The following is a 45,593-nucleotide window of genomic DNA, read 5'->3' as shown; positions in this document are numbered from 1 at the left end:
GGTCACACCTGTTCCCATGCCGAACACAGAAGTTAAGTTCTTCCGCGCCGATGGTAGTCGGGGTTACCCCCCGCAAGAGTAGGGCGCTGCCACATTACTTCAGACCCTGAACATTACGTTCAGGGTCTTTTCTATATGAAAAATGTCATATAGAATCTTATTCGTAAGTGATTTTAAAAATTCGGAAAGTCATGTACGGGTACATAGACGTGGCACTGGTTGCCCGGAAATTGGCAGAAAATCCAGCTTTAAAAGTGAGTGGTTGCAATGAAAATGATACGGTGGAGTTATTCGAGAAGAAAAGTGGTACGTGCTTACTTTGATAAATTTCCAGGGAGCACTTTTTATTTCAGGAGGATACGTTCTTATTTTTATCTTTACAGTTCAGACTGGAGTGAAGAGGATCCCCTGCTTGAAGAGGGAGACCAGGAAGAAATGCAGCTTCTCGTCAATGAATCCCTCGGGAGAAAAGAAGCGTATAGAAATAGAAAATCCCTCGGGACAAAGACTTCAGGGCACTGAAGCAAAATTAATAGCGGGTGACTTTTTCACCCGCTATTGATACATAATTATTGAGCATTTTGAAATATAAGGGAGTATGTGGGACAGGAAATTTTCTACCCTTCACTCATACCTTCCCACGCTGCATTCATACCGGCTACATTTCCGGTAACGAGAGCGGAAGTAATGTTGTACCCTCCGGTATATCCGTGAATATCCAGAATCTCTCCGCAGAAATAGAGGCGGGACATTTTTTTGGATTGGAGTGTATTCGGAACGACTTCCTTGATAGAGACTCCTCCTCCGGTAACGAAGGCTTTTTCAATCGGCTGGGAATCATGGACGGAAACGTGAAAGTACTTCAGGTTTTTCAGAAAAGAGTGGAACTGCTCTTTCGACAGGTGAGCATTCGTCTCTTCCGGAGTAATCCCGTTCTCCTCCATCAGGAAGTCGATCATTCTTTCCGGAAGTACTCCTTTAACAGTGTTTTTCCACGTCTTTTTCGGATGATCTTTTGACTTCTGAAGGTATGTTTCAGTAAGTTGTTCCAGGGACTGCTCGGGTAGAGCATCAATCTCGATTGTTACCGGTCTGTGTCCCTTCATGAATTCTTTTACCGCGAACTGGGAACATCGCAGAACGGCAGGTCCCGAAATGCCGAAATGGGTGAATAACATGTCCATTTTGTGGGTGATGATCGGTTTACTTTTACGGTTGAGTACGCTGACATTTACATCCCGCAAAGAAACTCCCTGAAGTTTCTTATCTTTAATGAAGGCATCTTTCGAAAGAAGAGGGACTTCTGTCGGGTACAGGGTCGTAATGGTATGGCCGGCCGTTTTTGCCCACTTGTATCCGTCTCCCGTTGAACCTGTATGAGGAACGGCTTTACCTCCAGTGGCAATGATAAGGGATTTCGTGCGAATCTTTTCCGAATCATCCAGGTGGACGGTGTGCCCGGATTCCCCGTATTGTATAGCGTCCACCTTCGTTTCTTTTCTGACTTCCACGTGGAGTCTGTCGAGATAAGCGAGCAGAGCCTTCACTACATCCTGTGCTTTGTTGCTGGCCGGAAACATGCGGCCGTGGTCTTCTTCCTTCAGTCCGACTCCGAGGTCCTCAAAAAAAGAGATGATGTCGTAATTGTTGAAAACGGAAAATGGGCTGTATAAAAATTTCCCGTTTCCCGGGATATGTTTGATCACTTCTTCTTCAGGGAGGCGGTTCGTAACGTTGCATCTTCCTCCCCCGGAAATTGCCAGTTTGGTACCCAGTTTTTTACCCTTTTCTATTAAAAGGACGGAAGCGCCCTGTTCGGCTGCAGCAATGGCTGCCATCAGCCCGGAAGGACCGCCTCCGATGACGGTTACGTGATAAGTCATGGATTTCTCACCTTTCTGATGGTACGTGTTCTCATGAAATGTATGATAGAATGAGTAGGATTAATTCTACAATACTTGCAGAGGAAGATAAAGCTATGTCTAAAATTTTAAAAGGTACGATGATTTTAACCGGAGCGACTTTTCTATCGAAGTTTTTGGGAATGATTTATACTATTCCTTTCGAACAGATGGTCGGTCCGGAAGGTATTGAACTGTATTTCTACGCTTACACGCCGTACAACATACTTCTGAGCCTTTCGACACTCGGAGTGCCTATGGCTGTTTCGAAGTTCGTCTCTAAATATAACGCCCTTGAAGACTATCAGACGAGCCGGGATATGTTCCGTTCCGGGATGTATCTGATGGCGGCTACAGGAATTATCGCTTTTCTGCTGCTGTTTTTCGGTGCTGAGAAAATCGCTTCTTTCAGTCTGTCCGATGAAGACTCGGCAGCGGTGCTTCAGGATACGACTCACGTCGTACGCATGATCAGCTTCGCCCTGCTCGTCATTCCTTCCATGAGCATAATACGGGGATTCTTTCAGGGACATGAATCGATGGCTCCTACAGCAGTATCTCAGGTGATAGAACAGATTGTGCGGATTGCCTTCCTGCTTACCGGCGTATACATAGTGTATTACGTACTGGATGCATCGCTCGCTCAGGCTATCGGCTTGAGTACGTTCGCCGCTTTCATCGGTGGTATCGCTTCGCTGGTGGTACTTCTTGTATATTGGAAGAAAAGGAAGCCATACCTGGACCGACATCTTAAACAACAGAAAACGAAGAGCGGTTTAACAACGCCGGACATGTTCAAAGAATTGCTCAGTTATGCCGGACCTTTTGTGCTGGTGGGAATAGCAACACCGCTGTACCAGCTGATTGATCAATTTACGTTCAAACAGGCGATGGCAGATGCCGGACTTGCAGACATTGCAGGAGACGCCCTGCCTGCTATCCATGTGCTCAGTCATAAGCTGGTCATCATACCGGTCACGCTTGGACTTGGCATGGCCGTGACCGTGCTTCCTGCCATTACAAGTTCTTTCACGAAACGGGAATTCAATAAACTTGACGGACAAATCAACCAGGCCCTGCAGATTATCGCTTTGCTGATCATACCGGCAGTCGTCGGTCTTTCTCTATTATCGACGGAGGCTTACGGAACTTTTTACGGTCTGGAACAGCTTGATTATTTCGGGGATCTGTTAGGATGGTATGCCCCTGTCGGGTTATTCTTTGCATTGTTTACGGTCACCTCATCTATCCTGCAGGGGATCAATCGGCAGAATTTCGCAGTTATCAGCCTCGGCGTCGGAATACTGCTGAAGCTTATGACCAACTCGTTTCTTATTCAATTGTTCGGAGCGAAAGGTTCCATCATCTCCACTGGTCTCGCTGTATTAGCTGCAGTTGTTCTTAACTTGTGGAAGATACGGCAAAGCACTGAATTTTCGTATAGAAAACTTTTCAAACGGAGCGTATTCATTGCTATATTGACCGTCATTATGGCGATTGTTGTGCTGCTTGTGAAAATCGTCGGCGGTATATGGTGGAATCCGATGGAAAATCGGATGGGAGCACTCGCAGTACTGTTTATCGGAATCGTGGCCGGAGCTCTTACCTACCTGACGCTGGCCTATAAATCCACCCTGCTTCAACACGTGCTCGGTGACCGGGTGAAGCGGATAGAACGAATATTTAACAGATCCTGAGGAGGATACGAATGAGAATAGATAAACTACTGGCAAATATGGGCTATGGAACGAGAAAAGAAGTGAAATCGTTACTTAAAGGCGGAAGTGTCCACGTAAATGAATCTCCTGTAAAAAATGGAAAAACTCATGTAGACCCTGAAGAAGATCTGGTGACGGTAGCGGGAGAGAAAGTGGAGTATCGTCAATTCATCTATTTAATGATGAATAAACCGGGTGATCTTATATCTGCGACGGAAGATCAGAATGAGTGGACGGTGATAGATATTCTGCAGCCGGAGGACAAAGTGTTTTCCCCATTTCCGGTCGGACGGCTCGATAAGGACACCGAAGGTCTGCTTCTTCTGACCAATGACGGTCAACTGTCCCACCGACTCACTTCTCCGAAAAAAGGGGTAGGGAAAACATATGTGGCAGAAGTCGCAGGAGAGGTGACCGTCGACGATGCAGAAGCATTTGAACGGGGAGTGACTCTTGATGACGGATACGTCACCAAACCTGCAAACCTTCATATTATAGAATCGGGGGATACCTCTCACGTGGAACTCGTAATTACCGAAGGAAAGTTCCATCAGGTGAAACGGATGTTTGAAGCACGCGGGAAGAAGGTAACTAAATTAAAGCGGGTTAAAATGGGAAACCTTGCGCTGGATGAAGAGTTGGAGCCGGGAGAATACCGGGAACTCCGTGAAGATGAAATCGAATATCTGAACAACATTACGAGTAAAGATAAGTGATAGAGTACCGCTGATATTACCTTAAAGAAAGGCACCCGTTACGATGACGGGTGCCTTATCTTTACGAAGCTTTCACTTTCTTTTCTGTCGTTTTCCATTTTCCTCTGTAAGGGCTGCACACAAGGCCATTATATTCCAGTACGTGTAAATCTCTTTGAACGGTTCGATCAGTTATTCCAAATTCTTCAGCTACCTGAGCCGTCGAGACGGTACCTTCTGTTTTTATAAACAGATAGGTCGATTTAATACGGTCAAGCATACGCGTTGATGGGCGATTCAAAAAATCACTCCTTCAGTATTGGTGTAAATGGCGCCTCGTATCAAAACCCTTTGAGGATACGTTCATTGTACAACAGTGAAAAAGCATCATCCACCTTTTCTCTTCCATTTTACAGAAAATTCATCGAATTTACAAAAAATTTACGCGATCGCCAAAAAGCAAACCGGAGCGGGGCAAGATTACCGGCAGCTTGTTTAGAATAGCGGAATTCCCGGTATAAAAAAGAAGAAAGGATGAAAAAAATGAGTAATAACTACGCTACTATGAGTGAATTTGTAAAAAGGCTGAACAGACTTATACGGATACCCAGTGTATATAGAGAAGACGAGCCTCCTTTCGGTAAAGACGTTCGAAGGGCCCTGCATGAGTTGCTGGAAATCGGGAAAGAAGATGGATTTACCATTAAAAATGTTGACGACTACGCAGGCCACGTGGAATTCGGCGAAGGGGAGGAACTGTTCGGTATACTTGCCCACCTGGACGTGGTGCCGGCCGGAAGCGGATGGAGTGTTCCTCCTTTTGAATTGACGGAAAAAGACGGGAAACTTTTCGGGAGAGGTGTTCAGGATGATAAAGGACCGCTTATGGCGGCCTATATAGCTATGAAAGAGCTGAAAGAGGAAGGATTCGTTCCCCGTAAAAGAGTGCGCTTAATAGCCGGAACGGATGAAGAGAGAGAATGGAAGGGAATAGACTATTATTTCACAAAAGAAGAGATGCCGGAATTCGGTTTCACTCCAGATGCGGTCTTCCCGGTGATCCACGCGGAAAAAGGACTGTGGGATATTCATCTGGTTCGGGACAATTCTGAAGACTTCACTTCGGAGATGACGTATATAGAAACGATCTCGGGCGGCAGCCGGTTGAACATGGTTCCGGAGGCGGCAGAGGTTACTATCATACACAGGGGTGAAAAAGAACTGACGTTTCCGGAAGCGGAGAAAGTCTACAGGAACGGAGAAAAACTGACAGCCGTGTTTGCGGGCTCCTCAGCTCACGGAAGTACCCCGGACCGGGGAGTTAATGCCATCAAAAAGGCACTGAAATCCCTTGCCGGGGTATCTTTACCCGCTCCTCAGAAAGAAATGATAGAATGGATGAATACATATTTATCCGATTCGACGGGAAAAGAGCTGGCTATTGATTCGAAAGACGAAGTTTCCGGAGCTCTTACCCTGAATTTCGGAACGCTCCACGGGAATGAAGAGAAGTGGGAAATCGGTCTGAATATTCGTTACCCCGTTACGGAATCATACGCGGAACTCATAAATAAAATGAAAGATTCCCTACCGGGCTGGCTTGCATTCAAAGAGACGGATCACATGTCTTCCATCTATCTCCCGGAAGATCACGCCGGTATACAGACGCTTATGCAGGCGTACAGAAGTGTGAGCGGAAGAAAAGAGAAGCCGGAAGCGATCGGCGGCGCAACGTATGCCAGAGTTCTAAAGACAGGAGTAGCGTTCGGTGCCGTCTTTCCCGAAAGTCCGGACACCGCTCATCAGGCAGATGAGATGGTGCTTCAGGAAGATATGAGAAAGGCGATTGACATATATAAACAGGCTATTTTTACTTGGACGCGATAACAGGTATCTATTCTTAAGGGCAGGAGAGTGATATAATTGAAATCCACTCATTATTTTCTTGGAGTCCCGGTAAAGAATATAATAATTAAAGAACGGCTTCTGGAAAACAGAAAAAAACTACAACAACAGATGGACTACAAAGTGTGGACCGCCCCTGAAGATTTTCATCTTACCCTTCGTTTCCTCGGAGAGGTGGAGGATATAGAACACTGGAAAGAGAAGGTGGCCGGAGCCTCTGACTTTCCACCATTTAATCTGAAAATCGGGGAAGTCGGCTTCTTCGGCAACCCGCAACATCCGAGAGTCGTTTTTCAGTCCGTCTCACACTCGGAGGAACTGCAGCGACTGTTCAATTATTTTCAGGAAGGGGAGGCGGTCCGTTTCCACCCGCATATCACCCTTGCAAAAAAATGGAGAAAAGGAAAGCTCCCTGAAATAGAAAGCGGCAGCTCCCTGTCCTGGGACGTGGACACGTGCACCTTATTCAAAGTTCATCCGGGCAGAACTCCGAAATACGAACCGGTGACATCAGTTACACTTAAGGGTCAGGTGAAGAGATGGCACAATTAATTAAGCTTCAGGATTACATTTCGCGCTATGAATCGAATATTTTCCACTATACCGGTGAATTCATCCAGATGAAAAAGAAAAACTGGGAAGGGCTTAATAAAGCCTGGAAAAGTGGCGGACTTTACGAAGAGCAGGAAGAATCTGTTTCGGAGGAAAGCGGCCTGTTGAAGCGGATTTGGAACAGAGTTCGAAACAGAGAAGAGGAAGTGTGGGAGGAGCAGGAGGCTCAGCCGGAAATACCTGCCGATGAAGAAGAATTGAAAATTCAATTTCTGAACCAGCTTCTTCATTTTCAATTAAAATGGGCATCCACTACGCTGCAGGAAAAGTCATTCGTAGACTGGGGCTATGAACGGGATGACCTGTTGAAATATTATCTGCAACGCTTTCCCGACACATTTTTACTGATGTATGAACCGCTGGTGGAGATGAAACGGGCGGTTCTTGAACTGGACCAGATACTGATCGGCCCGGACCGGATCGATATTATCGTCCACCTTGATGTTGAGGAGGGGACGATTATCCATCCGGAGGAGGGGAGGAGCTGGATTCTGGAAGAAAGCGGAGTAAGAAGAAAGATTCCTAACCCCATCCTGCGGCTGCGCAGGTCGGAAACATACGTACGCAGTGTTCTGCAGACGTATGATCATACATTTCCGTACCGCAAAATAGTTCTTGCACCCGGTGCCATCTTTCAGGAGACCGTGCCCCCATATTCGACGGAATATATAGGGAAAGCGGAACATGATGACTGGATGAATAAAAAGCGTATGCTTAAGATGCCTTTGAAACACTCCCAGCTGAAGGCTGCTCAGCTGCTCATGAAGCATGCGAGGGTCACTTCTGTAAAAGCACCGGAGTGGGAGGAATCGGAATAACTTGAAAGAAATGGTCCTTTTACGTTAATCTTATTAAGTTAAATAAGAAGCGGGACCAAGAATACTCAACAGGAATTGAGGAATTGAAGGTGAACTGGTTGGAACAAATATTAGGGGACGAATGGTCGATCACTCCGGCCGGAGGATCGACAGGTGAAGCTTATTATGCAAAGAAAAAGGAAGGGAAGCGCTTATTTTTAAAGCGGAATTCTTCCCCTTTTCTTGCTGTGCTCTCGGCGGAGGGGATTGTACCGAAGCTTGTCTGGACGAAACGTCTGGAAAGTGGAGACGTTATTACAGCCCAGGACTGGATGGAGGGGCGTGAACTGGAGCCCGAGGAGATGTCTCATCCCCGGGTTGCAGAACTGCTCAGCAAAATCCACTACTCCAAAGAATTACTCGATATGCTCATGCGCCTGGGGAAAGCGCCGTTATCCCCTGCAGATATTTTGACGGATATAATAAATGACCTGACTCTGACTCCCAGATTGCGGAACCAGGCTGGAGTCCAGAAGGCGATAGCTTACTTACAGGAAAACTGTTTTTCGATAGATGATGCGGACTGTGTCGTCTGTCACTGTGATACGAACCATAACAACTGGCTCCTGTCGGAGGATGAGTATTTGTATCTCATAGACTGGGATAATGCTATGGTCGCCGATCCCGCTCTCGACCTTGGTATGCTCCTTTATTTTTATGTACCGGAGGAGCATTGGGCCGAGTGGCTGACTTATTACGGAATAAAAGCTACCGATGAGTTGTACGGGAAAATGAAATGGTATGCTATTTCTCAGTTACTGGCTTTCATACAGTGGCATGATATGCGTGAAGAGGAAGATGAAGTGGCGCATCGGCTTTATCTGCTTGAGAAAGTAATATAAAAACCCCTGGTTATCCGGCAAAAACCGGTAACGCAGGGGTTTTTTTACATTTTAATTGAAAGTGCACGAAGTATTACAGTTCCGGTGCGTACTTAAGTTCGTTCTCGCGGGCCTTCGAACTGGTTTTTTCGTTCAGGACTTCCACCGGGTAAACGAACAGGCTGTAACCTACAAACAATACTCCGACAGCCGCTACAACTGCAAGATCGATAACACTACGTAGTAAATTCATTTTTTCAACTCCATTTTAAATTTATAATATGATTTCTTTTGCACATATATAATCATAGATCAGGAAGCGCTTACAACCCAACAACGAAAGTAGTCCATATATCACCTTTCATAAGCTCAAGCCGAAGTAACGGCTGTCAGGTATGCTTATGCGATTATATTAACGCATATACTCATTCATACGCTGTTATAGTCCAAAATTGATAATTAATTTTTTCCCGGAAGGAAACGTGGTACGATAATGAAAGAATAAAGGAGGAATATATGTGAGAAATCGTAATAAACCATGGGCGGATGATTTTTTAAAGGAGAACAACCACATTCTTGCCGAGGAGCCGTTTTCCAATAAGGGAAATTGGCAGCAGTCTTTTTCGAAAAATCAGCCGCTCCATCTGGAAATAGGCGCGGGGAAAGGACAGTTCATAGCAGGAATGGCAGAAAAGTTCCCCGAAGTTAATTTTCTGGGGATCGAACGGGTCAAAACGGTCATGGTCGGAGCTGTCAAAAAAGTGAAGACGGCAGAAGTGGAAAATGCCGTTTTGATTAATGAAGATGCCAAAGATCTGCGGGATATGTTCGGGACAGATGAGATCGACCATATCTACCTGAATTTTTCCGATCCGTGGCCTAAGAAAAAACATCATAAAAGAAGACTGACCCATGAAACATTTCTGGAACAGTACCGGGATGTATTGAAATCGGACGGGAGAATCACATTAAAAACGGATAACCGCAGTCTGTTCGAATATTCGCTATCGAGTTTTTCGAAATTCGGGATGACTCTGGAAGATGTGACACTTGATTTACATGAACTCGAGGACGGAAGTAACGTCATGACCGAGTACGAACAGAAATTCTCAGCCAAAGGTCAGCCGATCTACAGATGTGAGGTCATCAACAGAATCTGATAACGCTTACATGTCAGCGGGGATTATGCTACTATTGAAAGAAAGGGGGAATGATTATGGAAAAATTGACAATCGGCGATGCTTCTCTTACATGGCTTGCGGGCGGGAACAATCATCTCGACGGCGGTGCTATGTTCGGAGTTGTTCCGAAGCCGCTCTGGAGCCGTAAATACCCGGTAAATGACAAAAACCAGATTGAACTTCGTACGGACCCGATCCTTCTTCAGGTGGACGGAAAAAATCTTATCATCGATTCCGGCATGGGAAATGGCAAACTTACGGATAAGCAGATGAGGAACTTCGGAGTTACCGAAGAGAGCCGCATAGATGAATCTCTTCGGGAAGCAGGACTCACCCGTGACGATATCCACTTCGTTCTCATGACCCACCTTCACTTCGACCACGCATGCGGACTTACGGAGAAAAAGGGTGAAGAGTATGTCTCCGTATTCCCGAAAGCCACGATTATAACGAGTGAAACGGAATGGGAAGAAATGAGAAACCCGAATATGCGCTCGAAGAATACATACTGGAGGGAAAATTGGGAAGCAATCCAGAGCCAGGTGGAAACTTTCAGGAACGAAAGGGAAGTGCTCCCCGGTCTGAAAATGATGCATACGAGCGGTCACAGTAACGGTCATGCCGTTATCAGGTTCGAACGCGGGGAAGACATTTTCATTCATATGGCCGATCTTATGCCTACTCACGCCCATCAGAACAAATTGTGGGCGCTCGCTTTTGATGATTACCCGGTTACGAGCGTTCACGAGAAAGATAAATGGATGGATGAAGGGTATCGAAAGGGCGCCTGGTACACTTTCTACCATGATGCCTACTATCGTGCGCTTAAGTTCGACGAAGAAGGGGAAGTCGTAAAGGAAGTAAAAAGGGAACGGGACTGACCGTTTCCTGAACATCCGGCATTTCATATGTATATAAAAAAATCCGAACATTCCGGGACACTTTGAAGTCTCCTCCGGAACAGTTCGGATTTCTTATTATCTGGCTGTAACTGTTAAGACGCTTCTTCCGATACGTCAACTATTGTACCTGTAGCACTGTCGATGAAAAATTCGTACTGGGACGTTTCTCCGTCCTGATTACGGGAGATTCCACCGCGATATACGTTGTAGTTGATACCGTTCTTGTTCAACTGTTCAGGTTTCATGTAAATCCAGGAACCGCTGATAGGGCCCTGCTTTTTGAATGCTTCTTTAGCTATTTTCAAAGCTTTTTCCGGGTTTACCCCTTTTTTCGAAGAAATCTGTTCTTTTACTACGTAACCGGCAAGAATTCCGGCTCCGGTGGCAAGCGTTACTTTTTTCCAATCCATGATATTCACCTCTACTAATTATGATATCTTCCATTATACTAAAGTATCCGTTGAAAAGAAAATCTAAACTTTAAGATGTGAATTGTAGCAACCTGATAGATCTTTCGTTAAAATAGAAGGAAGAAATAAAAAAGGGGTTGTACATACATGAATCAGGAGACAAAGCAGCTGTTCCGCACGTTGACAGAACTACCGGGCGCTCCGGGCAACGAGCGGAACGTACGCACGTTCATGAAAGAGCAACTGGAAAAATATTCTGATGAAATTGTACAGGATAAACTGGGTGGTGTCTTCGGAAAGAAACACGGGGAAGGCCCACGGGTCATGGTCGCCGGTCATATGGATGAGGTCGGATTTATGGTTACGCAGATTACGGAGAATGGAATGCTCCGTTTTCAGCCGCTCGGGGGCTGGTGGAGCCAGGTACTGCTGGCACAGCGCGTTCAGATTATGACGGATAAAGGAAGCGTAACCGGAGTCATCGGATCCATCCCTCCGCACAATCTTACGGAAGAGCAGCGGAATAAACCGATGGAAATTAAAAATATGCTGATAGATATCGGGGCGGACGACAGAAAAGATGCAGAAAACATAGGTATCAGACCCGGTCAGCCGATTGTGCCCGTGTGTCCTTTTACTACAATGGCCAACGAGAAGAAGATCATGGCTAAAGCCTGGGATAACCGGTACGGATGCGGGCTTTCCGTGGAACTTCTGAAAGAACTCCAGGGTGAACAGCTGCCGAACGAACTGTACTCCGGTGCCACAGTTCAGGAGGAAGTCGGACTGCGCGGCTCGCAGGTTGCTGCCAACATGATTAAACCTGACATTTTCTACGCTCTGGATGCATCTCCTGCGAATGATATGTCCGGAGAGAGCAAAGAGTTCGGTCAGTTAGGTAAAGGAGCTCTTTTGCGCATTTTTGATAAAACGATGATTACACACCGGGGCATGAGAGAATTCATTCTTGATACAGCCGAGTCGAACGATATCCCTTACCAGTATTTCGTATCTCAGGGAGGTACCGATGCCGGTCGTGTTCATATCGCCAATGAAGGCGTGCCTTCTTCGGTTATCGGAATATGTTCGAGATACATTCATACCTCTTCTTCGATCATTCACGTCGATGACTATGCCGCGGCAAAGGAACTGCTTAAAAAACTCGTAAGAACGACAGACGCCAACGCACTTGAACAGATCAGAAAGAACGTATAAAGGAGAATGTACAACGCTCAGCTGTATGTGGTTTAGGCTGGGCGTTTTTTTTGCTATAATGAGTAAATCATACTTTAAGAATAGTGCAGGTGGACGATATGAAAATTTATGTAGGTTCTTTGAATCCTTCCAAGTTGACTGCAGTAACTGATGTTTTTGAGAACGATACGGTAGTGGAAATGGACGTGGATTCAAAAGTTTCCTCGCAGCCCTTCTCGGATGAAGAAACGCTCGAAGGAGCTATTCATCGGGCCCGTGAATGCGCAATGACCGCTAAAGCGGATCTCGGTATAGGTCTTGAGGGCGGCGTGATGGAGATTGGAGACGATCTTTATCTGTGCAACTGGGGGGCTCTTGTTGATCAACAGGAGAACATTTATACGGCGGCAGGAGCCCGGATTCCCCTCCCTGATGAAATTCATGAGCAGATGAGTAAGGGACTGGAACTGGGGGAAGCTATGGAGAAGTATGCCCAGAAGAGTGACGTAAGTAAAAAAGAAGGGGCAGTCGGCATTTTTACGAATGGACAAATGAATCGTGATAAAATGTTCCGGCATATCGTGACGCTACTGAAAGGCCAGTGGGAATACGATAATCTGTAAGCCTCATTCATTCCGTGAAGTTTTGTTACGCACTTTTCATCAGGAATTTCTTCTTTCTGTGTTCAGTGCACTTTATAAACAGTTATTTCTAAAAAAGCAATCACGCCATTCATGCGTGATTGCTTTTACTCATTCGTATACGTAATTCAATACTTCAATCGCCTGATCGATATTCTCTACCGTTACAGTAGCCTGATTTGAAAGTTCTTTTAACGGATGAATCAGACTTTCATCGCGAATAAGAATCGTCGGCTTACCGGCCTGAATGGCAATACCGGCATCCATAGCGGTATTCCACTGTTTATAGTTCTCACCGAAATAGGCTATGACGGCATCAGATCTTTCCATAAGCAGCTTGGTGCGGAAATTGTTGATGGCTGAAGCTTTGTCATCCTTGGTTTCTTTATTCGGCTGCTCCCCGAGGATATCTTCTCCGACGTTGTCGGAACGACTGTGATTCTCCTGAGGGTGGACGAATTTCACTTTAAGATCCTTTTTCTCGGCTTTCTGTTTCAGTTCATCTCTCCATGCATCATGTATCTGGCCTGCCAGATATACACGTAGTTCCATGCAATCCCTCCTGAATTAATAGTTCAGAATCAAGTATACCCTCAGAAACAGGAAGTTAATCCTGCACAATAACGTTTACATGTGTATATACATTAACGTATGCTGATAGAAGTGGGAAGGAGGGTAAGAAATGAGAGCTTATTTAGAAAAAAAAGGGATTTCCCTTTCACCGAAAATTTATTTCATCGACTCATTGAGTTATATGGCCCTCGGCTTATTTTCATCTCTTATTATCGGACTTATTATCCAGACTGTCGGCGAACGGCTGCCGCTCGCCTTTCTCTCCACCCATTTAATAGAAATGGGAGATCTGCTTATGAATGTCCTCATATGGGGAGGGGCGATCGGAGTAGCGGTAGCGTACGGTCTGAATGCTCCGCCGCTCGTAATGTTTGCTGCCCTTTTCAGCGGTGCGCTCGGTGCGGAGGCCGGAGGACCTGCAGCCTCTTTCATTGCAGCCCTGATCAGTACTGAACTTGGAAAGCTGATCAGTAAAGAGACGAGTCTCGATATCATACTGACGCCGTTAGTAACGATAGTGACAGGATATACGGCCGGTTCTCTTATCGGGATCCCGATAAGTGCTTTTCTTGAGGGTTTCGGTAATATCATCAATTGGGCAACAGTCCAGGAACCTCTCCTGATGGGGATACTGGTAAGCGTTCTGATGGGTATCGCACTGACTGCGCCGATTTCAAGCCTCGCTATATCCTTAATGCTTTCTCTTGAGGGAATAGCGGCGGGGGCAGCAGCAGCCGGCTGTGCAGCGCAGATGATCTCCTTTGCCGTACTCAGCTATAAAGATAATACGCCGGGTGGGATAATCGCTCAGGCGATCGGAACCTCCATGCTTCAAATCGGTAATGTGATTAAGAAACCGGTGACTATGATTCCTCCCGTTATAGCAGGAGCAGCAGCCGGGCCGATGGCCACTGTAGTATTTACTCTCGAAAATAATGCTGCCGGTGCGGGTATGGGCACCAGCGGATTCGTCGGACAGATTATGACGGTGGAAACGATGGGCTGGAGCAGGGAAGTCGGTATTGCAATTCTCGTAACTCATTTGTCAGTTCCCATAATCGTCACTATCATTCTCGGTATATGGTTCAGAAAAAAAGGATGGATTAAACCGGGAGACCTGGCGATTGAAACCAGCTAGTGGTATGCTACAATGACTCATGGAGGGATACGTATGGAACGTTTGCAATCAGTGGAAGAATTTGAACAGTTAGCAGAAAACGAGCAGACTATTTTTATGTTTTCGGCAGCCTGGTGCCCGGACTGCAGGGTTATTGAACCCGAGTTACCGGAGCTGGAACGTGAAAATCCGGAATGGATGTTTGTGTACGTCGATCGCGATGATTTCATTGACTTGTGCGCGGATTATTCCATTTTCGGCATCCCGAGTTTCCTTGCTTTTAAAGGCGGAGAAGAAAAAGCCAGGTTTGTCAGTAAAGATCGCAAGACCCTGGAGGAAATACAGAGTTTCATCGACGAAGCGAAATGATTAAAGAGGAGTTTTACCGATGAAAATGACGAGCATACAAATGAAGAAAAAACTGGAAGAGCGCCTTGATGAGAACGGCTGGCGAACTTCTTTCAACAGGGATAAAGATACTTTTCGCGTGGAGTGGGAACACTCCGGAGAAGGCATTACAGTAACAGTGCCGAATGTCATCTCCAAATGGCAGGAAAAAGGAGAAAAATCCCTGGATGAACTCGAAGAACATATTCGCGAAGCGCTTAGGGTCATGAATGAGAATACGGAACTTTCCGGCCAGGAAAAGAACGTATATCCCGTGATCCGGGCCGCTTCTTTTCCAACAGAAACTGAAAACGGAAAGAAACTGATTTACACCGACCACACGGCCGAAACAAGAATTTATTACGCTCTTGATCTTGGAAAATCGTATCAGCTCATCGACTACCATAAACTGGAAGAGGAGGGCTGGAGTATCGATCGAATGAAAGAAGTCGCCTCTTTCAACGCCCGGTCCCTCGAAGTGAGTCTGCGAAAAGACACCGTATACGGAAACGACTTCTATTTTCAGTCATTGAATGATGGTTACGACGCCAGCAGAATATTGAATGAGTCCTTACTTGAAGAGATGAAAGCAGAATGCAAAGGGGAACTGGCTATAAGTATTCCCCATCAGGACGTAATCATCTTTGCCGACATACAGAATGAAGGCGGATACGATATACTGGCCCAGATGGCGATGAAGTTTTTTGCGGAAGGTCTTGTACCGGTAACTTCCCTTTCTTTCCTATACGAAAATGGGAAGCTGGAACCTATATTCATACTTGCACAGAAAAAACCGAAGGAAAAAAAAGGGGACGATGAAACGTGATGATTTATTATAACGAGAAGGGCGTCGGTGACGTACTGCTCATTCCGTTTAATGAAACTGATAGAGATAACAGAACACATGAAGCATTCGGAGATATAGTGAAGATTACGGATAAAACGGACGGTTCTGTCCTCGGTTACAATATTTTCAATGCTTCCCGTCACTTCAGCGATCTGGGCAATGGGCAGATGCGGATGGACGAAGAGAAACTCGAAGAACTTAAAAAGTTATTTTCCGACCAGAATCTTAATGATAACCTCGATCTGGACCTGGAAGAGAAATTCGTCGTCGGTTATGTGGCGGAGATTCAACCGCATGAAAATGCCGATAAACTGAGCGTCTGTCAGGTTGATCTTGGAGATCAGCAGGTGCAGATCGTCTGTGGAGCTCCTAATGTGGACGCCGGACAGAAAGTGGTAGTTGCTAAAGTCGGTGCCGTCATGCCCGGGGGTATGAAAATCAAGGATGCTAAGTTGAGAGGCACAGCTTCAAGCGGAATGATTTGCTCCAGTAAAGAGCTTCACCTCTCGGACGGTTCGGAAGGAAAAGGTATTCTTGTGCTGGATGACTCTTATGAAGTCGGAGCCCCTTTTCCTGTATAAAGTTGAATAAAAGATACCGGGATACAATAAATCAAAAATGCAAAGAGGTGCGGGCCTCTTTGCATTTTTAACTTTTTTGAAAAACACAACGGAGGAAAAAGCTGATACAATAGAAAGAAAAGTATGCAAAGAAAGAGTGAATAAATATGTGGAAACAATTCATCGATAAATGTAAACAGCTTTTTGAACCGGAAGAAGAATTACCTGAAGAAGACAGAACGGCTCCTACATATCGAAGTTCGGAAGCAAAATCAAAAATGACGTACCATTACCCGAAAACCGGCTCGTTCCGCTTTCCGATGATTCCGGATAACTCTGCTGACAACTCCCGCGTGAAGAAGGAAACAAAAGAAGCGGAAGCAGACAAAAGCCTGCAGCGAACAAGACAGCGTACCAGAAGGACGCAGTCGGAGGAAAGTACGGATAACAAAGGTTTTGAGCAGTTCAACTACCGAAGAAAGAAGGAAAATGCCGAAGAAAAAGAAAAGAGACCTTCTCCTTCTGCCAAACCCTTCACCCCTACGGCGGTTCCGTCCCCGGTCCATGGGTTTCAACGGCAAAGAAATTATGGAAAAGATGAAGAAATCACAGAAGAAAACGAGTTGATTCCCTCTGAGGAAGAGGGTATCCCGGATTATGAAACAGAGGAGGCGCCGGAGACGGTTGCGGAATCTGAATTTTTGGATATGGAAGACGAAGTGGAAGAAGAATCTGACGTTTCCGGAGATGCGGGCACGGAAGTCTTCCTTTCTATAGAAGAGGATACCGGGTCTACCGAAGAAGAGCTGCCGGTACAGGAAGAAGACGAAGTAAGAAACGGGGAGCCGGAGACTGCTGTTCCGGAAGAAGAAAAGCCTGTAGAAGAAACAGGGCAGGAGACGTTCAGGGTAGCAGAGAGTGCAGCTGAGGAGAAGGAAAACGCAGCGGAAGAAGAGACTTCGGAACCTGCGACGATCATTACCAGAGAAAAGCCTGGGAACAAAGAAACGAAGAGCAGCCGATCTTCCGTCCCCTTCAATGTAATTATGACTCCGAAGGACAAAAGATCGAGAGACAAGAAACCAGAGGAACAGAATACGTCTCCGAAGACTGCAGAACCTGAGAAGACTGCAGAACTGCCGGAACAGAACGATCTGACCGGAGAAGCTAAGAGAGAGACAGACAATAGAAGAGAATACGAGTTACCTCTCTATTTATTCAACGATAAAGTCGTCAGGGAAGAGAATGAAGATACGATTATCATCGAACAGATGGAACAGCTTGAAAACACCCTTCAGCAGTTCCAGGTAAAAGCCAAAGTTACAGATGCGATGAAGGGACCTACGGTAACCAGGTTTGAAGTGCAACCCGAGCCGGGAGTGAAAGTTAGTAAAATCACCAATCTCTCCGACGATATTAAATTGAAGATGGCTGCCAGAGACATCAGAATGGAAGCACCGATACCGGGGAAACAGGCCGTTGGCATTGAAGTGCCGAACCATAAATCACAGATGGTGGGTCTTCAGGAAATTTTTGAAACGGAAGAATTCACGAACTCCGATTCTCCTCTTACGGTCGGGCTCGGCCTCGATATCGCAGGCATCCCTTCCGTAACGGACCTGAAAGATATGCCGCACGGGCTGATAGCCGGAGCTACCGGTTCCGGTAAGAGTGTATGCATTAATACAATCCTGCTCAGCCTGCTCTATAAATCGCACTATGAAGACGTCAAATTCATGCTCATCGATCCGAAAATGGTGGAACTTGCTCCGTACAACGGTCTACCTCAGCTCGTCTCCCCGGTCATTACGGATGTGAAAGCAGCAACTTCTGCCCTGAAGTGGGCAGTGAAAGAGATGGAGGAACGCTACGAGAAATTTGTGGAATATGGCGTACGTGATGTTGAGAAGTACAACGACAAAGTGATCCGGGAAGGGAAAAGCGAGAAAAAGCTCCCGTATCTCGTAATCGTAATCGATGAACTTGCTGACTTGATGATGACTTCTCCGCAGGAAGTGGAGGATGCCATCTGTAAAATAGCACAGAAAGCAAGAGCTTGTGGTATTCACCTGCTTGTAGCTACTCAGAGACCCTCCGTGGACGTCATTACGGGGCTCATTAAAGCGAATATCCCGACGAGGATAGCTTTCAGTGTTTCCTCCCAGGCTGATTCCAGAACCGTGCTGGATGCCGGCGGCGCCGAGAAACTTCTCGGTAAAGGGGATATGCTGTTTATGGGGAACGGGGACCGGACTCCGCAAAGAGTTCAGGGAGCTTTCGTTTCTGATGAGGAGATAACGAGAGTCACCGGATTTATGAAAAATATCGCACCTGCCAATTATTTGTTTGAACAGGAAGAATTACTGAATCATATAAATAATGAAGAAGAGACGGACTCTCTGTTTGATGAGGCGGTCCGCTTCGTCCTATCTCAGAACGGGGCCAGTGCTTCTCTTATTCAGCGAAGGTTCCGGGTAGGATATAACCGTGCCGCCCGTCTGGTCGACCAGATGGAGGAGCACGGGATCATATCTTCACAGAAAGGCAGTAAGCCGAGAGATGTACTGCTTACCGAACAGCAGTCGGAAGAATGGAAGCAGGGGGAACTATCCTGAATCCCTTGTGAAAAGCTCGGCGTTTCATTATGATAGAAGTGAAGCAGTGACGATTTAAACGGATAAGGAGTAAAGCTATGAAGGAAATATTACAAAAACTGAATGGGGAAATATCCCGTTTGACGAACAAAACATTTAAATTCGATGAACGTATCGGTGAGGGATGGTTTTCAGCGGTTTATTTTCTTAAAACCAATGATATCGTAAAGAAACATGTAGCCGATAACACTGTAACCATGCAGTTTTTCCAAAAGAGTCATGCGGTTCTCTGCGGTACGGATGAAGCTATAGCTCTTATCCACACGTTTGCAGAAAATCCCGGATCCCTGGAGGTTTACTCACTTAAGGACGGGGATCGTGTCAGCCCTTTTGAACCTGTGTTGACAATCAGCGGTCCTTATCAGGAGTTCGGTTATCTCGAAGGAATTATCGACGGTATTCTCGCGAGAAGAACCTCGGTAGCTACTAATGTGTATAATGTAGTGAAAGCGGCGAGATCTTCCGGGAAACAAAAACCGATAATTTTTATGGGTGACCGGGATGATCATTATACACAACAGGCAGGAGACGGCTACTCGGCTTTCATAGGCGGCTCCACCGCCCAGGCCACCCACGCCATGAATGAGTGGTGGGGGAAAGCAGGTATGGGTACTATGCCCCACGCATTACTCCAGATGTTCAAAGGGGATGTAGTAGCCGCAACGAAAGCTTATCAGGAAGAGTTCCCCGAAGACGAATTGACGACCCTTGTAGATTACAACAACGACGTTATCGGGGACTCCCTGAAAGTCGCCCGGGAGTTCGGCGATGATCTGAAGGGTGTGCGTCTTGATACATCCCGAACCCTTGTCGATAAATATTTCCTGAGAAATGAGCATCTTATGGGTACTTTTGACCCGCGTGGAGTCAATCCCGAACTCGTATTTGCACTCAGGAAAGCCCTCAACAGGGAAGGGTACAATCACGTGAAAATAATAGTGAGCGGTGGATTCTCGGAAGATCGTATCCGTCATTTTGAAGAGAATAAAGTTCCGGTGGATATGTACGGAGTCGGCGGGAGTCTGCTGGATATCACTATCGGTTTTACCGGGGATAATGTTCTGTTGAACGGGGAACAGGAAGCGAAACAGGGTCGTAAGTATACCCCGAACCCGCGCCTGGAGAAAGTTGATTTTGTTCCCGGACATTAGTAGTGGATAAAAAGCACGAAGGAATTCGTGCTTTTTTCATTGTGACAGAAGGACATACTTCCTGCTTTTGATTACTAAAAGAACGTGATAAAATGATATAGCACTAAGCTGGGAAATTTACATTACTGAATAGTACATATAAGTTTACCTATATGGAATTTATTACGGAGGTTTTTTTATGACTACTTACCACTTTGTTGGTATTAAAGGTACGGGTATGAGTGCTCTGGCACAAATACTTCATGATTCGGGCGAAACGGTCCAGGGGTCGGATGTGGATAAATACTTTTTTACCCAGAAGGCTCTCGAAGAAAAGGGGATTAAAATACTGCCTTTTTCTGCTGATAATATTGAAGAAGAATATGTAGTAATAGCCGGCAACGCTTTCGGAGATGAGCACGAGGAAATAAAGCGGGCCAAAGAGCTTGGACTTACCTATTACCGCTACCACGACTTTTTGGGCGAGTGGCTTAAACGCTTTACGAGTATCGCCGTAACCGGGGCACATGGGAAAACTTCCACAACCGGCCTTCTTTCCCACGTACTCGATGAGAACTACCCGACCTCATTCCTTATCGGGGATGGTACCGGAAAGGGAGGGGAGAACAGCGAATACTTTGTATTTGAATCCTGTGAATACAGGCGCCATTTCCTTTCTTATTATCCGGATTATGCCATCATGACAAACGTCGATTTCGATCACCCCGATTACTTCACAAGTATCGATGACGTATATGACGCGTTTCAGCAGATGGCGATGCAGGTAAGGAAAGGGATAATTGCGTGCGGGGATGATGAACATCTGCAGCATATCAAAGCCAATGTCCCTATCGTTTATTACGGTTTTCAGGAGTCGAATGATTTCCAGGCTAAAAATGTGTACGAAACAGAAGAAGGCACTACCTTTGATGTCTTTGTAAGAGGTACCTATTACGCCACCTTTACGATTCCGCAGTTTGGATCGCATACTGTATTGAATGCACTGAGCGTCATTGCTCTCTGCGACTATGACGGCATACCGGCCGAAGAGATCAATGCACTGAAAACATTCGCCGGAGTGAAGAGAAGATTCACGGAAAAAGAATGGGGCGGGCAGATTCTTGTAGATGATTACGCTCATCATCCGATAGAAATTGCCGCCACCATCGACTCTGCACGAAAAAAATATAAGGGTCGTCCGGCGGTAGCTATCTTTCAGCCCCACACTTTTTCAAGAACGAAAGCTTTTCTTAAAGAGTTTGCCGAAAGCCTGCAGGAAGCGGACTACGTTTATCTGTGTGACATTTTCGGTTCTGCACGGGAAAGCAAAGGCAACCTGACTATCAACGATCTCCAGGAACTCATTCCGGGTGCTGAAATACTTGCTATTGAAGACACAGAAAGATTGAAAGAGCACAAAAACGGTGTTCTTCTGTTCATGGGAGCGGGAGATATTCAGAAATTCCAAAAAGAATACGAAGCAAAAGTGAAAAGCGTAGCCGAGTAACAAAAGCACATAAATAAAGACTCCCGGGGGGATTTTTATAATCCCCTGATAATGTTATAGTTAGGGAGTGGCATCGGTTTAATTGCGCTTATGGAAGGGTAGTAGGTATAAGTACTATCTACATAAGAAAAGAGGGGTGGAAATTATGGATATTCTCACTTATGTTGCGATCGGAGTCGCAGTATTGGCTTTGATTGTACTCGCAGTTTACGCTGTGAAGACTATCTCCACCGTTAAGAAAACGATGAATCAGGCGAACGAGACGGTAGAAGGAGTTCAGGAACGTACGGAAGGAATCACTACCGGTGTCACTACTCTTCAGGAAAAAGGTGAATCCCTGACTGAGAAGCTGAACAACCATAAAGAACTTCTGGATGAAACGATAGCGCAGATCAAGACTCCTGCCAGTAAAAAGGACGATCTCGACAAAGCGCTCAGTGACGTCCCGACGTCCAACGTCCGTGCAGACTCACAGGAAGTCAATGAAGTTTTTGGCTGGGTTCATGCAGTGCTTGACGTATGGGGAATTACGAAGAAGTATAATATTTAAAGGAGGATGTTGACAAATGGCAAAAGAGAAACAGAACCAGAACCAGGGGAACAGCAAAGATTTTATACTGGGAACGATTATAGGAGTGCTTATAGGTGCAGCTACTGCATTGTTCGTAGCTCCTAAATCAGGTAAGGAACTTCGTGAAGATCTTAATGAAAATTCAGGAGTATGGAAAGAAAAAGCAGCTTCGACTACTCAGGATCTCAGTTCTAAAGTTAAAGAGAAAGTACAGGGGAACTCCGACGAAAAAGAAGCTGAACAGGCTGCCCAGGAGGTTGCGGAAGCAATTGAAGAAGCAGCACGCGAACTTGAGCAGGAACAGGAAAAAGGACAATCCAATTAATTTCAGGAAGGCGTGGGCTTGCTCCCTCGCCTTTTTTTCTTCTATGATAAGGGTAAAGAGAAAATTATGAATGAAAAAATGGGAGGAGATTACAGATGGAAACAGTAACATCTATTCAGAAACTAAAAGAATTATTGAAGAACGAAGAAGAATTTATACTGCTGAAACATAGTCTTACATGTCCTATCAGCGCATCTGCAAAAGGGGAGGCAGAGAACTTTGAACGTTCTTCCGATACTTCGGTGTACTTCATCCCTATTCAGGAAGCAAGGGATGTATCCCAGTTTGCAGCTGAAGAGTTGAAAATCTCCCATGAATCCCCCCAGGCTTTTTATATAAAGAAAGGATCGGTAGAATGGAACGCGACACACTTTGATATTACGAAGACGAACCTGGATAAGGCGGTCATTTCCTGAACTTAGATCTGTTAACTATGATGAATTTCTTTAATAAGGGTGACAATTCAAAATAATTCAGCTATAATTGCCCTAATTATCAATAAGAGGTAATTTTTTATGAAGGAATAAGGGGGACTAACGATGAGTAACCAACAACTCGATCAATTACGTAACGAACTGGACGATGTAAACGTAGAGCTATTGAATTTAATAAGTAAACGCGGTGATCTGGTAAAGAGTATAGGAGAAGTGAAAGAGCAGCAGGGCATGAATCGTTTTGACCCCGTGCGTGAGAGAGCAATGCTTGACAAGATAGTGGAGAACAACGAAGGTCCTTTCGAGAACTCTACCGTAACGCAGCTTTTCAAAGAGATTTTCAAAGCGAGCCTTGAGCTTCAGGAAGACGATCACCGGAAGGCTCTGCTAGTGTCGCGTAAGAACAAAGCCGAGGACACTGTTGTGAATATCAAAGGGGAAAAAGTCGGAGCCGGAGAGCTGACCCACGTATTCGGCCCGTGCTCGGTGGAGAGTTACGAACAGGTTAAGGAAGTAGCACAGGCCGTGAAGAAACAGGGCGGTAAGCTGCTCAGGGGCGGTGCATACAAACCGCGTACTTCTCCTTACGATTTCCAGGGCCTCGGTGAAGAAGGACTGCAAATTCTTAAACGTGTGGCAGATGAAGAAGGACTCGCCGTAATTTCGGAAATAGTCAATCCCGCCGATATAGAGAAAGCCGTAGACTACATTGATGTCATTCAAATCGGTGCCCGCAATATGCAGAACTTCGAACTTCTGAAAGCGGCAGGTGCCGTTAAGAAGCCGGTTCTTCTGAAGCGCGGTATGTCAGCTACTATCTCTGAGTTCATCAATGCGGCTGAGTACATCATCTCCCGGGGTAATGACCAGATCATCCTGTGTGAACGCGGAATACGCACATACGAGAAAGCTACCCGTAATACGCTGGACATTTCAGCGGTTCCTATTTTGAAACAGGAGACTCACCTGCCTGTTCTTGTGGACGTAACGCACTCAACAGGCCGGAGAGATTTGTTGCTGCCGACTGCAAGAGCTGCAATCGCAATCGGAGCAGATGGTATAATGGCTGAAGTTCACCCTGACCCGGCAGTGGCGCTTTCAGATTCTGCCCAGCAGATGGATATCCCTACATTCGAATCTTTCATTAATGAAATAAATAAGCAGCAACCGGTGAAATCATAAATTTACAAAAAGTCAGGTTAACAGCCTGGCTTTTTAAATTGTACCGGTTTCGTTATAATGAATGGGAAGACATGAATTGCAGGTTTTTCTTAAATATCGTATGATTATTAAGATTAATTAATAGGGTATAGTAGTTTTAAAAGCAGTTTTAGAGGAGGAAATGAACATGAATGTAACAATATATGATGTGGCACGGGAAGCCAATGTATCCATGGCTACTGTGTCCAGGGTCGTAAATGGTAACCCTAACGTGAAACCGGCTACAAGAAAGAAGGTCCATGAAGCGATTGAACGTCTCGGTTATCGACCGAATGCCGTAGCCAGAGGGCTGGCCAGTAAGAAGACGACTACGGTAGGAGTGATCATACCGGATATTTCCAGCATCTTTTTCGCTGAACTGGCCAGAGGGATTGAAGATATTGCGACGATGTATAATTATAATATTATTTTGAGCAACTCCGACCAGAACAAAGATAAAGAACTTCATCTGATCAATACAATGCTCGGCAAGCAGGTGGATGGTCTCATCTTCATGGGAGGAGATATAACAGAGGAACATACAGAGGAGTTCCGGAGAGCTTCTGTACCGGTTACGCTGGCGGCGACGCTCGACGAAAGTGAAGAGACTCCTTCTGTAAACATCGACTACGGCGACGCAGCTTATGAAGCTACTGAACATCTGCTTTCCACCAGTAAAAGAGTAGCTTACGTTTCAGGACCGGATAATACGTCCATAAACACGAAAAAACTGGAAGGTTATAAACGCGCATTGAAAGATTATAACCAGGGCGTCGATGATGAACTCCTCGTACTGGGTGATTATTCGTATGATTCGGGTCTGGAAGCGGCTGAACAGATTATCGCTCTCGAAGAACGTCCAGGCGGAGTATTCGTAGCTTCCGATGAAATGGCTCTCGGTGTCATCCATGGTTTTCAGGACAAAGGTATCAGCGTACCGGAAGATATCGAAGTGATCGGCTTTGATAATACCAGACTTGCAACGATGATCCGTCCTACGTTATCTACTGTTGTACAGCCGATGTATGATATTGGAGCCGTGTCGATGAGGCTTCTGACTAAATTGATGAACAAAGAACAGGCGGAGGATACGAATGTGATCCTTCCTCACAGAATCATTGAAAGAAACTCAACGAATCAAAAAAAGTGACGATATATAAAGTATAAGTCACATCGTTCGTTGAGGAGAGAGCAGTATGAACAAAAAAGATATATTGACTCCGATAGGTATTACGTTAGGTTTCATTATGATTATGGTCGGAATCACGGTCAACGGCGGGATAGGAGGGCTGAAGTCGTTCATTCAGGCTACCTCTGTGTTTATTGTTCTTGGCGGAACCCTTGCCGCCCTGTTCGTGAACTTTAACCTGGGAGAAATGAAGCTGGCTTATAAAGCCATTCGCATGTCCTTCAACAAGGATTCCATGGATTTGCCCGAACTGATAAAGCTGTTTGTTAAATTATCCGACAGAGCTCGGCGCGAGGGACTTCTGGCTTTGGAAGCGGAAGCGGAGAACATCGAAGACCCTTTCATAAGAAAAGGAATATTGATGTCTGTGGACGGAATAGAACCTGAACTGGTCAACGAAATCATGAGTGCCGAAGTGAGTGCGGTCGAGGAACGTCACCAGAGAGGGCGTGCTATCGTGGAAAAAGCGGGAGAATACGCTCCTGCCTGGGGGATGATAGGTACGTTGATCGGCCTTATCCTCATGCTGGAGAGTTTAAATGATCCCGCTACGCTCGGCCCTCAAATGGCTGTCGCCCTTTTGACGACGCTGTACGGTACAGTTCTTGCAAACCTTGTTTTTTTACCTATGGCCGGGAAACTCGAAAACAAAACCGATCAGGAAATCTTCAAAAAGCAAATAATCACCGAAGGTATTATCGGTGTCCAGTCCGGTCAGAACCCGAAAATTCTGGAAGAAAAACTGAGTGCTTTTCTATCGGAGGAAGAAAAAGAAAAAATGGCTTCCAAAGAAGCGCAGGAGCAGGAAATGCCGAAGGATGCGGCCAATGAAGCATAGAAAACGAAAGGCCAAAGTGGAAAAAGGGGCACCAAAATGGATGACTACATACGCAGATATGATTACGCTTATCCTTGTATTCTTCGTATTATTGTTTTCCATGTCACAGATTAGTGAAGTGAAATTCGATTCCGTCGCAGAATCGTTCAAAAATCGTATGATATTCGACTTTATGCCTTCGCCGGTGGAAAGCAAAAACCCTACCGACCGCACCGAAGTCCGCGAAATTGGTGATGATCGCAGTGATTTCGATGAGCCGGTCGATGTGCCGGAGATAACATCGGAGCCTGACGAGGAAAAGGAAACGGAGACTGAAGAGGCACAGCAGCTGGATCAGCTTATGCAGGAAGTGGAAGAATTTCTCGAAAAAAACAAGCTTCAGGACATAATATCGGCAGAACGGTCAGAAAAAGGGGTGGTTCTTGTTCTGCAGGAACAAGTGCTGTTTGAAAGTGGGGAAGCTTCCATATTGGAGTCCGGCCGCCCCTTCCTCGGCAAGCTGCGGGACCTGTTAATACAGGTGCCTAACCATGTAAGAGTGGAAGGACACACGGATGACCGTCCGATCGCGACGGCGAAGTTCCCCTCGAATTGGGAGCTTTCCGGAGCGAGAGCCGGAAGTGTGATACGCTATTTGCAGAATAACGATCCGAGACTTGAATCCGGCCGGTTTACAGCGGTAGGGTACGGATCCACCCGTCCGGTCGTCGAGAACAATTCTAAAGAGAACTGGAGAAAGAACAGAAGAGTTGAAATCGTAATTCTGGAGTCCGAGTATGAAAACAATAAACAGGCATCCCCGTCCTCATCCTAGGAACGGAGATGCCTGTTTTTCATGACTCAACGGTTCAATTATAGTGAATCTGATTATTGATGAACTGCATGGCTGCTTTCAGTGTTTTAGCATTCTTTTCGGTGATTTCCGGTTTTCTCGGAATTTTTTTGTAGGAGCCGTCGGGATCGTGCCACGTATGCGGGAGAGAGAAAGGAGCTTCCGGTTCCCATTTTTCCAGCCAAGTTGCCGGAAGTTCTCCCTCGAAAGGAGCCTGGTCCTTCATCACTTTCCACAGCTGCGCCCAGGCGCGTGGTACCACTCTCCATATATCATACCCTCCGCCCCCGAGAGCTACCCATTTCCCTCCGCAGTGTTCATGAGCGAGTTCGTGGGTAAGGGCAGGGATACGTTCGTATATCTTCATCGTTGAACAGAGGTGTGTGAGCGGGTCGTAAAAATGAGCGTCCGCACCATTCTGGGAAACGATGATATCCGGTTTGAAATATGCAGCGATCTTCCTGAAAGCGGATTCATATACGTCTAAAAAAGATTCGTCTTCTGTAAACGCGTCAATCGGTAAGTTGAATGCATAGCCGTAACCCTCTTTCAGTCCACGTTCATTGACATATCCGGTACCGGGGAAAAGATACCTTCCTGTTTCATGTATAGAAAAGGTACAGATATCCGGATCTCCGTAAAATGCCCACTGCACTCCATCTCCGTGATGTGCATCGGTATCCACATACATTACCCGCTGATTGTATTTCTTCTGTAAATATTTAATCCCTACGGCGCCGTCGTTATATATGCAGAAACCGGAGGCTCTTCGTTCGAAACCATGGTGAAGGCCGCCCCCCAGGTTAAGGGAATGATCGGTACGTCCTTGCATCACTTCATCGATAGCCGAAAGCGTACTTCCCACTATCAGTGAAGAAGCCTCGTGCATCCCTTTAAATATGGGAGTGTCTTCCGTACCTATACCGAATTCGAATCCCTCTTCTTCGGAGAGGTCGCCGACGCTCGCTTTTTTCACAGCTTCAATATACTCCCGGCTGTGAAAAAGGGCAAGCTCTTCTTCCGTGGCATAGCGCGGGGAAACGATATCCTCATCCTTAAGCGCCCCGGAGTCCTTCAGCAGATCGTAGGTGAGCTCTACTCTCATCTGGTTGAAAGGATGATCATCACTAAAGCGGTAAGTAGCGTAATCTTTGGAATATACGAATTTGGATGAACAGCTCATTGGGACATCCCCGGTTCCTTCGGCCAGAGTACCTCATATTCCGAATTTCTTAAGTCTTCGATCATTGGATACGGATTCATCGTCTGAACTCTGAAGACCACGACTTTGTAGTTGCTGTCGGGTTTGTATGGATAAACGAGAATGGAAGTGAGGTTCAGTTTTCTCTTTCCTACGATATTCACTACACCGGGCAGCATGCCGGGCCGGTTGGGTACCTTGACTTCGATTTGGGAACTCTGCACATTCGTCCCCGTAAGCTGGATGAGCGTATAAAGAAGATCTTTTTCTGTGATTATTCCGACCAGTTTATTATTTCTGGTGACGGGAACGCAGGCGATTTCATTATCATAGAAGATATTTGCAACCTCTTCGATAAAGCCGAGCGGATGTACGGTAATGACTTCGGTAGTCATAATGCTTCCCAGACTGTTGGAAAGTTCGCTGAGGTCGGAATCACGCTCAAATACTGAAGGACTGGCATCTCTTACGTCCCGGTCGGAAACGATACCGACGACGTACATGTCTTCATCGACGATTGGAATGTGACGGATCTGATAGGTGTTGAGGGTTTTAAGTGCATCTTCTATAGTATCTTCCGTAGTAAGCGTATGAACTTCAGTAGTCATCATTTCTTCAACGAGCATTGGTCAGGACCTCCTGTTTGAATACTGATGTTTCGTAAGGAAACGCAAATGGTCGAACTTATCCACATCGGATCCGCTGACGTTTTTTCCTATGCGGACCATTAGACAATTGGCAGGATGGGATATGATTTCGGGATCGTCTGTCGGAGCGGGCGTAAGGCCCCCGGCACCCATCATCTTTTCCATCACTTTCCGGTACTGCCATATACTGAGTCCTGTGCTTTTCAGGTCCCAGTGCCAGTAGTATTCCGTGGAAATGATAATGTAGTTTTCCATATATTCATCAAGCATGGATACTTCTATAAGCTGGGAACCGACTCTGTATCCGCGAAAACCCGGGACCACCTCAATAGCGCCGAGCTCAATGAGGTTTTCCATTTTCCCTTCGGCCCAGCGTTCCAGAGGATCCGGATGAAGATAGGTGACATAGCCGACGATTGTACCTTCAAAACGGGCCACAATAATTCTTCCCTCCGGAAGGTCAGCTATTCCTTTTATCGCTTCGAACTGTTTTTTGGGGGGACGAAAAGCAGTTAACTGTTCATGGAATGAATATTGGGAGAGCTCATCGGATGTAAGAGGACCTTCAATTATCAGGTCGTTTGTATCCGTTTTCAATTTCCTCTGAAAAAATGACTTAGTATGTTCCACATATCCACCGCCTGTAAAAATATTTCATGCTACTACCATATTACCTATAAAATAGCCGTTTGAAAAGAGTAACTCCTTTTCAAACGGCTATTCGCCTGTGCCGGGCACTAAAGGACTATTCGGCAGTTACGGTTTCGGATAATCCCGATTCCTGACCGTAGTAATCCACTGCTCTTACGGCGTAAACTCCGGAGGTACCGGACAGGTCCATGGAAGTGGAACCGGTACTCCCGACTTTGGAGAAGTCTCCACCCGGTGACCCTGCGCGGTATATTCTGTAACCGACTACATCATCGCTCGAAGAACTGTTCCAGCTGATGGTAGCTCCCTGAAGCCGGAGATTTCCGGGAGAAGAAGGGGGCTGCCCGTCATTAGTTATTTCTTCTCCTACTCCTGCTGCGCTTTCGGAAGGGAGGGATACATTCGACCATTCTTCCCTGTCCGGAATCAGGTGCTCAAGCGTCTTTTCGTTGTCGTAGCCATTATTCTTAAGGAACTGAGGTTTCAGACTGACCCCGTCTCCCTCGCTCGTGATGAATTCATCTGGTGTATCATCCCCGGCAGCTACGAGGTCTCCTTTTATCTCTGTGAAGTCCCCTTCTGTCAAACTGTCATCTTCTTCTGTAGGGGCATGCTCCTTGATATAAAGATCGCTCCTGGAAAGCCCGACGGAGGAACACAGTTCGGAAGTTAAAAGGCCCGAAGTGGCACAGTAAGATTTCTCCACGATGCCGGCAGGCTGTTCAAAACGCTGTTCAGGGGCCATGAGATCGGGCCGGATTTCCGTTACCGCATTCACGACATCGGCCCACAAACTGTTGTTTCGGTCACTGTAGCCATTACTGTTCAGGCTTTCTTTGCGGTCATACCCCATCCACATACTCATGGTTACGTTAGGGTTGGTGGCTACAAACCATGCATCTTTGTAATTTTGTGAAGTTCCTGTCTTCCCGGCCCAGTCTACACCCGGGTTTGTAAGCTGACTCTTCACATCATCGGCCGTACCGTAATCGAAAACGTCACGCAGAACATCTATCGTGAGATAGGAGGCCTGTTCACTGAACACTCCTGTCGACTCTTTTTTATGCTTATAAAGTGTATCACCTTCTTTAGTAACTATTTCGTCAATCATATAAGCATCAGTATACGAGCCCATATTTCCGAATGTAGCGAAACCGTTCGTATTTTCTTCCACCGTAACTCCATTGATGGTGGACCCTAAAGAGGTCGATAAGTTTTCGGCATCTTCAGCGGTAATCGCTTCAAAGCCCATTTTTCGCAAGTAATTATCTGCAGGGTTCTGATCGACGAATTCACTGTAAGCTTTGACAGTCGGAACGTTCCAGGAATTGGCCAGCGCTCGCCGGGCGGAAACAAGTCCGTGATACCCTCCGGCATAGTTGTCTACACTTATATTTTTATTCGGGTACTTGTACGGCACATCTGCCAGTACTGATCCCGGCTGCAGGGCTCCCAGATCAAAACCCGGCCCGTAGACGAGCAGCGGTTTCATCGTACTCCCGTTCGAACGTCTTGCCTGCGTAGCATGGTTCAGCTGCTGAACGTCAAAGTCGCGACCTGCAATGAATCCGCGGATAGCACCGGAAGAGTTTTCCTGGAGGATACTTCCGACTTCCACCGGGATTTCTTTCTCACTGATCTCCCCAGTTTCCGGATCCTCCACAGGGATAGTCCGCCACGTGTCGTAGTTATTGTAATTATTCTTCACCCGCTGCATGACATCATAGACTTCTTTGTCGATCGTAGTGTGTACTTTCAGACCGCCCGAGGACAGGCGACGGTCGGCCAGAGTAGTGTACTCTTCCATCAACTGATTATCATTTTCCAGATCTTCCATCGTAAGACCATCTTTCTTGGCCAGCTGCTCTTTCAGAATTTCTCCGGCCCTTACTTTGATTTCACGTGTCAGGAAAGGGTAGTCGGAACTTGGTAAAGGTTTCGGAGAGGCGAGATTGGATTTCAGATCATAGGCAAGTGCTTTTTCATATTCACTTTCTGTGATATGTCCTTTTTCGTGCATACGTTCAAGTACTTCTTCCATTCTGTTCAGGCCAGGCTGGAGCCCTTCCTCTTCCTTTACACCGCCGGAGTTTTTAAAAGGAGTATAACCGAAAGGGTTCTGAGGGAGCCCGGCTATGAAAGCGGCCTGCGGAATGGAGAGCTCCCCGGCGTCTACTCCGAAAATTCCACGGGCAGCACTTTGGACGCCTGCAATATTCTGGCCGTTTGCGTTCCGGCCGAAAGGTACGATATTCATATAAGCTTCAAGAATCTGATCTTTATCGAAGAATTGTTCCACACGCAGTGCGTTCATAACTTCTTTTGCTTTTCTTTCAAAAGAGACTTCATTTGTAAGAATCTGGTTTTTGACCAGCTGCTGCGTCAGGGTGCTTCCTCCGGTTTTGGTACTGGAATTGGTTACCTGCTGCACGACAGCCCGTAACAGAGCTTTTGGCACAATCCCGTTATGTTCTCTGAAATTCTCATCCTCCGTTGCAAGCACGGCTGACGTAAGGTGATCACTGACGTTATCGAGCTGCACTTCCTCCCGGTATAAATCAGATTGAACGTCCCCGAGCAGTTGATCGTTCGTAAAATAAAGCTGTGAGGTTTCTTCATAATTATACAGATTGGAGGCCAGTTCCTCTTCGCTCCGTACAGGTTCATCCTCAACGAGAGAAGCGAAATAACCGGCACCTACCCCTCCAACAAAAAATACACCTATAATTCCGACGATAATAAAAAATAGTAAAACGTTCCATAAAACATCATATGTAATTCGTGTATACTTAAAAATAGTGCCGTCTTCCCAGCGTTTTCGAATAGTATCCCTGTTCCACTTCATGATTGGTGACCTCCTAAAATGACATTGCCAATTATATCATATCCGTAATATCAGATGCATGAGAGCCGAAAGAAATAATTGCTTTCAAGAACAATATATGATAAAAATGATACATAATTAAATCTGTTAAAGCTATGAACGGTTGCAGTAGGTTCTGCGCACTTCTACACAGAGAGTCGATGGCTGGTGAGAATCGACAGAGGTTCAGAACTGAATTACGTCCGGGAGCATCTTCTGGTGTGAATCAGAGGACGGTTGCATGTATTTGCAGCCGTTATATAAATGAAGTGGCACATAAGTGCAACCAGGGTGGTACCGCGACCGTTAAGACCTCGTCCCTTTCCGTAAGGAGACAGAGGTCTTTTTTAATGCAGGAAAAAATTTATTTACAGGGGTGAAACGTATGCATATTTTAGACAATTTGTCCAAAAGAGGCCTGGTCAATCAGGTTACAGATGAAGAGGGATTGCGGAAGCACTTAAGTGAGAACCAGGTAACGCTCTACTGTGGATTCGATCCTACGGCCGACAGTCTCCATATCGGGCATCTGCTCCCGATTCTCATGCTGAAACGTTTTCAGAAAGCGGGACACCGGCCGATTGCTCTTGTCGGCGGCGGCACCGGAATGATAGGGGATCCGAGCGGACGTTCAACAGAGAGACAGCTGAACTCCGAGGAAACAGTCAAAGGTTTCAGTAAAAAAATCGAGAATCAGATGGCGGGAATCCTTAATTTTGATGAAGGGGAAAATGCTGCCGTAGCGAGAAACAATCACGAGTGGTTATCGGAAATGACGATCATAGATTTCCTTCGTGACACGGGGAAACACTTCGGTGTCAACTATATGTTGGCGAAAGATGCGGTGGAGTCCCGGATTGAAGCCGGTATCAGCTATACAGAGTTCTCCTACATGATTTTACAGTCTCTGGATTTCCAAAAGCTTTATGAAAAGGAAAATTGCACCCTTCAGCTCGGAGGAAGTGACCAGTGGGGGAATATCACTGCAGGTCTTGAACTGTTACGCCGCTCGGCAGCGGGTGAACAGGAAGTGGAAGCCTATGGCATGACGATGCCGCTCATTACGAAAGCGGACGGTTCAAAATTCGGTAAAACGGCCGGCGGCGCTATCTGGCTCGATCCCGAAAAAACAAGTCCTTACGAGTTTTACCAGTTCTGGGTTAACGTGGACGACAGAGACGTTATCAAATTCCTTCATTTCTTCACCTTCCTTGATTTCGATGAAATAGAAGAACTTGAACGGGAAGTACAGGAACGACCGGAACAACGGACAGCTCATAAACGGCTGGCCGAGGAGATGACCAGAATCGTTCACGACGAAACTGCGCTCGAACAGGCTCAGAGGATTACAGAAGCTTTGTTCAGCGGAGATATCAAATCACTGAACGCCGGAGAAATTGAACAGGGTTTCAAAGGTGTTCCAGGGTACACGGTGGAAGAAGACGGGAAACGACTGGTGGAACTGCTCGTCGAAGCGGGTATTTCTTCCTCGAAGCGCCAGGCCCGTGAAGATATTTCCAACGGGGCGATTTATATCAACGGAGAAAGAAATCAGGAAGTAGGTCATGAACTCGGAGAAGCGGACAAAATCGAAGGCAAATATACGATCATCCGCCGAGGTAAGAAAAAATACTTTTTCATCGAGTATAAATAAAAAGATGCGTACCTTACGGAAATAAAAGAAAAGCGGGTGGTATGGACATTCTCTCCATATCACCCGCTTTTTGATGTGTTTTTTATTCGATATCCTCCGGAAGCATCTTGAACCCGGAGATCTCTGCATCCTCCTCCACTTCGATCATAATGTAGCGTTTGCCGTTCCGGTTAACCTGCCTTACGTGCGGAAGATCCTGAGGACTGACGGATATGTTCGCCACTTTCGTACTTATTTTGATCGATTTTGAGTTGTACTTCGGAAGTACACTGCTCGCTTTCAGTTCATAGGATTCTTCATCCGTCACTTTGTGGAAAGCTTCTTTGACTTTTTCCTCTTCCACTTCATGACCGTTCTTGCTCAGGAAGCTCCCTATATCCCGATAATCCAGTTTAGGGGATTCATCCTCTTCACTGCCTTCAAGCGTATAATTGATATCTTCGTAGACACTTGCAAGTGTCGAAGGACTCATCCGGTCCCCGACTACATCTTTGACGACTTCTTCAAAGACTGCTTTATCCTCTTTTGCAGTCATTGCTTTTTCTCCCTCAAGAACTTCTTCCATGAAAAAAGAATCGGGCTCATTCGGTTTTCCGGCAGAGTAGAGCACTCTGTTCACATCTCCGGTGCCATCCGTGATGACAGGAAACAGAAAGCCGCCGAGAGGTTTCTTCAGATCGATGACGGGATCGACGTCCACTTTATATTTGAACGTTTTCTCTATGTAGTCGAACTGTATTTCTTTTTCCGGGGGGTCCGTCTGGTTAATACTGCACAGCATGAACTGGCTCGAGAGCATCGTGTCCCGGTCGGCTTCTTCGGATTCAGCTGAAGGTGTCGTCGTTTTCAAATACTCGCCTTTTACGAAGGTGATGACTATGTCTTTATCGTAGGCCTGTTCTTTCATTATTTTTTCGGTCATTTTGAGCATCTGCTCCGACCACTCCTCCGTGTCGTTACTCAACAGACTCTTGTGCAGAAGAAGCTGGGTGGGTTCCTCGGTATCCCGTCTGAATTTAAGTTCGAACAGCTTCTCATCCAGCTGCCCGGAGAGAAGTTTTTTGAAATTCTGCATGAACAGCTCCTGCTGGTCCTCTTCAAGCATCTCAAACGCCTGGTGCTGAGCATGGAAAGGTTCGGAAGTTTCTTTCATAATGTACACCGTAAAAAGATCGGTGATATTTAAAAGGTCGGTATCGGTTTTCAACTGTCTGCGCAGGGCAGCTATATCTTTTTTATTCATGGATGGTCCCTCCTGTAAAGCAGTGAATTTTGCATAATGTCCATTATACCTTTCGTACGGAAATTCGGTAAGAGATTTTTTAGAGGAGCAAAAGGAAAAATAAGACCATGGGAACGAGACCCATGGTCGAAATAGCAGTAACTAATAGGAGATAGGAGCTCCCGGTCCCACCGGAATTCCGAGCAGCACCCATACCAGAAGGAGTACGAGCCATCCCAGAAGAAAAGCGACGGAGTACGGAATCATCATGGAGATAAGCGTTCCTATACCTATCTTCTTATCGTAACGTTGAGCAAAAGCGATGATGACAGGAAAATAAAGGAGTAAGGGAGTTACCATGTTAGTGACAGAGTCAGAGATTCTGTACAGTAACGTCGTAAACTCCGGTGAATAATCCAGATTCATCATAATCGGTACGAATACAGGGGCGAGAATCGTCCATTTGGCTGAGGAACTGCCGATGAAAAAGTTGACGAGCATGGTAATCCCCATAAAAGTAAGGATCAGTCCTGTTCCTGTAAAGCCGGTGTTTTTCAAAAACTCCGCTCCGTTGAAGGCGATGACCGTGCCAAGGTTCGTTTCACGGAAATAGGCGATGAACTGTCCCGCCGTGAATGCCAGAGCGATGTAGCCGCTCATGCTCGCCATCGTCTTTCCGAGCAGTGTTGTCAGGTCTTTATCATTTTGTATTTCCTTGGATACAATACCGTAGATAAGACCCGGAACAAAGAAAAGGACGAAAATGACAAAAACAAGAGCGTTAAAAAATGGGGAATCGATATAAGCACCGTCGCCCCGGAGCGGTCCGAGAGACAGGTAGACCATAATAGCAAAAGTTACGAGGAATCCGAGCCCTGCCAGGCGCATGCCGCGCTTTTCCCTGACAGTCAGTTTTTCCAGGTTTTCTTCTTCCTCTCCTTCATATTTACCGAGACGGGGCTCGACGATTTTGTCAGTGACGAGCGTACCGATGACAGTTATCAGGAGAACGGAAGCTGCCGCAAAGAAATAGTTCATCGTTACCGTAATCGTATCTGCATAGGCAGGATCGATTGTACGGGCAGCATCAGCTGTAAGTTCCTGAAGGATGGCATCAGTCGAAGTCAGTGCCAGATTGGCGCCGAACCCTCCGGAAACGCCTGCAAAGGCCGCAGCGAGACCGGCGAGCGGGTGACGTCCAAGTCCGAGAAACAGAACAGCGCCGAGAGGAGGGAGCACTACATAACCGGCGTTCACGGCAAGGCTGGACATAACCCCGGCGAATACGAGAGCTGCTGTCAAAAGCCGGTTCGGTACCCCGAATACGATGCTTTTCAGTGATGAATGAATCAGTCCGGTCTGCTCGGCCAGTCCGATTCCGAGCATTGTGACGAGGACAGCACCGAGAGGCGGGAAGCCGATGAAGTTCTCGACCGCACTGTTGAATATGTAATCCAGTCCGCTCAGACTGAAGAGATTTTTAACTTCTACTACCTCGGACGTCGTAGGGTTCGTGACGGATACACCTGAAAAAATCCCCGATATGACTATGACGATTAATGCTAATATTGCAAACAGCAACAAAGGGGATGGAAGTTTGTTTCCTATCCATTCTATCCCGTCCAGGGCGCGGAACAGCAATTTACGTAAGGGAGAAAGCTTCTCCGAATTGTCTTTCAATATAGTTACCTCCTTTAAGCTTACCTTTTTACTAGGGATTAAATTTAACAGGGGTCCGGAAGAAACTCAAGAAAGTGAACAATGAACGATTTCGAAATAATTTGACAGTTGTTCCCGTTTTGAGTACTCTGACGATTAAGCATCAGGTCATATATCTCAAAACTCTACTATTCCTTTCTTTCAAAAGAAAGAAAGGTGCGGAGAAACACCGGTCCGGAAAAGGTTTTGGCGAAAGAGATTGAATATCGGGAATTTTGGGAATTGTTTCAATGTCGATAAGGTTTTTGAGAAGACTGTAACTTATCGGTCTATCTCTGTACGATTGAAGAAGGTTAGAGTAAAAGGGGGATACGAATGAATATTTTAGTCTATCAGATGGATGTTATTCCGGGAGACCCGCAGGCAAACAGGGAGAAAGTGGGTAAATGGCTGGAAGAACAGGAACTTCATGATGTAGACCTGATCATGCTGCCGGAGATGTGGACGACGGCATATACACTGCCGGAACTGGATGATATAGCCGAAGAACCTGCAGACAGTGAAACAGTCCGGTTTCTTAAAGAGTCGGCTGAGCGTTATCACGTGCACATAATGGGAGGGTCCATCGCTGTTAAACGAGATGGAAAAGTATTTAACCGGGCACTGGTTATAAATAACGCAGGAGAGCTTGTCTATCATTACGACAAAATGCATCTGGTGCCTATGCTGAATGAACCTGCGTACTTAAGCGGAGGGGAAGAGTCGGTAAGAGTATTTGAACTCGACGGTGTCAAAATGGGGGTAGTCATCTGTTATGACCTGCGCTTTCCGGAAATTATCCGCAGTCTTGCCCTCCAGGGATGTAAACTTCTGTTCATCCCGGCGGAATGGCCGGACAGTCGACGGGCGCATTGGGATGTATTGAGTGCTGCCCGCGCTGTGGAGAATCAGATGTATGTGGTGACGTGCAACCGCCCGGGCGAATATGACGGTATTACCTTTGCAGGTTCTTCGGCTTTTATCGATCCGTGGGGCAACGTTCTGCAGAAAGGCAGTGTGGAGCATGAAGAAACACTGCGACAGGAATTAGAGCTTTCAAACGTTGCAGAAGTACGCGAAAACGTACCCGTCTTCGACAGCAGAGTACCTTCTCTGTACGATTAATAAAGCAGCTGGATTTTTTATGATTTGACGTTCCGGAATGGTATGGTTCTGTCTTGAATAAACATTATCCGACATGAATACAAAGTCGAACAACTGCAGAAATCGATCGAATATAAGAGAAAGGGAAGGTGGTGACCATGGGACAGAACCAGGAAGAGCTGAAGAAGAAAAAAGTACAAAGGCGGGTGCTGTGGGGAGCGATATTTCTGATGGCGACTTCTTCGATAGGCCCCGCCTTTCTGACACAGACGACGGAATTCACTTTCCGGTTTATGGCCAGTTTCGCTTTCGCTATACTGGCCTCTATCATCATCGATATAGGTGCCCAATTGAATATCTGGAGGATTCTTGTAGTCTCAGGTAAACGGGGACAGGACGTAGCTAATATGGTCTTCCCCGGGCTCGGTTATTTAGTCGCAGCACTTATCGTACTTGGAGGCATCGCCTTCAATATCGGGAATGTGGCGGGCGCAGGCCTTGGTATCAACGTACTTTTCGGTATCTCTCCTAAAATAGGGGCGGTCATTACCGGTATAATAGCCATTGTCATATTCACTGTTAAAAATGCCGAGAAAGTTATAGACATTCTTATCCCTATTTTAGGTGTAGTGATGATAGCCATGGTCGGATACGTCATGGTCACGACGAATCCTCCTGTCGGAGAGGCAATGATTCGAAGTGTTCTTCCGGAGGACTTTGGAGCTCTCGTACTGCCGGTCATAACGCTTGTCGGAGGCACAGTGGGCGGTTATATTACATTCGCGGGGGCCCACCGGCTGATAGACCGCGGTTTTAAGGGAGAAGAAGCCTTGCCGCTGGTTATACACTGGAGGAAGGAAACCCGGCAGCTTCCGTGTTCCAGATTGCGCTTGGAGATGTAGGGTATAAAATCTTCGGAGTGGTACTGTGGTCTGCCGCTATCAGTTCCGTCATCGGCTCCGCGTACACCAGCGTTTCATTTGTAAGATCTTTTCAATCCTAAGCTTGAGAGATATTATAAATGGCTTATTGTCGGTTTCATCGCTTTTTCAACTATCATTTTCGCAATCGTCGGAGAGCCGGTCACGCTACTGATTATTGCGGGCTCGGTCAATGGTCTGATCTTACCATTAACTCTTGGTTCGGTTCTGCTGGCCTCAAGGAAGAAATCTGTCGTCGGGGAATATAAACACCCTGCCTGGATGCTTATATTCGGCATCGTTGCAGTGGTAGTGACCGTCGTAGCGGGAGTTCTTTCCCTGCAGGGGATCGCCGGTTTATGGCAGGGATGAAGTTGCGGTCGGATAGCAAATAAGCATACAAATGCACGGACGCACCAGCAGCGGAACAATAATGTTCGGCTACTGGTGCGTCCGTTATTTCGGAATCGATATACCGTTTTCTGATCCGATACGATGTATTACCCGGAGTGTTTCGTTCCGTGTTTCTCGTTCCAGGCCTTGTAAGGAGATATGCCTTGAGAGTGACTTTCCCTTTCCATCGGCAATCTTCGCTGATTCATAGGTTTGGAAATTTCATCGTAGAAGTTTTCCAGCTCAAAATATTCCCGGTCATCGCGGTAGTATGTTTTATACTCATCTCTTTCAACAATGTACGTTACCTTCTCGGGGCTGCAGTAATAAATGGCTCCGAGACACATGGGGCAGGGGCTGGCAAGAATGTAGATGTGACAGTCGGTTAAATGTTCGGTCCCTAACTTTATACAGGCGTCTCTGATAGCCAGAGTTTCCGCGTGTGCTGTCGGGTCATTCGTCTGGGCCGCTTCGTTGCCGCGTTCCGCGATAATTTCCCCACCCTTTGTGATGATGCAGGAGAAAGGCCTGCCTCCCTCAGCGACATTATCTTCTGCCAGCTGAATCGTACGTTCAATAAAATTCATGCTTTATTCCTCCTCTATTTGCAAACCATTTAAAGACTCATTCCCTCAGGAGGTTTATTGAAACCGGCCTGGTGAGATTTGCTCAGTTATTAGGAAAAGAAATATTTTCAGAATCCGGGAGGGAGATTCGATGAATGAGCGGGCTGCTTTGGAAGAAGGGTTATATGTTAAAATGAAATAAAGGGACAGGGAGGGTTCTGCTTGATTTCTGTTAGGAAGAAAGAATATGTGGGGATAATGATTTCCAGAGTAATATTGAGCATTATGCTGATTTGTAGTGTGTATGCCTTTGTCGACAAGGAGCCGGTTGTTGCAAAAACGCTTGCGGCAGCAGGGTTTATCGGCATTGCATTTTTATTAGTCGTATCTTTTCATAGAAGACGTTTCAATAATTGATTCTCCCGCATCCGGGCTTTAAAAGAAGATTCGGAGAAAGGGATTTAATTACTATAACAATAGCATATACGCAAAATGTGAGTTATAATTTTAATCGATAATTACTTGTTATTCGGGTGATTTTCATTTTCAGTTTACCAACATACATATTCACGAAAAGAGATGTCAGATGAATGCTTTAATTTCCAGATTTTTAAAAGGCGGCTTCATACGTAAAGTATTAGTGATGGTCTCGGGGACAGCCGGGGCCCAGGCGATAATACTCTTGGCTTCTCCTCTCATCACAAGGATTTATGGGCCTGAAGCTTTTGGTGTCCTCGGGGTTTTTATGGCAGTATCCATGATTTTGATACCTGCTTCCGGACTCGGCTATCCGATTGCCATAGTATTACCGAAGCATGAAGGGGAAGCAGTAGGAGTAACTAAAATTTCTTTGTGGTTAAGTGTGGGCATGGCTCTGCTTTCACTGGTAATTGCCTTTCTGTTCGGAGAAGAACTGCTTGAATTATTGAATTTCACAGATATTAATAACTACTTATACTTTATCCCTCTAGTTATTCTGTTCGGCAGCCTTCTTCAGATTTCAGAGCAGTGGGCTGTAAGACTTCAGGAATTCGGGGTGATTGCAAGGACGAACATGTATCATGCTCTCATTGTCCAGGGGAGTATGGTAGGGATAGGTCTTATCTATCCATTTGCGTTCGTACTTATTATCATGAATGTGACCGGTCAGCTTTTGAAAGCTGTTTTTATGGGAACGGGCAGTCTGAGGAAAAGGAAATCGAAAGGCTCTATCGACGTTACTCATCCTCCGCTGAAAGAGACAGCTCGCAAATACAAAGATTTCCCCAGGTACCGGGCTCCCGAGATGTTTTTGAATGCTGTATCGCAGAATATCCCGATTATGCTGTTAAGCAGCCTTTTCGGTCCTGCTGCAGCCGGTTTCTTCACTTTGAGCAGAAGAGTTCTGGCAGCTCCGGCTACTTTGATTGGAAAAGCGGTAGGGGACGTTTTCTATCCGCGTATTACCGAAGCTTACTACAATAAAGAAAGCCTGCAGAAACTTATAAAGAAAGCCACATTAGGGCTTTCTCTTGCCGGTCTCATTCCTTATGGTACTGTAGTACTTCTCGGTCCCTGGCTGTTCGGCTTCGTCTTCGGTGATGAATGGGTGCAGGCAGGGGAGTATGCACGCTGGATGGCTCTGGCTTCTTTCTTCGGATTTATCAACAGTCCGAGCGTCAAAGCGCTGCCTGTATTGTCTGCTCAGGGCTTCCAGCTGTTGTTTACAATAGTTATGCTGACAGTGAGAATAGCTATGTTAGCAGTGGGTTCGTTCGTTTTTGAAAGCGACCTCGTAGCTATAGCTCTCTTCGGTCTCAGCGGAGCTGTCCTTAATTCGCTATTGATCATGATAACGATAAATATAAGTAAGAAGTTCGATGAAACATCATTAAATAAAACCGAAGGAGAATGAATATGCAAAAAACACATCACATACTTTGGACGGGCGGTTTCGATTCCACTTTCCGTGTACTGGATCTCGTTTTGAATAAAAAAAGAGAGGTTCAGCCTCACTACATTATCGATGAGGAACGCCCTTCCACTAATAAGGAACTGGAAACCATCCATACGATTATCGCCCACATCGGAATTATGGATATGAAGGCTGCCGAACGTATAAAGCCTCTGATTATCGTCAACAAAAAAGATATTACGTCCGACCAGGAAGATAAGGATAAGTTTGAAAGACTGATATCAACTTCCTTCTTAGGTACGCAGTACGTATGGTTACCTGCTTATCTGAAACAAAACGGCATTGCGGAAATCGAATCGGGAGCTCATAAGGATGACAATATCGAAACGTTCATTGCTGATTACGTTAAAAAAATAGAGGATAATGACGATTACTACTACATGCTAAAAAATGAATACGCAGACACCGATCTGTCCATATTCGCCCGCTTTCAATTTCCGCTGCTCGATTATTCGAAACTGGATATGGAAAGGATTGCGAAGGAAAGTGGTTTCAACCATCTTATGGAGATGACGTGGTTCTGTTATCGTCCGCAAAAAGACGGAAAACCCTGCGGTTTATGCAATCCGTGTAAGTATGCGAAAGAAGAAGGCATGGAACGAAGAGTACCGAGACCGAGAGTCGATGATTTTATAATGTTCTATTCGTTAAAGTATTTAAGAAAAGCGAAAAGAAACCTGGTGAACGGGAGCGGAAGTAAGAAATGAAGGACTTTTTGTTTTCCACAGAAGAATTCGCTGCGGCAGCTCTTAAAGAAAAAAGCGCGGATTCAGAAATATTCGCAGGGGAAACGGTTCGGCAGTTTGAAGGGGAGTGGGGGACGCTTCTTGTTACGGAGGACTGTTATACTCAATTCCAGCCTTATGAAGACGGGAAGCACCTTTTTATCGTGCTGGGCGGCCCTTTGTATACCGGACCGGGGACTGAGGATTTCCTTTCCGCCGTGCCCCGCCTTATGAGCGACTGGCAGGCCATTGATTTTTCGCAGCATTTCGACGGTCCTTTCGCATTGCTTAAAGTGGATAAGGAAGAGAAGCGGATGGACTGTGTAACGGACCTGCTTTCCTTCATCCCCGTGTACAGGGCAGAACAGGAGGGACACCTGCTGTTGTCTTCGCACGTGGATCTGCTGGCGGACGCAGCGGGAGAAAGGGAGAAGCGGGATGCTGTATCCGAATTGGATTTCATCCTGCACGGAGCGGTTACGTATCCGTACACAGCGTACGAAAATATACGACAGGTTTCTCCCGGTACGATTCACACGATCGATAAAAATACGGCAGACATCAGCGGGAGAACCTGGTGGCTGCCTGAAGAGATTCTTCGTTACACTTCCATCGAGGAAGCGGCTGACGATTTAAGAAACACAGTCGAAACGTATGTTAACCGTGTAACGGAAAAAGAGTCTTCTGTCGCCCATTTTATAAGCGGGGGAGAGGACTCGAGAACGATAGCCGGGCTGATTCCCGATCACCTTCATAAAGATTCGTTCGTGTTTCTGGATGATTTAAACCTTGAAGGTAAAATAGCCAAAAAATCAGCAGCTATTTACGGATCGAATTTCCACTTTTATGCGAGGGATCCGTTACACTATCTGTATATCCTGCCAGGCAGCAGCGAACTCGTCGGTTCCGGTTCGGAATACAAACACGCCCATACGTACGGATTTCATGAAAAAGCCGGTCTGAACAAATATCCGGTCGTACTCGGCGGTCTGTTTTCGGACGCTCTGTTGAAGGGGGCAAGGATACGAAAGATACGCGGTAGCGGGAAATTCCCGTTTCTCCCTGATATAAAAGACAGCTTCTATACAGTCAACAAGGAAGCCAGTGCAGATATATTCAGGGATGAGGTTATGAAAACTCTGAGACAGAGGAGAGAAGACCATTACCATACCATTAAGGGAATGAGACCTGAATCTGCGAAAGAATGGTTTCAGATGTGGCCGGCGTCCATGAATATGAACATCCCCAATTTACATGTGAACCGCAGACTGTTTTGTTCATATGAGCCGTTTATGGCTAACGGCGTCGTGAAGATAAGTGCTTCCGTTCCTCAAAGTTGGAAAATGAACAGAAAACTTTTCCACAGGGCATTTAAATCATATTTGAAACCGGCATGGTGGTTGTGGCATTCCGATGGAAGATTCCCTTATTTCTCAAGGTATGCCAACATAATGCCGCAACTGTTCGTATGGATGTATATGAACCTTGCAGTTAAAACCGGAAGAATCAAAGGGCACCAGGGGCCTTTTGCTCACTGGGACACGATTTTTTCAAGCGAAGCTTTCCGGCAAACGAAAGAAGAGTATCTGAATTACGGGGGCGTTCTGCCACAGGCGTTGAAATCAAATCACCCGTTCAGCAGCATTTTTGAGAGCGATCAGCTGGAGCCCCAGCAGAAAATAAATTTATTGCAGGTCCTCCATCATCACAAGACGGATGGATAAAGCCAGGAACGTCGTGAACGTATAAGTCAGGAGGTTAAGCATGCAACAGCCATTAGTAACGGTATTCATACCAATGTTCAATGCAGAGGAATATATTCAAGATACGCTGGAGAGTATATTGAACCAGAGCTATAAGAATCTGGAGGTGCTCGTAGTCGATGACGGGTCCTCGGACCGTTCAGTAGAAATAGTTGAACGCTATACCGATGATCGAATACGGGTTGTCACAAATGGGGAGAATAAAGGTATTCCTTATACAAGGAACGTAGGCCTGTCGCTTTCCAATGGAAAATACATGGCGATTATGGATGCGGATGACGAATCAACCCCTGAAAGAATCAGGGAACAGGTCAGCTACATGGAGGAACACTCCGACATAGATGCTGTAGGCGCCTACTACCGGGCTAAGGGGAGTAATAACTCCAGGATTATGAAGGCTTATCATACGTCATGGGAAGAGATTAGAATTCAGCTGATGTTCAACAACCAGCTTGGAAATTCTACCGCTATGATCAGGATGGCTACTGTAAGGGACAACGGGTTGACGTACAATGAGAGTTACTATGTATCCCAGGACTATGAATTCTGGTCCCAGTTGTCCAAAGTCGGCAGGATTGAAATTCTTCCAAAAGTGCTGGTGGATTACCGCACGGGTCATTCCAATGCTACAAATGCTTCCCTGTCAAATAAGATGTTCGAACGGAAAATACTGATAGACGGGATTCATAAAGATTTACTGGAGCACTACGGTTTTCATTTTTCCGATGAGGAAGTACAGGTATTCAATAATTTCTTCTTTTTGAATGTAGTTACTGTCTTCGATAAAGGGTACGTGATGAGAATCAAAGAAGTGCTGCAAAAACTTCTGGACACTAACGAAGCTTTTGATAAGGAGCTTTTAAAACGAGTTCTCAGAGTCAACGTTTTGAGGGGGCTGAGTAACAGCAGTGTCAATCTTAAGCAAAAGACGGGTCTTTTTCTTGATTTATTTCAGGAAATCACCTTCGAGGAAATGTTCCATCTGCTTTCACGACATTATCATAAGAAAGTGAAAGCGGTTCTGTGATGTAAAAGTGTCGCTGACTCAAAAGCCGTATAAATTATACGGCTTTTTTTGTTTTTTTATCTTTACGATAGTATGTATTTGAATTAATAATGAACCGTTTGTTGATATTATTGAACTATACCCCGAATAATGGACACGAAAAAAAGTGCCCCTTATTCGGGGTTTTTTATGTTTCCTAACCTCGAAGTTCCTTTATAATCAAAT

The 45,593-nt window shown here is 46.0% G+C and carries 44 protein-coding genes, 1 rRNA gene, 1 pseudogene and 1 other annotated feature; of the genes and pseudogenes, 34 read left to right on the top strand and 12 right to left on the bottom strand.

Annotated features, from left to right (window positions below):
* Positions 1-95, top strand: a 5S ribosomal RNA gene (rrf, locus tag BW931_RS12115); the annotation flags it as partial.
* A gap of 172 nt (positions 96-267) precedes the next feature.
* Complete coding sequence (locus tag BW931_RS12110; protein WP_008590806.1) at positions 268-522, top strand: hypothetical protein; 255 nt, start codon at positions 268-270, stop codon at positions 520-522.
* 95 nt (positions 523-617) lie between these two features.
* Here the strand turns inward: BW931_RS12110 and BW931_RS12105 are convergent, their stop codons facing one another.
* A complete protein-coding gene (locus BW931_RS12105) occupies positions 618-1,883 on the bottom strand; it encodes a BaiN/RdsA family NAD(P)/FAD-dependent oxidoreductase (protein WP_008590808.1) in 1,266 nt (421 codons plus the stop codon).
* 95 nt (positions 1,884-1,978) lie between these two features.
* Here BW931_RS12105 and BW931_RS12100 point away from each other — a divergent pair, with 95 nt between their 5' ends.
* Positions 1,979-3,598 (top strand): putative polysaccharide biosynthesis protein, encoded by a 1,620-nt coding sequence (locus tag BW931_RS12100; protein WP_076572603.1) that lies wholly within the window; start codon positions 1,979-1,981, stop codon positions 3,596-3,598.
* Positions 3,599-3,609: 11 nt separating this feature from the next.
* Positions 3,610-4,335, top strand: a complete 726-nt coding sequence (locus BW931_RS12095) for a pseudouridine synthase (protein ID WP_076572601.1) — start codon at positions 3,610-3,612, stop codon at positions 4,333-4,335.
* A 61-nt stretch (positions 4,336-4,396) separates the two neighbouring features.
* Here BW931_RS12095 and BW931_RS12090 read toward each other — a convergent pair whose 3' ends face one another.
* Positions 4,397-4,594: a DeoR family transcriptional regulator gene (locus BW931_RS12090; protein ID WP_065757339.1), complete on the bottom strand. Its 198-nt coding sequence runs from the start codon at positions 4,592-4,594 to the stop codon at positions 4,397-4,399.
* A gap of 263 nt (positions 4,595-4,857) precedes the next feature.
* Between BW931_RS12090 and pepV the strand changes: the two genes are divergently transcribed.
* The 4 genes from pepV (at position 4,858) to BW931_RS12070 (ending at position 8,530) form a co-directional block, all read left to right on the top strand.
* Entirely contained in the window at positions 4,858-6,201 is a 1,344-nt protein-coding gene (gene pepV / locus BW931_RS12085) for a dipeptidase PepV (RefSeq protein ID WP_076572599.1), read from the top strand.
* Positions 6,202-6,237: 36 nt separating this feature from the next.
* Positions 6,238-6,771 carry an RNA 2',3'-cyclic phosphodiesterase gene (gene thpR, locus BW931_RS12080; protein ID WP_076572597.1) on the top strand — a complete coding sequence of 178 codons (534 nt, stop codon included), beginning with the start codon at positions 6,238-6,240 and terminating at the stop codon, positions 6,769-6,771.
* Complete coding sequence (locus tag BW931_RS12075) at positions 6,759-7,649, top strand: NERD domain-containing protein (protein ID WP_076572595.1); 891 nt, start codon at positions 6,759-6,761, stop codon at positions 7,647-7,649. The genes thpR and BW931_RS12075 overlap by 13 nt, the downstream gene beginning before the upstream one ends.
* 89 nt (positions 7,650-7,738) lie before the next feature.
* A complete protein-coding gene (locus tag BW931_RS12070; RefSeq protein WP_234972635.1) occupies positions 7,739-8,530 on the top strand; it encodes a phosphotransferase family protein in 792 nt (263 codons plus the stop codon).
* A gap of 73 nt (positions 8,531-8,603) precedes the next feature.
* Here BW931_RS12070 and BW931_RS13645 read toward each other — a convergent pair whose 3' ends face one another.
* The gene (locus tag BW931_RS13645) at positions 8,604-8,762 is read right to left on the bottom strand and encodes a hypothetical protein (protein WP_008590823.1); all 159 of its coding nucleotides are present in this window, start codon (positions 8,760-8,762) and stop codon (positions 8,604-8,606) included.
* Positions 8,763-9,027: 265 nt separating this feature from the next.
* Here BW931_RS13645 and trmB point away from each other — a divergent pair, with 265 nt between their 5' ends.
* Together trmB and BW931_RS12060 are read left to right on the top strand one after the other, a co-directional pair.
* Entirely contained in the window at positions 9,028-9,669 is a 642-nt protein-coding gene (gene trmB / locus BW931_RS12065; protein WP_076572593.1) for a tRNA (guanosine(46)-N7)-methyltransferase TrmB, read from the top strand.
* Between the two features lie 56 nt (positions 9,670-9,725).
* Positions 9,726-10,571 carry a YtnP family quorum-quenching lactonase gene (locus BW931_RS12060; protein WP_076572591.1) on the top strand — a complete coding sequence of 282 codons (846 nt, stop codon included), beginning with the start codon at positions 9,726-9,728 and terminating at the stop codon, positions 10,569-10,571.
* 113 nt (positions 10,572-10,684) lie between these two features.
* Here the strand turns inward: BW931_RS12060 and BW931_RS12055 are convergent, their stop codons facing one another.
* Complete coding sequence (locus BW931_RS12055) at positions 10,685-11,002, bottom strand: PepSY domain-containing protein (protein ID WP_008590829.1); 318 nt, start codon at positions 11,000-11,002, stop codon at positions 10,685-10,687.
* 147 nt (positions 11,003-11,149) lie between these two features.
* On the opposite strand from BW931_RS12055, the gene BW931_RS12050 reads away from it, so the two are divergent.
* Together BW931_RS12050 and BW931_RS12045 are read left to right on the top strand one after the other, a co-directional pair.
* Positions 11,150-12,217 carry a M42 family metallopeptidase gene (locus BW931_RS12050; RefSeq protein ID WP_076572590.1) on the top strand — a complete coding sequence of 356 codons (1,068 nt, stop codon included), beginning with the start codon at positions 11,150-11,152 and terminating at the stop codon, positions 12,215-12,217.
* Between the two features lie 98 nt (positions 12,218-12,315).
* Positions 12,316-12,819, top strand: a complete 504-nt coding sequence (locus BW931_RS12045; RefSeq protein ID WP_076572588.1) for a DUF84 family protein — start codon at positions 12,316-12,318, stop codon at positions 12,817-12,819.
* A 129-nt stretch (positions 12,820-12,948) separates the two neighbouring features.
* On the opposite strand, the gene BW931_RS12040 is transcribed toward BW931_RS12045, so the two are convergent.
* Positions 12,949-13,389 (bottom strand): YtoQ family protein, encoded by a 441-nt coding sequence (locus BW931_RS12040; RefSeq protein WP_076572586.1) that lies wholly within the window; start codon positions 13,387-13,389, stop codon positions 12,949-12,951.
* 130 nt (positions 13,390-13,519) lie between these two features.
* Between BW931_RS12040 and BW931_RS12035 the strand changes: the two genes are divergently transcribed.
* From BW931_RS12035 to motS, 14 genes are all read left to right on the top strand, one after another.
* Complete coding sequence (locus BW931_RS12035) at positions 13,520-14,548, top strand: PTS sugar transporter subunit IIC (RefSeq protein ID WP_076572585.1); 1,029 nt, start codon at positions 13,520-13,522, stop codon at positions 14,546-14,548.
* 33 nt (positions 14,549-14,581) lie between these two features.
* On the top strand, positions 14,582-14,896 hold the full coding sequence (locus BW931_RS12030) for a thioredoxin family protein (protein ID WP_076572583.1): 315 nt from the start codon (positions 14,582-14,584) through the stop codon (positions 14,894-14,896).
* 19 nt (positions 14,897-14,915) lie between these two features.
* Complete coding sequence (locus BW931_RS12025; protein WP_076572582.1) at positions 14,916-15,740, top strand: DUF1444 domain-containing protein; 825 nt, start codon at positions 14,916-14,918, stop codon at positions 15,738-15,740.
* The gene (gene ytpR / locus BW931_RS12020; protein WP_040609524.1) at positions 15,737-16,342 is read left to right on the top strand and encodes a YtpR family tRNA-binding protein; all 606 of its coding nucleotides are present in this window, start codon (positions 15,737-15,739) and stop codon (positions 16,340-16,342) included. The genes BW931_RS12025 and ytpR overlap by 4 nt, the downstream gene beginning before the upstream one ends.
* Before the next feature lie 146 nt (positions 16,343-16,488).
* Entirely contained in the window at positions 16,489-18,936 is a 2,448-nt protein-coding gene (locus BW931_RS12015; RefSeq protein WP_076572580.1) for a DNA translocase FtsK, read from the top strand.
* A 77-nt stretch (positions 18,937-19,013) separates the two neighbouring features.
* Complete coding sequence (locus BW931_RS12010; RefSeq protein WP_008590845.1) at positions 19,014-20,126, top strand: nicotinate phosphoribosyltransferase; 1,113 nt, start codon at positions 19,014-19,016, stop codon at positions 20,124-20,126.
* 178 nt (positions 20,127-20,304) lie between these two features.
* Positions 20,305-21,612, top strand: coding sequence for a UDP-N-acetylmuramate--L-alanine ligase (murC, locus tag BW931_RS12005; RefSeq protein WP_076572579.1), 1,308 nt, complete (start codon positions 20,305-20,307; stop codon positions 21,610-21,612).
* A 145-nt stretch (positions 21,613-21,757) separates the two neighbouring features.
* The gene (locus tag BW931_RS12000; protein ID WP_076572577.1) at positions 21,758-22,162 is read left to right on the top strand and encodes a DUF948 domain-containing protein; all 405 of its coding nucleotides are present in this window, start codon (positions 21,758-21,760) and stop codon (positions 22,160-22,162) included.
* Between the two features lie 16 nt (positions 22,163-22,178).
* Positions 22,179-22,508, top strand: a complete 330-nt coding sequence (locus BW931_RS11995; RefSeq protein ID WP_008590851.1) for a YtxH domain-containing protein — start codon at positions 22,179-22,181, stop codon at positions 22,506-22,508.
* A 95-nt stretch (positions 22,509-22,603) separates the two neighbouring features.
* Complete coding sequence (gene ytxJ, locus BW931_RS11990) at positions 22,604-22,924, top strand: bacillithiol system redox-active protein YtxJ (protein ID WP_076572575.1); 321 nt, start codon at positions 22,604-22,606, stop codon at positions 22,922-22,924.
* A 123-nt stretch (positions 22,925-23,047) separates the two neighbouring features.
* The gene (locus BW931_RS11985; RefSeq protein WP_008590854.1) at positions 23,048-24,124 is read left to right on the top strand and encodes a bifunctional 3-deoxy-7-phosphoheptulonate synthase/chorismate mutase; all 1,077 of its coding nucleotides are present in this window, start codon (positions 23,048-23,050) and stop codon (positions 24,122-24,124) included.
* Between the two features lie 166 nt (positions 24,125-24,290).
* A complete protein-coding gene (gene ccpA, locus BW931_RS11980; RefSeq protein WP_076572574.1) occupies positions 24,291-25,292 on the top strand; it encodes a catabolite control protein A in 1,002 nt (333 codons plus the stop codon).
* A gap of 46 nt (positions 25,293-25,338) precedes the next feature.
* On the top strand, positions 25,339-26,169 hold the full coding sequence (gene motP / locus BW931_RS11975; protein ID WP_008590858.1) for a flagellar motor protein MotP: 831 nt from the start codon (positions 25,339-25,341) through the stop codon (positions 26,167-26,169).
* Complete coding sequence (motS, locus tag BW931_RS11970) at positions 26,159-26,983, top strand: flagellar motor protein MotS (RefSeq protein WP_076572572.1); 825 nt, start codon at positions 26,159-26,161, stop codon at positions 26,981-26,983. Before motP ends, motS begins: the two co-directional genes overlap by 11 nt.
* Positions 26,984-27,017: 34 nt before the next feature.
* Here motS and BW931_RS11965 read toward each other — a convergent pair whose 3' ends face one another.
* From BW931_RS11965 to BW931_RS11950, 4 genes are all read right to left on the bottom strand, one after another.
* Positions 27,018-28,184, bottom strand: a complete 1,167-nt coding sequence (locus BW931_RS11965) for an acetoin utilization protein AcuC (RefSeq protein ID WP_076572571.1) — start codon at positions 28,182-28,184, stop codon at positions 27,018-27,020.
* Positions 28,181-28,828, bottom strand: a complete 648-nt coding sequence (locus BW931_RS11960) for an acetoin utilization AcuB family protein (RefSeq protein WP_076572569.1) — start codon at positions 28,826-28,828, stop codon at positions 28,181-28,183. Before BW931_RS11960 ends, BW931_RS11965 begins: the two co-directional genes overlap by 4 nt.
* A gap of 3 nt (positions 28,829-28,831) precedes the next feature.
* Entirely contained in the window at positions 28,832-29,479 is a 648-nt protein-coding gene (locus BW931_RS11955; protein ID WP_076572568.1) for a GNAT family N-acetyltransferase, read from the bottom strand.
* Positions 29,480-29,594: 115 nt separating this feature from the next.
* Entirely contained in the window at positions 29,595-32,345 is a 2,751-nt protein-coding gene (locus tag BW931_RS11950) for a transglycosylase domain-containing protein (RefSeq protein WP_076572566.1), read from the bottom strand.
* Positions 32,346-32,470: 125 nt separating this feature from the next.
* Positions 32,471-32,688 (top strand) — a binding site (T-box leader).
* A 60-nt stretch (positions 32,689-32,748) separates the two neighbouring features.
* Between BW931_RS11950 and tyrS the strand changes: the two genes are divergently transcribed.
* On the top strand, positions 32,749-34,017 hold the full coding sequence (tyrS, locus tag BW931_RS11945) for a tyrosine--tRNA ligase (protein WP_008590868.1): 1,269 nt from the start codon (positions 32,749-32,751) through the stop codon (positions 34,015-34,017).
* 82 nt (positions 34,018-34,099) lie between these two features.
* Here the strand turns inward: tyrS and BW931_RS11940 are convergent, their stop codons facing one another.
* Entirely contained in the window at positions 34,100-35,260 is a 1,161-nt protein-coding gene (locus tag BW931_RS11940; RefSeq protein ID WP_076572564.1) for a DUF4317 family protein, read from the bottom strand.
* A gap of 141 nt (positions 35,261-35,401) precedes the next feature.
* Positions 35,402-36,919, bottom strand: coding sequence for an AbgT family transporter (locus BW931_RS11935; protein WP_076572563.1), 1,518 nt, complete (start codon positions 36,917-36,919; stop codon positions 35,402-35,404).
* A gap of 354 nt (positions 36,920-37,273) precedes the next feature.
* Between BW931_RS11935 and BW931_RS11930 the strand changes: the two genes are divergently transcribed.
* Together BW931_RS11930 and BW931_RS11925 are read left to right on the top strand one after the other, a co-directional pair.
* Positions 37,274-38,062 carry a carbon-nitrogen family hydrolase gene (locus tag BW931_RS11930; RefSeq protein ID WP_076572561.1) on the top strand — a complete coding sequence of 263 codons (789 nt, stop codon included), beginning with the start codon at positions 37,274-37,276 and terminating at the stop codon, positions 38,060-38,062.
* 137 nt (positions 38,063-38,199) lie between these two features.
* Positions 38,200-39,333 (top strand): annotated as a pseudogene (locus BW931_RS11925) (NRAMP family divalent metal transporter).
* A gap of 128 nt (positions 39,334-39,461) precedes the next feature.
* On the opposite strand, the gene BW931_RS11920 reads toward BW931_RS11925, so the two are convergent.
* Entirely contained in the window at positions 39,462-39,941 is a 480-nt protein-coding gene (locus tag BW931_RS11920) for a nucleoside deaminase (RefSeq protein ID WP_076572559.1), read from the bottom strand.
* Positions 39,942-40,178: 237 nt separating this feature from the next.
* Here BW931_RS11920 and BW931_RS11915 point away from each other — a divergent pair, with 237 nt between their 5' ends.
* The 5 genes from BW931_RS11915 to BW931_RS11895 all read left to right on the top strand — a co-directional run bounded on the left by BW931_RS11915 (position 40,179) and on the right by BW931_RS11895 (position 45,389).
* Positions 40,179-40,337, top strand: a complete 159-nt coding sequence (locus BW931_RS11915) for a hypothetical protein (RefSeq protein ID WP_159435710.1) — start codon at positions 40,179-40,181, stop codon at positions 40,335-40,337.
* Positions 40,338-40,506: 169 nt separating this feature from the next.
* Positions 40,507-41,814 (top strand): lipopolysaccharide biosynthesis protein, encoded by a 1,308-nt coding sequence (locus BW931_RS11910; RefSeq protein WP_076572556.1) that lies wholly within the window; start codon positions 40,507-40,509, stop codon positions 41,812-41,814.
* Between the two features lie 2 nt (positions 41,815-41,816).
* A complete protein-coding gene (locus tag BW931_RS11905; RefSeq protein WP_076572554.1) occupies positions 41,817-42,581 on the top strand; it encodes a 7-cyano-7-deazaguanine synthase in 765 nt (254 codons plus the stop codon).
* Positions 42,578-44,323 (top strand): asparagine synthase-related protein, encoded by a 1,746-nt coding sequence (locus tag BW931_RS11900; protein WP_084193933.1) that lies wholly within the window; start codon positions 42,578-42,580, stop codon positions 44,321-44,323. The genes BW931_RS11905 and BW931_RS11900 overlap by 4 nt, the downstream gene beginning before the upstream one ends.
* Before the next feature lie 40 nt (positions 44,324-44,363).
* Positions 44,364-45,389 (top strand): glycosyltransferase family 2 protein, encoded by a 1,026-nt coding sequence (locus tag BW931_RS11895; RefSeq protein ID WP_076572552.1) that lies wholly within the window; start codon positions 44,364-44,366, stop codon positions 45,387-45,389.
* Positions 45,390-45,593 lie beyond the last annotated feature (204 nt).

This window comes from Salimicrobium salexigens, from assembly GCF_900156705.1.
GTDB classification, from domain to species: domain Bacteria; phylum Bacillota; class Bacilli; order Bacillales; family Halobacillaceae; genus Salimicrobium; species Salimicrobium album.
This window is presented reverse-complemented; position numbering and strand designations above follow the sequence as displayed.

Excerpts from the sequence above, each read along its gene's own strand:
- BW931_RS12110 (WP_008590806.1), top strand. The coding sequence starts at position 268 with ATGAAAATGATACGGTGGAGTTATTCGAGAAGAAAAGTGGTACGTGCT.
- BW931_RS12105 (WP_008590808.1), bottom strand. The coding sequence starts at position 1,883 with ATGACTTATCACGTAACCGTCATCGGAGGCGGTCCTTCCGGGCTGATG.
- BW931_RS12100 (WP_076572603.1), top strand. The coding sequence starts at position 1,979 with ATGTCTAAAATTTTAAAAGGTACGATGATTTTAACCGGAGCGACTTTT.
- BW931_RS12095 (WP_076572601.1), top strand. The coding sequence starts at position 3,610 with ATGAGAATAGATAAACTACTGGCAAATATGGGCTATGGAACGAGAAAA.
- BW931_RS12090 (WP_065757339.1), bottom strand. The coding sequence starts at position 4,594 with ATGCTTGACCGTATTAAATCGACCTATCTGTTTATAAAAACAGAAGGT.
- pepV (WP_076572599.1), top strand. The coding sequence starts at position 4,858 with ATGAGTAATAACTACGCTACTATGAGTGAATTTGTAAAAAGGCTGAAC.
- BW931_RS12075 (WP_076572595.1), top strand. The coding sequence starts at position 6,759 with ATGGCACAATTAATTAAGCTTCAGGATTACATTTCGCGCTATGAATCG.
- BW931_RS13645 (WP_008590823.1), bottom strand. The coding sequence starts at position 8,762 with ATGAATTTACTACGTAGTGTTATCGATCTTGCAGTTGTAGCGGCTGTC.
- BW931_RS12060 (WP_076572591.1), top strand. The coding sequence starts at position 9,726 with ATGGAAAAATTGACAATCGGCGATGCTTCTCTTACATGGCTTGCGGGC.
- BW931_RS12055 (WP_008590829.1), bottom strand. The coding sequence starts at position 11,002 with ATGGATTGGAAAAAAGTAACGCTTGCCACCGGAGCCGGAATTCTTGCC.
- BW931_RS12050 (WP_076572590.1), top strand. The coding sequence starts at position 11,150 with ATGAATCAGGAGACAAAGCAGCTGTTCCGCACGTTGACAGAACTACCG.
- BW931_RS12045 (WP_076572588.1), top strand. The coding sequence starts at position 12,316 with ATGAAAATTTATGTAGGTTCTTTGAATCCTTCCAAGTTGACTGCAGTA.
- BW931_RS12040 (WP_076572586.1), bottom strand. The coding sequence starts at position 13,389 with ATGGAACTACGTGTATATCTGGCAGGCCAGATACATGATGCATGGAGA.
- BW931_RS12035 (WP_076572585.1), top strand. The coding sequence starts at position 13,520 with ATGAGAGCTTATTTAGAAAAAAAAGGGATTTCCCTTTCACCGAAAATT.
- BW931_RS12030 (WP_076572583.1), top strand. The coding sequence starts at position 14,582 with ATGGAACGTTTGCAATCAGTGGAAGAATTTGAACAGTTAGCAGAAAAC.
- BW931_RS12025 (WP_076572582.1), top strand. The coding sequence starts at position 14,916 with ATGAAAATGACGAGCATACAAATGAAGAAAAAACTGGAAGAGCGCCTT.
- BW931_RS12015 (WP_076572580.1), top strand. The coding sequence starts at position 16,489 with ATGTGGAAACAATTCATCGATAAATGTAAACAGCTTTTTGAACCGGAA.
- BW931_RS12010 (WP_008590845.1), top strand. The coding sequence starts at position 19,014 with ATGAAGGAAATATTACAAAAACTGAATGGGGAAATATCCCGTTTGACG.
- murC (WP_076572579.1), top strand. The coding sequence starts at position 20,305 with ATGACTACTTACCACTTTGTTGGTATTAAAGGTACGGGTATGAGTGCT.
- BW931_RS12000 (WP_076572577.1), top strand. The coding sequence starts at position 21,758 with ATGGATATTCTCACTTATGTTGCGATCGGAGTCGCAGTATTGGCTTTG.
- BW931_RS11995 (WP_008590851.1), top strand. The coding sequence starts at position 22,179 with ATGGCAAAAGAGAAACAGAACCAGAACCAGGGGAACAGCAAAGATTTT.
- ytxJ (WP_076572575.1), top strand. The coding sequence starts at position 22,604 with ATGGAAACAGTAACATCTATTCAGAAACTAAAAGAATTATTGAAGAAC.
- BW931_RS11985 (WP_008590854.1), top strand. The coding sequence starts at position 23,048 with ATGAGTAACCAACAACTCGATCAATTACGTAACGAACTGGACGATGTA.
- ccpA (WP_076572574.1), top strand. The coding sequence starts at position 24,291 with ATGAATGTAACAATATATGATGTGGCACGGGAAGCCAATGTATCCATG.
- motP (WP_008590858.1), top strand. The coding sequence starts at position 25,339 with ATGAACAAAAAAGATATATTGACTCCGATAGGTATTACGTTAGGTTTC.
- motS (WP_076572572.1), top strand. The coding sequence starts at position 26,159 with ATGAAGCATAGAAAACGAAAGGCCAAAGTGGAAAAAGGGGCACCAAAA.
- BW931_RS11965 (WP_076572571.1), bottom strand. The coding sequence starts at position 28,184 with ATGAGCTGTTCATCCAAATTCGTATATTCCAAAGATTACGCTACTTAC.
- BW931_RS11960 (WP_076572569.1), bottom strand. The coding sequence starts at position 28,828 with ATGCTCGTTGAAGAAATGATGACTACTGAAGTTCATACGCTTACTACG.
- BW931_RS11950 (WP_076572566.1), bottom strand. The coding sequence starts at position 32,345 with ATGAAGTGGAACAGGGATACTATTCGAAAACGCTGGGAAGACGGCACT.
- tyrS (WP_008590868.1), top strand. The coding sequence starts at position 32,749 with ATGCATATTTTAGACAATTTGTCCAAAAGAGGCCTGGTCAATCAGGTT.
- BW931_RS11940 (WP_076572564.1), bottom strand. The coding sequence starts at position 35,260 with ATGAATAAAAAAGATATAGCTGCCCTGCGCAGACAGTTGAAAACCGAT.
- BW931_RS11930 (WP_076572561.1), top strand. The coding sequence starts at position 37,274 with ATGAATATTTTAGTCTATCAGATGGATGTTATTCCGGGAGACCCGCAG.
- BW931_RS11920 (WP_076572559.1), bottom strand. The coding sequence starts at position 39,941 with ATGAATTTTATTGAACGTACGATTCAGCTGGCAGAAGATAATGTCGCT.
- BW931_RS11915 (WP_159435710.1), top strand. The coding sequence starts at position 40,179 with ATGATTTCCAGAGTAATATTGAGCATTATGCTGATTTGTAGTGTGTAT.
- BW931_RS11910 (WP_076572556.1), top strand. The coding sequence starts at position 40,507 with ATGAATGCTTTAATTTCCAGATTTTTAAAAGGCGGCTTCATACGTAAA.
- BW931_RS11905 (WP_076572554.1), top strand. The coding sequence starts at position 41,817 with ATGCAAAAAACACATCACATACTTTGGACGGGCGGTTTCGATTCCACT.
- BW931_RS11900 (WP_084193933.1), top strand. The coding sequence starts at position 42,578 with ATGAAGGACTTTTTGTTTTCCACAGAAGAATTCGCTGCGGCAGCTCTT.
- BW931_RS11895 (WP_076572552.1), top strand. The coding sequence starts at position 44,364 with ATGCAACAGCCATTAGTAACGGTATTCATACCAATGTTCAATGCAGAG.